The sequence below is a fragment of the Microbispora siamensis genome (assembly GCF_016863095.1).
GTDB lineage: Bacteria > Actinomycetota > Actinomycetes > Streptosporangiales > Streptosporangiaceae > Microbispora > Microbispora siamensis.
In genome coordinates, this window is record NZ_BOOF01000006.1 from 1 (window position 1) to 56,093 (window position 56,093).

Below are 56,093 nucleotides of genomic sequence, written 5' to 3' on the forward strand. Positions count from 1 at the left end.
CGGACGGGGACGATCAGGTTCAGGGTTGGTTCTCAGCGGGCTCTGGTCATCAGCGGGCACGGGGCCGGCCCGACCGCCAGTGGCGTCCGGTGTGGTCCGCCCCCGGCCGGGGACGGGGGGGCACGACCCGCCGCCGGTGGTGCCGGGCGGGCAGCGCGGGCGCGGGCAGGTCGTGGCGGCCGGAGACGAACTCCTGCACCGCGATCTTCGCCCGGATGACCGGGCGGCGCCAGCGCTCCTCCCGGTGGATCGCCTTGGCCATCAGGCGCGGCCGGGGCCGCCTCGCCCGCTCCGAGTAGCACCAGCGGGCCCAGGGCGAGCCGGGACGGGCCACCCGCACCGCCCCCACGTACAGCAGCGGCGGAACGAACAGCCCCAGCAGGCCGCTCCAGATCTTCCCCTTGAGCAGGGTGATCATGGCGAAGACGAGGTTGACGAAGAGGAACGCGGGAGCCGTCCAGCGGCCTCCGCCGTCCGCGCCGTTCCAGGTGAGCGGGCGCAGCCCGAGCAGCAGCAGGCCGGTGGCCGCGATCGCCACGAAGACCGCGTCCACGGAGGTGCGGCCCTCCTCCTGCCAGTAGACGTCGCGCAGGTGCAGGATCAGCGCGAACTCGTCGAGCACGAGGGCGGCGCCCACGCCGAACACGGCGGAGGAGAAGGAATACCACCCCGTGGACACGTCCGACAGGACCAGCCCGGCGACCCCGCCGAGCAGCGTGAGCACCACGCCGAACACCACGTGATGGATGTGCATCTCGCCCATGCTCACGTTGCCGAGCCACCGCACCCGCGCCCTGATCAGCCGTACGTTCATCCGCGTGAAGACGAACGCCGTGATCAGCGCGACGAAGAAGCAGAACAGCGGCAGACGGTGCGCCTCGATGATGCGTTCGTGAAACCAGTCGGTCATCAAGCGATCCCCCGGCCTCCGATGCTACGGCGCGGCGGGAGTGGTCAGGCGAGAAAGCCGCGCAGCAGGGCCGCCGTGCCCTCCAGGTGCTCGGCCACCGCCCGTTCGGCCGCCTCGGGGTCGCCGTCCAGGATCGCGGCGGCGATGGCGGCGTGCTGGACGGCCGCGTGCTCGATGTTGGGCCGCAGCACGGGGATCGCGTTGAGCAGGTCGGTGACCCGCAGCCGGGCGTCGGCGCAGGCGGCGGCCAGCAGCGGCGAGCCGCTCAGCTCCGCGATCGCGAGGTGGAACGCGATGTCCATCCGGCGGTAGTCGGCGGGCGCCGCGTCGTTCACCCCGGCCAGCCGGGCGGCCAGCGTCTCCCGCTGCCGCGGGGTCAGCTCGGTGGTCGCGAGCACCCGGGCCGCCCCGCACTCGACGGCCATCCGGAACGTCAGCGCGTCCTCGAGATCGTCTTCGCCCATGCGGGTGACGGCCCTGCGCAGGTCGCCCTTGCGCGGGCTCGGCGGCCGGTAGACGACGAAGGCCCCGCCGTACCGGCCGCGCCGTACGTCGAGGTAGCCGGCCTCCTGCAGGGCGCGGATCGCCTCGCGCAGCGTGACCCTGCTGATCCCGAGCCGGGTGGCCAGCTCGCGCTCCGGCGGCAGCTTCTCGCCGTGCGGGACGACGCCGAGCTTGATGGCCTGGAGCAGGCGCTCGACGGTCTCCTCGAACGCGTTGCCCGCCCGCACCGGCCGCAGCAGCGACACCGCGCCGGTGATCCCCACGGCCGCGTCCCGCGACGCGGGCGCGGCCGGAGTCCGGGGGCCGGAGACGGACGCCTCCGCCGGCGTGATCTCCATGCGCATCGTCCCTCCACCCGTCACCGCGGGCCCCCCGTCCCTGTGATCGAGGTTAAACCCCCCGGACATTGTTGACGACGAGGGGAACATGGTGCTTGCATGCCCTCAATGGTCTGATTCCAGACTTTTGGACGGGAGGCACCGTGCTCAGCGTGGAGCGACTCCGCGATGACGTCGAAGCGGGCCGCGTGGACACGGTCCTGCTCGCGGTCACCGACATGCAGGGGCGGTTGCAGGGCAAGCGGCTGTCGGCGCGGTACTTCCTCGAGGAGGTGCTGGACCACGCCGCCGAGGGCTGCAACTACCTGCTCGCGGTGGACGTCGACATGAACACCGTGGGCGGCTACGCCATGTCGTCCTGGGAGCGCGGCTACGGCGACTTCGTCATGCGGCCCGACCTGTCGACGCTGCGCCGGGTGCCCTGGCACGAGGGCACGGTGCTGCTGCTGGCCGACCTGGTGTGGGAGGACGGCGCGGACGTGGTGGCCTCCCCCCGGCAGATCCTGCGCCGCCAGCTCGCCCGGCTCGCCGACCGCGGCTGGACCGCGTACGTCGGCACCGAGCTGGAGTTCGTCGTCTACGACGACAGCTACGAGCAGGCCTGGCAGCGGGGCTACCGCGACATGACCCCGGCCAACCTCTACAACGTCGACTACTCGCTGCTCGGCACCTCCCGCATCGAGCCGCTGCTGCGGAAGATCAGGCTCGGCATGGAGGGCGCCGGGTTGTACGTCGAGTCCGCCAAGGGCGAGTGCAACCTCGGCCAGCACGAGATCGCCTTCCGGTACGCCGACGCGCTGACCACCTGCGACAACCACGTGTTCTACAAGAACGGCGCCAAGGAGATCGCCGCCCAGGAGGGCAAGTCGATCACGTTCATGGCCAAGCCGAACCAGCGCGAGGGCAACTCCTGCCACATCCACATCTCGCTGCGCGACGCCGACGGCACCCCCGTGATGGCGGGCGGCGAGCCGTACGGGCTGTCGGAGACCGGGCGCCGTTTCGTCGCCGGGCAGCTCGCGGCGATGCGGGAGCTGACCCTGCTCTACGCGCCCAACGTCAACTCCTACAAGCGGTACGTGCCCGGCAGCTTCGCCCCCACCGCCGTGAAGTGGGGTGTGGACAACCGCACCTGCTCGCTGCGGCTGGTGGGCCACGGCCCGTCCCTGCGGATCGAGAACCGGGTGCCGGGCGGCGACGTCAATCCGTACCTCGCGGTCGCGGCCATGATCGCGGCAGGGCTGCGCGGCATCGACGCCGGGCTGGAGCTGGAGGAGCCGTTCGGCGGCAACGCGTACGACTCCGGGGCCGAGCGGGTGCCCGCCACGCTCCGCGACGCCCTGGCGCTGTGGGAAGGCTCGCCGATCGCCGAGGAGGCGTTCGGCAAGGACGTGGTCGAGCACTACGCCAACAACGCGAGGGTCGAGCTGGCCGCCTTCGACGCGGCGGTCACCGACTGGGAGCTCTATCGGGGGTTCGAACGGCTGTGAAGATAGTCAATCCGGCGACCGAGGAAGTGATCGCCGAGGTCGAGATGGCGGACGCCGCCGAGGTGGACCGCGCGGTCGAGCGGGCCGCCCGGGCCTTCCCCGCCTGGCGGGCGGTCGCCCCGGGCGAGCGGGCCCGGCTGCTGCGCCGCTTCGCGCAGGTCGTGGAGGACCACGCGGAGGAGCTGGCGCGGCTGGAGATCGCCAATGCCGGGCACACCGTCGGCAACGCCCGCTGGGAGGCGGGCAACGTCCGCGACGTGCTGAACTTCTACGCGGGCGCGCCCGAGCGCAACCACGGCAAGCAGATCCCGGTGCCGGGCGGGGTGGACGTCACGTTCGCCGAGCCGCTGGGCGTGGTCGGGATCATCGTGCCGTGGAACTTCCCGATGGTCATCATGACCTGGGGGGTCGCCCCGGCCCTCGCCGCCGGCAACACGGTGATCGTGAAGCCCGCCGAGTGGACCCCGCTGACCGCGCTGCGGCTGGCCGAGCTCGCCCTGGAGGCCGGGCTGCCCGAGGGCGTGCTCCAGGTCGTCCCCGGCGAGGGTGAGGTCGCCGGCGCCCGGCTCGTCGAGCACCCGGACGTACGGAAGATCGTGTTCACCGGCTCGACCGAGGTCGGGAAGCTGATCGGCGCCAAGGCGGCCGAGCAGGTCAAGCGGGTGACGCTGGAGCTGGGCGGCAAGAGCGCCAACATCGTCTTCGCCGACTCCGACCTCGACAAGGCCGCGGCCTCGGCGCCCATGGCGGTCTTCGACAACTCCGGCCAGGACTGCTGCGCCCGCTCGCGCATCCTGGTGGAGCGTTCCGTCTACGACGACTTCCTCGCGCGCCTGTCGCAGGCCGTCCGCGAGGTCAAGGTCGGCGACCCGAACGACCCGGCGAGCCAGATGGGCCCGCTGGTCAGCGCCGAGCACCGGGAGCGCGTCGCGTCGTTCGTCACGCAGGCCGACGTGTACGCCGCCGGGTCGTGCCCGACCGGCCCCGGCTACTGGTTCCCGCCCACGGTGCTGGCCGGGTCGTCCTCGGAGTCCTTCCGCAGGGCGTTCACCGAGGAGATCTTCGGGCCCGTGGTGTCCGTCGTGCCGTTCGAGGACGAGGCCGACGCCGTGCGGATCGCCAACGACACGGCGTACGGCCTGTCGGGGTCGATCTGGACCCGCGACGTGGGCCGGGCGCTGCGCGTGGCGCGGGCCGTCGAGGCGGGCAACCTGTCGGTCAACTCGCACTCCAGCGTCCGCTACTGGACCCCGTTCGGCGGCTTCAAGCAGTCGGGCCTCGGCCGGGAGCTCGGCCCGGACGCCCTGTCGGCCTTCACCGAGACCAAGAACGTCTTCATCTCCACGGAGTAGATCAATGCAGCGTTTGCAGGACCGCGTCGCCGTCATCACCGGGGCGGGCAGCGGCATCGGGCTGGCCACGGCCCACCGGTTCGCCCAGGAGGGCGCCAAGGTCGTGGTGGCCGACCTCGACGAGGAGGCCGGCGCGAAGGCGGCCGGGGAGGTCGGCGGCCTGTTCGTCAAGGTGGACGTGGCGAACGACGACGACGTGGCCCGGATGTACCGGACCGCGTTCGAGGAGTTCGGCAGCGTCGACATCGCCTTCAACAACGCGGGCATCTCGCCGCCGGACGACGACTCCATCCTGGAGACCGGCATCGACGCCTGGCGCCGGGTGCAGGAGGTCAACCTCACCAGCGTCTACCTGTGCTGCAAGCACGTGATCCCGTACATGCAGCGGCAGGGCAAGGGCTCGATCATCAACACCGCGTCGTTCGTCGCGGTCATGGGCTCGGCCACCTCGCAGATCTCCTACACCGCCTCGAAGGGCGGCGTGCTCGCGATGAGCCGCGAGCTGGGCGTCCAGTTCGCCCGCGAGGGCATCCGGGTCAACGCGCTGTGCCCCGGGCCGGTGGACACCCCGCTGCTGCGTGAGCTGTTCGCCAAGGACCCCGAGCGCGCCCAGCGCCGTCTCGTCCACGTGCCGATCGGCCGTTTCGCCCGGGCCGAGGAGATCGCCGCGGCGGTCGCGTTCCTCGCCTCCGACGACGCGTCGTTCATCACCGCCTCGGAGTTCCTGGTCGACGGCGGCATCTCCGGCGCGTACGTCACTCCGCTGTAAGGGGCCTGCCGATGACCCGTCCCGTGATCGGCGTGACGTGCTACGTCGAGCCGGCGAAGTTCACCGTGTGGGACATGCCGGCGGCGCTGCTGCCGTACATGTACGTCGACCACATCGCGCGGGCGGGCGGCCAGCCGGTCATCCTGCCGCCCGCCGGGGAGCCCGCCGCTCTCGCCGGGCGGCTGGACGGGCTGATCATCGCGGGCGGGGGCGACATCGACCCCGCCCGCTACGGTGCGCCGCCCGCCGAGCAGACCGGATATGTCCGGGAGTTCCGCGACGAGGCGGAGTTCGGGCTGATGGAGGCCGCCCTGCGCACCGGCCTGCCGTTCCTCGGCATCTGCCGGGGCCTGCAGGTGCTCAACGTGGCGCTGGGCGGCACCCTCCACCAGCACCTGCCCGACGTGGTGGGCCACACCGCCCACTCCCCCGCCCCCGGGACGTTCGGCCGCCTCCCCGTACGGCTCTCGCCCGCGTTGGCCAAGATCTACGACGGCGAGGACCTGACGCCCGCCCACTACCACCACCAGGCGATCGACCGCCTGGCGGACGGGCTTGAGGTCACCGCCCGCTCGGACGACGGCACGATCGAGGCGGTCGAGGTCACCGGCGCGGCCTTCGCCCTGGCCGTCCAGTGGCACCCGGAGGCCGACGAGGACGGGCCGCTGTTCCGCGCCCTCGTCGCCGCCGCCCGCCACTGACCGCCCGGGATTGAAGCCGGTCACAAGCGATGGACAAGCCTCCTGGCCGACACTCCGTGGACCATGAGGCTCAATCGCGGCACAGTTTTCGGCGGCAAAGTGCCCGTCGTCCACCAGCGCACCCCCACCGAGTGCGGCCCCGCCTGCCTCGCCATGGTCCTCGGCGCGTACGGGCACCACGTGGAGGTGCGCGAGCTCGGCGAGGAGATGGGCGCCGGCCGTGACGGCACCTCCGCGCTCACCCTGCTCAGGGCGGCCAGGCGGCGGGGACTGGAGGCACGGGCCTTCTCCCTGCCTCCCGACGGGCTGGCGCACGCGCCGCTCCCGGCGATCGCGCACTGGAAGGGCGACCACTACGTCGTCGTCGAGCGTCACGGGCCCGGCGGGGTCACGGTCGTCGATCCCGCGACGGGCCGCCGTCGCGTCACCGGCGCCGAACTCGCCCGGGACTACAGCGGCGTGCTGCTCGTCTTCACCCCCGGCCCCGAGTTCCGGCGGACCGGGCGCCTGCGGCGGGGCCGCTGGTGGCGGTGGCCGGCCGCCGTCGCCTTCGCCGGCCGTCGCCGGCTGCTCGCGCTGCTGGTGGCGCTCAGCGTCGTCATGCAGGCGTTCGGCTTCGCCCTCCCCGCGCTGACCGAGCTGGTCGTGGACCGGGTGCTGCCGGCCGGCGACCACGACCTGCTGGCCGTCGCGGGTCTCGGGGTGCTGGGCCTGGTCGCCGCGTACGGACTGGTCCGGGCGCTGCGCGGATACGCCGTGGTCGCGCTCAAGGTGAGCGCGGACGGCGAACTGGTCCGCGTCACGGGCGAACGGCTCCTCGCGGCGCCCTACCGGTTCTTCGCGCTGCGCGGCTCGGCCGACCTGGTCAACCGCGTGCTGGCGACCTCCCTGATCCGGGAGGTCCTCACCAACCAGGTGACGCTCGCCTTCCTGGAGGCACCGCTGGCCCTGGGATACGTGATCGCGATCAGCGTGCGCAGCCCGCTGGTCGGCGGCTGCCTGGTCGCGTTCGCCCTGGCCCAGGTGGGCCTGCTGCTCCTCACCCGCCGCCGCGTCGGCGACCTGACCCACCGGGAGACCGAGGCCCGCAACGACCTGCAGAACAGGCTGATCGAGGGCCTGCGCGGCATCGAGACGGTCAAGGCCTCCGGCTCGGAGCCGCGGATCGCGGGCAGATGGGCGACGGCCATCGCCGCCGTCGCCGAGCGGTCGGGGAGCAGCGGACGGGCGCAGGCCCTCCAGGACGCCCTGCTCGGGGCCCTGCAGTTCGCCGCCCCGCTCGTCCTCGTATGGGTGGGCGCCCGCCAGGTCGCAGACGGCGCGCTGACGCTCGGCGGGATGCTCGCGCTGCAGGCCCTGGCCGGCGCCGCCCTGGCCCCGCTGAACTCGCTGGTCACCGGGCTGCAGGCCGTACAGGTGGTCCGGCCGCACGTGGAGCGCCTGGCCGACGTGTGGCACGCCGAGCCGGAGCCCGTCCCCGCCGACCCGGTCACCCGTACGCTCACGGGACGGATCGAGCTGGACGGCGTCGGCTTCCGCTACGGCCCCGACAGCCCGTGGATCCTGCGGGACGTCACCGTCACCATCCATCCCGGGCAGAAGGTCGCGCTGGTCGGCGCCTCCGGATCCGGCAAGACCACCCTGGCCCGGCTGATCCTCGGGCTGCTCACGCCCGCGGAGGGCGAGATCCGCTACGACGGCGTGCCCGCCGCCGCCTTCGATCCCGGCGCCCTGCGCAGGCAGTTCGGCGTGGTGCCGCAGGAGCCCGTCCTCTTCAACGGGACGATCTTCGACAACATCGCGCTCAACGTCCCCTCCGCGACCCGTGAGCAGGTGGAACGGGCGGCCCGGGCGGCCCGCGTCCACGAGGAGATCGCGGCCATGCCGATGGGCTACCACACGCTGCTCACCGACGGCGGCGGGCTGTCGGGCGGGCAGCGCCAGCGGCTCGCGCTCGCCCGCGCCCTGCTGTCGGAGCCGAGGATGCTGCTGCTCGACGAGGCCACGAGCCACCTCGACACCGCGACCGAGGCCGCCATCGAGCAAAGCCTGCGCGGCTTCGCGGGCACCCGCGTCGTCATCGCCCACCGGCTGAGCACCGTACGGGACGCCGACCTCATTCTCGTGCTGGACCGGGGCCGGATCGTGGAGGCGGGCGGCCGGGACGAGCTGCTTGGCCGGGACGGGCACTACGCGCGCCTCGTCGCCGCGCAGCGGCTGGGCGCCTGACCTTCACGAACTGCGGATAAAGCGGGCCACAAGTCGCTTACCTCCGTCACGCAATCCAATTCCAAGACGATCAAGACAGGCTCTGGGACACGGGGGAGCCGCCCGGCTCCCGACTCGACCGAAAGGAGAAGACCATGAGCGGACAGCCCAAGACCGAGTTGCGGGACCTTTCCGAGGTGGGCGCCGAGCTGGACGAGAGCCTGCTGGAGGGCATCACCGGGGGCTACAACCCGAACGCCGCCCGGACGAGGTCCGGCGCGGGCTACGACGACTACCTGTGCTGAGGGAGCGATCATGAAGGTTCGCACCGTCATCGCCGCCATCGAGGCCGTGGGCGAGGAACTGGACGAGGAGCGCCTGCGCGGCGTGACCGGCGGCCAGGCCCCGGAGTTCGACAGAAGCGGCTGCTACGCCGACAACATGTGCAAGTACGACGACATCTCGCTCTGACACGTGCCGCTGACACCACAGAGTGACCACATCGGGTGGATCACGCTGTGACGCACAGGGTGGGAGCGCCGCCCCGGTGGCGCTCCCACCCGCCAGGCCCCGTCCCCAGGTCTGTTCGGTCACCTCGAAAGGCCCTCCGTTGCGCCCTCCTCACGTTCTCGTCCTCACCAGCGAGGACGACCCGCACGCCGAGCGGGTCTGCGACCTGCTCGCCCGGCGCGGCGCGCGCGTCAGCGTCTTCGACCCCGGCGACTTCCCGGTCCACGCCAAGGTGGACCTCGGCTACGGCGCGGGACCAGGCACCCGGCGCATCCTGCGCGAGAAGGAGACGATCGACCTCGACACGGTGTCAGCCGTGTGGTGGCGCCGGCCGACTCCCCCGCGCCCGCACGCCGAGATCGTCGATCCGGCGGTGGCCGCGCACACCGTGCAGGAGTGCAAGAGCCTGCTCAGCGACCTGTGGGAGCAGTTGCCGTGCCGCCAGGTGCCCGCCCGCGAGTCGGTCTTCCGCCGCTCCGGCCAGAAGTCCTCCCAGCTCGCGCTGGCCGCCGAGCTCGGATTCGCCATCCCGGAGACGCTGATCAGCACGGACGCCGAGTCGTTCCTCGACTTCCACGACCGGCACGACGGCCGCGTCATCACCAAGGCCTTCCACGTCCCGTTCGTCGAAGGCGTGGGGGACGACGGCCTCACGATGACCCGCCTGACCGAGCCGGTGTCGCCGCGCGACCTCGCGTACGCCGACGGCCTGCGGTTCTGCCCGGTGATCGTGCAGGAGATGGTGCCGAAGCGCGTCGAACTGCGCGTCACGATCGTGGGGCGGCGGATCTTCGCCGCCGAGATCCACTCCCAGGCGTCCAACCGATCGAGCCTCGACTGGCGGTACTACGACACCCGGACCACCCCGCACCGGCCCCACCGGCTGCAGGAGGAGATCGCCGACCGGTGCCTGGCGCTGATGGACCGGCTCGGCCTGCTGTACGGCGCTGTCGACCTGATCGTCACACCGGACGACCGTCACGTCTTCCTGGAGGTCAACCCCAACGCGCAGTGGCTGTGGGTCGAGAACATGACCGGTCTGCCGATCAGCGAGGCCGTCTGCGACCTCCTGCTCGAACCGGCCTGACCTCCCCTCCGCGAACGAGCCCGACAGATCCCGCCCAGAGGAGCCCCGGCATGCCGCCGCACAGTGTCGTCCATAGTGATGTTCTTCCGTCTGCCGGCCTGCTGGCCGACGTCCTGGCGTACCTGCGCCGGATCAGCGATCTGGAACCCGCCGAGGCCAGGCTCCTGCTGGGGGACCTGCGTGCCGAGCACGAGGGCACGCCGATGCGCCTGGTGTGGCAGCGCGACCACCCCGGCGGCGGCTGCCACTACGACATGCTGATCCCGGTGGGGGACGGCACGGTCTCGGTCGCCTTCGCCCCCGACCGCGCCCTGCCCTGGCCGCTGCGGGGCAGCCGCAACTCGGGCGAGCAGGTCGTCGTCCGGGTCGACGGCATGGAAGTCGCGATGGAGCAGGCCATGGCGGTGCTGGACGAGCTGTGGAGCGACGCCTCGGTGGCGAGCCGGCTGGTCGACGCGGCCCTGGTCGCGCAGGAGCTGTCCGACGACCCGGTGGACCTGTCCCCCGCCGAGTTGCAGGACGCCCTCGACGCCTTCCGGCGGGCCCGGGGGCTGCTCACGGTCGAGGCCACCCGGGCGTGGATGGCCGAACGCGGCCTCGACCACGCCGGCCTGGAGCACATCGTGGCGCAGGAGGCCGGGATCGCCCGGCTGCGCCGGCGCGTCGCCGGCGACCGCGCCGACGGCCTTTTCGCCGCCGCCCCCCGCTCCTACGAGCGGCTGAGCGTGCTGTCCCTCCGCTATCCCCGGCTGGAGGCCGCCCGGGCCGCCGCCGCCCGGCTGCGGAACGGCGGGGCGGACCCCCTCGCCTCGGCCGCCGCCGAGACGCTCGACCACGGCGCGGACGCCCGCCTGCACCGCCTGTTCCGCGCCGAACTCGGCCCAGGGGCGGCGAACGCGGCACCCGGTGACGTCCTCGGACCGTACGGGCCCGACCCCGTGGTCACCCACGTGGTGGAGGTCAGGCCCGCCGTTCTCGACGGCGCCACCCGGCGAGGGATCGAACAGCGGCTTTTCGACGACTGGCTGGCCGAGCGGCGGCGCGAGGCCCGCGTGGAGTGGGTGTGGGGCGACGCCCGGCGTACCGACGCCGTCAACCTGGCCCTGCGGGCTCCCGCGACCGGAGGCACCGCCACGGCCGCCCGGTGAGCGCCGGACCCCCACCCCACAGGTCTTCGGAACAGCTCATCGGGAAGCGGACGGAAGCGGCGGAGGCGGCGTCATGCCGAGGGTCTTGGCGATCGCGCCCATGATGTGGGCCGCCTCCTCGGCGGCGAGCTTCGCCAGACCGGCCGGGTCGCGATCGGCGAAGTAGGACCGGTCCCTCTCGAACGTGGCCTTGGCGATCTCCTTGCCCCGCTCGACGCGTTCGCGGTTCCTGTCCGCGTTGACGGTGACGCCGACCTCGATCACCCGCAACCCGGCCTGTCCCCACCAGGCGCGCCATTCGGCGGAGTCGTTCAGGGCCTGGTCCAGAGCGTGCGCGGCCCTCATGTACGCACCCGGGGCGCCCTTCCAGGCCGATCCCCTGTAGGTGTCGTACCAACGGCCGGCGGGTCGGCGAGCACGGCCTCGTACCGCTCCCGCCCGGCGGCGACCACCGCGTACAGCAGGTTCTCGTACGCGTCTCCGACGAGCGGGATCGGCGGTCGGCCCTCGTCGCTGACGTCGGGGACCGGACGCCCCTCAAGAGGGAGTCCGGTGAGCGCGCGCACCTTTCCGGCGAGATGCGCGCAGAAGGCCTCCACCTCCTGCGCGCCCAGCGACGACAGGCGTTCACCCAGCAGATCGGCGCCGTCTTCGTCGATCACCCCGTCGAGCGTGCCGATCAAATCCCAGAAGGTCTCGTCTGTCACCGGCCAAGCCTGCACGGCCGCGGCCCCGCACGCAATCGAGCGATATGGCTACGGGATGCCACAGCGCGTCAGCGGCGGCTCTGGCGATGCAACCGATTTCACTTCCGTGCACCTGCGCGTTCAGCCCCGCATTGGGCGATAAAGGAACGGCGCCCGCACACATAGAAACGACACATTCTTTGACGAATGCGATCAGAGAGAGATATGGTCAATTAACCAATGATCGCCGCATCGTCGGCACGTTTCACGCTGCTTTCATGCGAGGGAGACCGTGTTATACGCCGTGCTCGGACCGTTCCTGGCCATGAAACCCTCGGGGGACGTGATCGCCGGGCTCGCCCCGAGGCACCGGCAACTCCTCGCGTTGTTCCTGCTCTATCCCAACGTCGCGGTTCACAGGGACACGCTCATCGATCTGTTGTGGAATCGCCGTCCCACTAAATCGGCGCCGCGGAATCTTACCACCTACATCGCACAGGTGCGGCGGCGGCTCTCGCCACGCGACCCCGCCCTTTCCCCGCTGCACACCGTGGAGGGCGGGTACCTTCTTTCCGTACCGCCGGGATCCGTGGATGCTGCAGTATTCAACCATTTCGCGGCACAGGGCAGAATCGCTCGAGAAAATGGCGATTACCACAATGCGGCGAGGATGTTGGAGAACGCGCTGAGCCTGTGGCGGGGCGACGCCCTGCTCGGCATGAGGCACGTGGACGAGCTTTCCTCGTGGGCCGAACGGCTCGACGAGGACCGGCGGGCGGTGACCGAGGACCTCTTCGACGTACGGCTGGCGCTCGGGCACCACCACGAGATCGTCGGCGGCCTGGCCCAGTGGGCGAGGCGCCACCCGCTGCGCGAACGGCCGCACCGGCAGCTCATGCTGGCGCTGCACCGGTCGGGCCGCACCCACGACGCCTCGGCGTCCTACCAGCGACTGCGCCGGACCCTGGTCGACCGCCTCGGCACCGAACCGTCCCCCGACACCCAGGCCCTCCACCAGCGGATCCTCACGGGCGACGACCTTCCGTCCGCCCTGATGCGTCTCCGCGCGGCCACACAGCGCGCTGAACGCACCTGACGTACGGAGCACGAAGGGAATCCGGCGAGCCGGTGCTCGTCCGGCTCGCCGTCCGATACCACCAGGTCTATCGGCCCTCCTGACTTCACGGAAACGCGGCTACCCCGATCGAGGAAATCGGGGCGATCCTGCCGGTTACGGGGATGGCGGCGAACCACTAGGCTTGCACCACACCGGTGACCCCGTGCGGGAGAGCGTCCTGGCATCCGGTCAGGGCCCCTGAAGGAGCAAGCCCTCCCCGCGAACCTCTCAAGGCAAAGGACCGTGCGGGTCAGGTGACCTCTGGAAAGAAGGCCGGAAGGCCTCGCCGAAGGTGAAAGTCCGGCAAAGATCGGACGAAGCTCTCAGGCGCCGATGACAGAGGGGGAGGATGCCCGATAGTCAAACGCAGCATCCGTCCTTCCGAGGTGCGCATGTCCCGATCCACCCCGCTCCGCGGGGTCCACGAAAGTCTGGGCGCGACCCTGACCGACTTCGCGGGCTGGCAGATGCCCCTGCGCTACGGCAGCGAGTCCGCCGAGCACAACGCGGTGCGCACGGCCGCGGGGCTGTTCGACCTGTCCCACATGGGGGAGATCTTCGTCGTTGGCGCTCAGGCGGGCGAGGCGCTCGACCGCGCGCTCGTGGGGCACCTCAGCGTCCTCGCGCCCGGCCGCGCCCGCTACACGATGATCGTGAACGAGACCGGCGGCATCCTCGACGACCTCATCGTCTACCGCCTCGACGAGGACCAGTACATGGTCGTCGCCAACGCCTCCAACTACGCCCTCGTCGCCCGTGAGCTCGCCGACCGGGTCCGGGGATACGACGCGCGGGTGACCGACCGGTCGGACGAGTACGCGCTGGTCGCGGTGCAGGGCCCCCGCAGCGCCGAGATCCTGGCCGCGCTGACCGACGCCGACCTCGACGACCTGAAGTACTACGCCATCGTCCCCGGCGTCGTCGCGGGCACGCCCGCCCTGATCGCACGCACCGGATACACCGGCGAGGACGGCTTCGAGCTCTTCGTGCTGAACGAGCACGCCGTACCCCTGTGGAACGCCCTCGCCGAGGCGGGCAGGGATGCCGGGCTCGTCCCCGCCGGGCTGTCGGCCCGCGACACGCTGCGCCTGGAAGCCGGCATGCCGTTGTACGGCAACGAGCTGAGCGCGGCGATCACGCCGTTCGACGCCGGTCTCGGCCGGGTCGTCCGCTTCGACAAGCCCGGCGACTTCGTGGGTAAGGCCGCCCTCGAGCGGGCGGCGGAGAACGGCACCAGGCGGCGCCTGGTCGGGCTGGTGGCGCGCGGCCGCCGCGTGCCCCGCCACGGCTACTCCGTCACCCGGGAGGGCGCCGTCGTCGGCGAGGTGACCAGCGGCGCCCCGTCGCAGTCCCTCGGCCGCCCGATCGCCATGGCGTACGTCGACGAGGGCGCCTTGGAGAAGGGTGGCCTGGCCGTGGACATCCGGGGCAGCCAAGAACCGGTCGACGTCGTCGATCTGCCTTTCTACAGGAGGAGCAAGTGAGCACCATTCCGGACGACCTGAGCTACACCAAGGAACACGAGTGGGTGGCCGGGCTCGAGGACGGCCTCACCGTGACGGTGGGCATCACGGCGTACGCGGCCGAGCAGCTCGGCGACGTGGTTTACGTGGAGGTGCACCCGGAGGTCGGCTCGACGGTCGCGGCCGGCGACGCGGTCGGCGAGGTGGAGTCCACCAAGTCCGTGAGCGACATCTTCGCCCCGGTCGGCGGCGAGATCGTCGAGATCAACGCCGCCGTCGTGGACAACCCCTCTCTGGTCAGCTCCGACCCGTACGGCGAGGGCTGGCTGTTCCGCGTGCGCGTGGAGGAGGAGCCTGAGGACCTGCTGTCGGCCGCGGAGTACACCGCGCTGACCTCCGGCGAGTCCTGACGGCCACCCGAGACGCGTGAGAGGCGACGGTCAATGGCGATCAGCGTCTTCGACCTGTTCAAGGTGGGGATCGGGCCGTCCAGCTCGCACACGGGCGGCCCGATGGCGGCGGCGCACAAGTTCGTCCGCGGGCTGCACCAGGACGGGCTGCTGGAGAAGGTCACCCGGGTCGAGGCCATCCTGTACGGCTCGCTCGGGCTGACCGGCAAGGGCCACGGCAGCGACAAGGCGGTCCTGCTGGGCCTGTCCGGCGACAAGCCCGAAGTGGTCGACGTCGACACCGTCGACGAACGGCTGGCGGCGATGCGGGCGAGCGGCACGGTCACGTTGTACGGCGTGCGCGAGATCCCGTTCGTGGTCGGCGAGCACCTCGTCTTCGAGCGCAAGCTGTCGCTCCCCCACCACCCGAACGGCATGCGTTTCACGGCGTACGCCGACGACACGGTGCTGCGCGAGAAGGTGTACTACTCGGTCGGCGGCGGCTTCGTGGTGGACGAGAACGCCACCGGCGCCGACCGGATCAAGCCCGACGACACGGTGCTGCCGTACGCCTTCACGACCGCGCACGAACTGCTCGCGCACTGCGCCGAGACCGGCCTGTCGATCTCCGGTGTGATGATGGAGAACGAGAAGGCCTTCGGCCGTACGGAGGAGGAGATCCGGGCCGGCCTGCTGCACCTGTGGACGGTCATGGCCGAGTGCGTGCGGCGCGGCACCAGCCGCGAGGGTGTCCTGCCGGGCGGCCTCAAGGTGCGCCGCCGGGCCCACCAGCTGTACCGGCGGCTGCAGGGCGAGCCCGACGGGACCGACCCGCTGCGGGCGATGGACTGGGTCACGCTGTTCGCACTGGCCGTCAACGAGGAGAACGCCGCGGGCGGCCGGATCGTCACCGCGCCGACCAACGGCGCCGCCGGCATCGTCCCGGCCGTTCTGTCCTACTACATGCGCTTCCTTCCGGGGGCCGGCGAGGACGGCGTCGTCCGCTTCCTGCTCACCGCGGGCGCGATCGGCGTGCTGTTCAAGGAGAACGCCTCCATCTCCGGCGCGGAGGTGGGCTGCCAGGGCGAGGTCGGCTCGGCCTGCTCGATGGCGGCGGCGGGTCTCACCGAGGCGCTCGGCGGCACGCCGGAGCAGGTCGAGAACGCCGCCGAGATCGGCATCGAGCACAACCTCGGCCTGACCTGCGACCCGATCGGCGGGCTCGTCCAGATCCCGTGCATCGAGCGCAACGCCGTCGCCTCGATCAAGGCGATCGCCGCCGCCCGCATCGCGCTGCGCGGTGACGGCCGCCACTTCGTGTCGCTGGACAAGGCGATCAAGACGATGCGCGACACCGGCAGGGACATGCTCGACAAATACAAGGAGACCTCGCGGGGCGGCCTCGCCGTCAACGTCATCGAGTGCTGACCCGGCATTCGTGGGGAGTGGCGTCTCGAATGTGACCAATGCGCGACTCACCAATATCGTGGTGACTTCCCGGCGACGAGGAGGGCCGTCACGTGAGGTGGCGCGAGGCGCTGCGCCCGCATCGGGCGTTCCTGGTGGTGCTGGCGGCGGGCGTCGCGCTGCGCGCGCTCGCCGTGCTCGGCTACCGGCCCGCGCTGTGGTTCTGGGCCGACTCCTTCGCCTACCTCAGCTCGGCGCTCGACCTGCGGCCCCTGCCCTCGCGGCCGTCCGGCTACTCGCTGTTCCTGGCGGCGCTGAGCCCGCTGGGGAGCATCACCGCCGTCGTGATCGTCCAGCACCTGCTCGGCCTGGGCATGGCCGTCTGCGTGTACGCGCTGCTGCGCCGCCGGACGCGGCTGCCGGGCTGGGGGGCGGCGCTGGCGGCGGCGCCGGTGCTGCTCGACGTCCACCAGATCCAGCTCGAACACCTCGTCATGGCGGACCTGCTGTTCACCGCACTGGTCGTGGCCGCCGTGACGATCCTGCTGTGGCGACCCAGGCCGGGGGCGTGGTCCGTCGTCGCGGCGCTGCTGCTGCTCGCCTGCGCCACGGTCACCCGCACCCTCGGGCTGCCCCTGATCGCGCTGGCGCTGCTGCCGGTGCTGCTGGCCGGACGCTGGCGGACCGCGCTGGCCGGGCTCGCCGCCGCGTCCGCCGTGCTCGGCGGGTACGCCGTCTGGTTCCACGACGCCCACGGGTCGTACGGGATGGGCGGCAGCAGCACGTGGTTGTGGTCGCGCACGATGACCTTCGCCGACTGCTCGGTGATGAAGCCGCCGAAGGACCTGGCGGTGCTGTGCCCGTCGGAACCGCGACTCGCCGCGCCCGCCTACATCTGGGCCGCCGGCTCGCCCATCCAGCGGGTAAAGAAGGACAAGGACCGGCTGGCGAGCGAGTTCGCCTCGCTGGCGATCCGCAGCCAGCCCCTCGACTTCCTGTCCACCGGGCTGCACGACGCGATGTGGGCGTTCGAATGGGACCGGAAGGTCTACCCCGCCCCGGGCACGCAGAGCGCGTACGTGTTCCCCGCCTCAATCAAGCCGTTCACCTCCAAGGTCGCCTCCGGCGGCCGTACGGCGAGCGAGTTGACCACCGCCTACCAGGGAAGCTCCGGGGACACGAAGGTGGTCGAGCCGTTCGCGGGGTGGCTGCGCGCCTACCAGGAGCAGGGCTTCCTGCGCGGGCCGCTGCTGGCGGCGGTCCTGCTGGCCGGGCTCGCCGGGCTGGTGGCCCGGCGCTGGACGGCGCTGCTGCCCTGGGCCGCGGCGGTGGTCCTGCTCCTGCTGCCGCCCCTGATCGCCGCCTTCGACCACCGCTACGTTGTGCCCGTCGTGCCGCTCGCCTGCCTGGCCGCCGGGCTCGCCCTCGGCACGGGCGCGACGCCCGCGCCCTGGCGCCGGGAAGACCGGTCAGCGGCGGCGGACGTGCAGGCGAACGACCGCAAGCGCGTCGTCGCGGCCGACCGCGCGGCGAACGCGTGAGATCGCCGACTCGTCCAGCCGCCTGATCACCTGTCGCAGGTCGGCCGACCGCCGGAGCGACACCGACACCCGCAGCCTGCCGTCGCGCACGAGCCTGACCGAGATGTGGCCGATCCCGTCGATCCCCTTCAGCGCCACGCCGAGCATGGCGATGCCGGCGCCGGTACGGCTGCCGACCCGGCCCCAGCCGAGTGCCATGAAGAGCCACCGGGTCGCGACCAGGGCGAGCACCATGGCCGCCCCGGCCAGCAGGGGCAGCGCCCACGGCTTCCCGCCGACCACGCTCGCGTCGGCCACGCTTCTGTCGATCAGGGCCGCGCCGGGCCGCCCGCGCGCGGCGGCCAGCAGGCCGAAGCCTCCCGCGACCAGCGCGAGGCCCACCAGCAAGAGCCCGAGGCGGTTTCCCCAACGCGGACGCACGTCAGCCCCCTCTCCTGCGCAGCCGTACGACCACCTCCTGGCGGGACTGGACGCCGAGGCCCGACAGCCGGTCGCCGACCGCCGCGCCGACCTCGCGCAGCAGGGCGCCGGTCGTGTCCGCGTCGGCCACCACGGCGACCTCGATCCGCCTGCGGAGGATGTGGACGTCGGCCCGCCGGACGTGCTCGACCTCGCGGGCCGAGGCGGCGAGCGTCCGGCGCAGGCCGGCGCGGGTCAGGCCCATCGCGAGCAGCGGGTCCCGGCACTCCAGGGGCACGAGCCGGGGACGGCCCGGGACGAGCGCGAGCGCCACCAGCGCCGCGCCGCAGACGATCATGCCGACCGCGGCGGCGGGGACGGCCGGGTCGGCCGGGGTGAGGTTGAGCAGCCGGGACGGCAGCCGCCAGGGAGGGGAGACGCCGAGCATGACGGCGACGACCACGGCGGTGAGCGCCCAGCCGAGCAGGGCGAGCACGGCGGCGACCACGACGGCGGCCGGGGTCCGGCCCGGCCGCAGGACGCGCATGGCGGTCCGGCGGCCCGCCGCGGTCCCTCCGCCGCACGTGTCGGTTCCGGCGCCGTCGGCGCCTTCGCCGCTGCCCGCGCTCCTGGCGCCCCTGCCGCGTCCGGCGCCTTCGGAGTCTGATCCACTTCCGGCGCCCTTGGCGCTCCTCGCCGACGAACCCGCCAGGATTCCCTGCACGACGCTCATCAGCCGCTCACCCTTCCCGCTCACCGCGCCGGGTCCGCTCGGTAGTCACCTCACCATGGGTACACGGAGCGGTGACGGGACGGGCGGGTCACCCGCCGCCTTGCGCGATCATGACGGCTCCACGGCGCAGATTTTGCCGGGGCGCAGTTAATGTGAACAGCGCTCATGTATTTCCCGACGGAGCCGTACTAGGCTGCGCCCATGGACGACCGACAGCGCCTCGACCACGCGACGGCCCAGCTGGAGCCGCCCTTCGCCGTCCTCGACATGGACGCGCTCCGGTCCAACGCGGCCGCCATGGTGCGCCGGGCCCGGGGCAAGCCGATCCGGGTCGCCAGCAAGTCGATCCGCTGCCGGTCCGTGCTCGAACGGGTCCTGGCCATGGACGGCGTCTCGGGCGTCATGGCCTTCACGCTGCCCGAGGCGCTGTGGCTGGTCTCCACCGGCCTGCGGGACGTGCTCGTGGCCTACCCCACGACCGACAGGACCGCGCTGCGCGCCCTGGGATCGGACGACGTCGCGGCACGGGAGATCACCGTCATGGTGGACTCGCCCGAGCACCTCGACCTGATCGAGAGCCTGCGGCTCCCCCACCGCATCCGGGTGTGCCTGGACATCGACGCGGGGTTCGTGGCCTTCGGCGGCGCGTTCCGGGCGGGCGCGCTGCGGTCGCCGATCCGCGAGCCCGAGCAGGCCGCCGAGATCGCCGCACACATCGCCAAGCGCCCCGGGCTGCGGCTGGCGGGGCTCATGGCGTACGAGGCCCAGATCGCCGGGGTGGGCGACGACGTCCCCGGGCCGTACGGCCGCGCGGTGCGCTGGATGCAGGAGCGGTCGCGTCGCGAGCTGATCGTGCGGCGCGGCCGGATCGTGCAGGCCGTACGTCAGGTCGCCGACCTGGAGTTCGTCAACGGCGGCGGCACGGGAAGCATCGAGAAGACCGCCGCCGAGCGGGCGATCACCGAGGTCGCGGCGGGCTCGGGGTTCTTCCATCCCCGGCTGTTCGACTACTACCGGGGCTTCACCGGCCGTCCGGCGGCGCTGTTCGCCCTGCCGGTCGTGCGCAAGCCGGCTCCGGACGTCGTGACCGTGCTCGGAGGGGGCTACCCCGCCTCCGGGGCCCCCGGGCCCACCCGGCTGCCCCAGCCGTACCTGCCGGCGGGGCTCAGATACCACCCGGACGAGGGGGCGGGTGAGGTGCAGACGCCCCTCCTGGGCGAGCCCGCGGCCGACCTCCGCCTCGGCGACCGCGTCTGGTTCCGCCACGCGAAGGCCGGGGAGCTGTGCGAGCGCTTCGCCACTCTGCACCTGGTCGAGGGCGACCGGGTGGCAGAGGAGGTCCCGACCTACCGCGGCGAGGGCAGGACCTTCCTGTGACCGCCGGCTCGGCCTTGTGATCGTCCCCGTGGGAACGCGGACGCCGCCGTGGACCGTGTCACGGCGGCGTCGTCCCGCGGCGGGTCAGCGGGAGCGGCGGCGCAGCAGCACGATGGCCGCGCCCACGACGACGACCACGCCGATCCCGATCAGCACCGGAGCGATGTTGGGCGCCGGATGTTCCGCGGGCTGCTCGCCTTCGCCGTCGGCCGGAGCGTACGTGCGCGGGCCCAGGACCATGTCCTCCATGGACGCGACGAAGTCGCGCGCGTTGGCCTTCGCCTTCTCGACGCCGCGCTCCGCGACCCGCTTCGGGCTCACCCGGTCCGCGATGGCGTCGACCGTGCGAGCGAGCTCCGCCCGCGTGCGCTCGATCTTCCGTTCCAGCGCATCGGGATCGGTGTCCGCCATGCGATCCCCCTCCTGTGGTATTCGTGTGTGATCAGTCTGCCAGGTCCGGTGGCCGCCCCGCACAGCGGCTGAGCCGGTAGTTTGGTTGACGCTTGCCCGCCTATCGCCGCGGGTCACCTTTTCCGGAGGACGTGATGAGCAAGCTCCAGCCCGGCGACGCCGCGCCGGACTTCACCCTGACCGACGCCGACGACAACGAGGTCTCGCTGGAGTCGTTCCGCGGCAAGCGGGTCATCCTGTACTTCTACCCGGCGGCCATGACCCCCGGGTGCACGAAGCAGGCGTGCGACTTCCGCGACAACCTCGGCGCGCTGACCGAACAGGGCTTCGTGGTGCTGGGCGTGTCCAAGGACAAGCCCGCCAAGTTGCGGCAGTTCCGCGAGCGCGACGCGCTCACCTTCCCGCTGCTGTCCGACACCGGCCTGGACGTGCACAAGGCGTACGGCGCGTACGGCGAGAAGACGAACTACGGCAAGACCGTGATGGGCGTCATCCGCTCCACGTTCGTCATCGACCCCGACGGAAAGGTGGAGAAGGCCCTCTACAACGTGAAGGCCACCGGTCACGTCGCCCGGCTCGCGAAAGAGCTGGGGATTTCCTGAAATACCCCTTTTGCCGCGCTCCCGGAATTGTCGGCGGCGGCCGATAAATTCCGGGGCATGGCGAAGTACTAGTAGATGCACAAAGTCAACTATTCCCAGAGACTCGCCCAGCAGGCGGCGTTCGTGGGGTTGTGACGCGGCATGCACATCTGACCAGCGACGGAGCCACACCGCCCTAATCCACGGGCCGCCCTGTTCGGTCACCGGAGATCGCACACGAGAGCCGAACGGCGAGAACCTTCACTACAGGGTCAAGCCGCCTTCGGCGGAAGCCTCCTGCGTACTGGGCGCATTAGAGCAGAGGTAGGTTCACCCGGCGCCCCAAGCCGAACTCGCCAGCCTCATCATCCGTGACCATGGCGAATGTACCGTGGGGTACCCCGTCCAAGCTCGCCACACGCGAAGCGACCCTCAGGAGGGTGTCTTCGTCCGCACCGGTGATGAAGAAGACATACACATCCTCGAACTCCTCGCTGTCGTCGAAGACCTCCGCCTGCCCTTGCTCCTCTATCTCGAATAGGAACTCGTCGATCTCGTCGATCCATGGGAAGGAATAGGCGGTCTCCGGAAGAGACTCACTCTCATACAGTGGAACGTGGATCTCCACAACCAGGTTGGCCATGGGCCAATAGTGCCTCAATGATCATGGGCTTGCTTCGCTTGCCCACGGGGCGCGCCTGGCCGCTTGGCGGCCTGGCGGGCTTGCGCATGCGGCCCTGGGGGGCCGTACGCGCCCGCCGCCGCCGCGACCGGGCGCGCGCCCTGGCCAGGCCCTCAACCCGGCAGAGGCCATCACCGTTCCCGAAATCGGCATCAAGCGGCCCTATCAGTGGATACAGTCAAGCCAGCTACTCAGCACCGACGGCAGCTCTGATCCCCCCACTGAAAGCGCCGGGCTCCACATGACGAATCAATTTGGTCCACGAGGCATCGGCGCACAAGGGGCACCGGGATTCCGGCACCATAAGAGCGTTCGGCTTGTTCTCACGGTGACACTCTGGATCATGTGTGTAGCACTTCCGACTTATCTTGGAGCACACATCGATGACCTGTTCCATTGGGAGTCGATAATCGCGGAAGACACCGCGGCTCTCAGCATTCAGCTACTGACGCCAATGCTGCTGCTGTTCCTTGCATTACCAAAAGTCTCGTATAGGCGTAGAGACTGTCTCATTTTCCTGATTCCCGTGTACGGAAGCCTCGTATTTCCATTCATAATAATCTGGAGGCTCGTTTACTTACCCCTCCGCGACTGGCCCCCAAGGCCGGATGAGCGTAGCGCCTGACGCTCTGTCAGCTTCTACCTCCGCTGGTAATCAGTCGCGCATCGGATGTTGCTGGTGCTGTATAGCGTGCCCCGCCCCCGCTGCTCGATTGTTCGTGGCCCTTGGTCGGTGTCAACGCCGTCTGTGCGGGTTGGGTGTCGGGTTGCGGTGCACGTCGTTGATGGACGGACACGCGAAGACGGCATTGACACCTCGGTCGGGCCACTGATGTCGGCAGCTATCGGGGGCGGGGAAGGAGTGGCGCGGGTCGTAGATACGAGTGCGGCCCCGACCGAGTGGGCGGGGCCGCGTGAGTGCTGGACCGTCTATCGCATCTCGCCGAGCAGCAGGGCATGCCACACCCTGCGTGCCTCCTCTACGGGCCAGCGGTGTGTCTCATTGACCTTTGGTGTCGGTTCGGCCTGGGTGGTCTTGCGGATGAACGCCTGCCCGCCGGCCTGGAGCAGTTCGTAGACCACGGCCCGGCAGTCGCAGGTCCAGGCGAGTGCTCGCACGCGCCCGACCCCCTCGAACGGCTTATGCCAGACGAGTTTCGCGTGATCCTTTTGGCGTATCTCCCAGTGCGGGCTCAGGCACTCGTCCGGGCCCAGGATGGTGGCCGCCATCAGAGCCGCCGCCTTACTGTGCCCCGCCGTTGGCCCAGCCGACGATCCACCGGACGGCGGACTGCGGTTGGTCGACCGAGGGCAGCGGTACGACGGTCCCGGACTTCGGTAGCTTGATCAGGAAGCGGCGCGGCTTGTTCTCCTGGTCGATGGTGACCGTCGCGACTTGCCCGCCGAGGCCGTAGACGTCCAGCTCAGAGCCCGCCTTCTCCTGCACCGGGAACCCGGTCATCCGCAGGGTGATATGGCTGATGAGCCGGACGTGGACCCCTTGGGATCGGAGCAGGTCACCGAGGGCGGCCAGGATGCCCGCCTGCTGGTTTGCGGTTCGGTTGCCGATCGTGATCTGGCGCATGTCTCTCCCGTCTGTCTCGCTGACGGGTTGAGCGTACGCCAACCTTCCTACTCCTACCTAGTCCTTCTCATAGGTACCTCTAGGTACCTATGGTAACGACATGGAACGCTTTCGTTCCTACTCTTGAGCCCGTGATCGAGTTCCGGCCTGACCAGCTCAAATGGGAAGCCGTCCTCGAAGAGATACGACGCCGTATCCGGACGGGCGAATACCAGGTGGGTCACCCCATCCCTGGTGAACCCCGCATGGCCGAGGAGTTCGGCATCGCCAAGGGCACCGCACGCCGCGTGATCAACGAGCTGCTCAAGGCCGGAGACGTCTATACCGTGCTCGGCAAGGGAACCTTCGTCGCCGACCCCGAGACCGGCGGCCCGCCCAGAAGAGACACCGAAGACGAGTGAAGGCCCCCGAACGAATCCGGGAGCCTTCTGCCTTCTATCGGTTGTCAGCGAGACGATGGAAGGCGCACTAAGCGTAGAGCCGACGAGCCGAGGGCAGTAGCGTTCCGCCGTGGCGCCGCCGGCCCAACCGCTTTGCGGCCCTTCGGGTGCCTACGGCATTGCGCCGGCCGCACCACTCCCACATCACATCCCGCAAGGTCAGGCCGACTCTCCCCGTTCACGGGCGATCCGGCGAGCGGTGGCGATGCGTTGCCAGATCAGCTCGGCCCACAGGTGTTCGCCGTTCCGGTAGCCGCTCCCGGCGAAGCGCCACAGGCCGACCGTCACCGTCTCCCGCTCATCATGAGGAGGCAGGCCCCGCCGTTTCCGCGCCTGCTCGGCCTGGTGATCGGCCCGCACCTGACGCAGCGCGCCGAGCGTGGTCGAGTAGTGGCGGCTCTTGGTCGAGAAGTGGCCCCGGTAGCCGAGCATGTGCGCCCACTGCCGCAACGGAACCAGCCGGTAGGCCGGATCGTTCACCAGGGCGAAGCAGGTGTAGATCATGCGCCGGGCATGCTCGGTCACGTCCAGACGCGCGACGTCGGACACCTCCCTGACGGGCCGGTCCACGGTCCCGGCGGACTCGGCCCCCTTGGTGGCGTACTTGGCGATGTAGGCCGCCACCCGCTGATCCGCGATGCCCTCCAACCCCGTCGCTACATAGATGGGGTCCACGTCGAGCTGCGTTCCCCACTGGCCGATGAACGACGGGTCATCGTCCGGTACGGGAACCGAGACCGCAGCCGCGGTTTCCCGAATCGCCTCCTGGAGCACGGGCACGGTCGCCCAGTCCGGCGGACGATCGGACGGCCCGTCCGGCCCGTCGAGACGGATCACCGCGTGGAAGTGAACCAGACCCCGCGCCTGATACTCGGCAACCTTGGCGTACGACAGCCGAAGCCGCCGTCGAAGCTCGGCCCGCGAGATGCCCAGGTGCCGGGCGAAGGTCGCCGGTAGCGCCTGGGTGAAGCGCCGCCACAGCTCGCCCGCGTGCGCGTTCCACAGCACGGCCCCGGCGTAGTCGTAGCAGTCCACACAGATCGGCTGCCCGACCTGGGGGTCATCATCGGCATGCCGCGCCGGACAGCTTCCCGGCATGCCGTGCTCGCACACCGGGTTGTCCCGCCGAGGACGGCACGGCAGCACCCTGTCCCCCTTCATCCGGCGAGCGTGGACCGCGCCGAACGAGGGGGCCGTGAACGTCGCGAACACGCGCGGATGCGCGCTCACATCCTCGGGCACGCCCTTGCCACCGCGTAGGCCGGACAGGATCAGGTGATAGGTGTCGTCCCGGTAGACCTCCGAGCAGGCCGGGCACCGGGACGCGCGCCGGTTGCCGCACGCGGTCAGCAGGTAGCCGGTCGGCTCGTCGGCCGTCCGGTAGACATCCAGCACTTCCAACCCGGCATCGAAGGTGATCCGGCGTCCCTGGAGCCGGATGGGTTGGGCGCAGCCGCCCGTCGCGCGCACCATCTCCTGCCACCGGGCGAAGTCCGGCATGGCGGCGCGCTGGGCAGCGGCGAGGACATCAGGGGAGAGGGGAGGAAGCTCACTCACGCGGCGTCCTTCCCGCTCTCCGCAGGGGGCGTGTCGTCGGCGTAGCGGATGCCGTGGATGGCGGCGATGCGACGCCACTTGTCGGCGGACCACCGAGGCGACTCGCCGACTTTGCGCTTGCACCACTCCTTCACAAGCGCGGCGTATGGTCCCAGTTCCTCGGGTACCAGCAGGGGCCTCCTTTCTCTCGTCGGGAAGCCGCCCGCCACGTCCGAAGACGACGAGAGCACCAACGCAGGGCAGGCCGAAGACAGCTCGCGGCCTGTGGAGCGGTGGTGCTCTCAGCGAGACAGGATCAGGAGTGTTGCGCGCGACGGTGAACCGATGAGCGCTGCCGGATTTTGTGGCCTACCGCTGGGCCGGGTCCCTCCCAGCAGAACGGCTGATCATGTTGTTTTCGCCCGGTGGCTTGTGTGCGCTCGTGCAAATCTGTCGCGGTCAATTGCTCGCTTGTGTCCGGAGTGATCGGGGGCTCTTGGTCACTTCCAGATGTACCACGAGGAGAACGAATTTAAGCAGGTCAGAGTTCCTACGGGGCGTTCAAGCGCTACGTCCCAGGACGTCCGTCAGCGTCCGTGGGAGTCCGTAGACGTCCGTCGGTGTGTGTCTCTGTAGGGCCGAAGGTAAGCAACCCGTCACCATCGAGATAGGCGCTCACGCTCAGGACGTCCAGGACGTCTTCACTCGACCCACACCGGTTCGAGCAGATCCGGGTTGAACGGTGCCCGCCCCCTGCCCGCCGGATGGACGATCACCGCGTGCAGCATCTCGCGGACGTGCGCGCGCTTCCGCGAGAGCGGTAGCCCGCCCTCCTCTTCCGGCAGGTACCAGCGTCGCCGGATCTCGCTCATGTCGATCTCCATGCTGGCCCGCTTCCGCTCGGCCCTGCCCAGGATCCTGCTCTTCTCCGCTCGCAGCCGGGCGATGTCCCCCTCCAGCTCCGACACGAGTCCGAAGTAGAGGTTGTTCGAGATCTCTCGCGCCCGCCACCGGCTGGTCAGCTCCGTCAACTGCCCTTCCAGGTCCTTGAGTTCCTGCTCCCGTGTCCACTCGGGGGCGTCCTCGGCATCGACGTACTGCACAAGCTCCATCTGTTCGAGCACGAGTTCCGAGATCGCGAAGTCCACCAGGTCACCGCGTCGCCCGATTCCGCCACAGCCGCCTGCCGCCTTACCCGGGCAGAAGTACATATGGCGCTCGCCGTCCTTCGTCCTCTTCGTGCGGAGGATCGCGTTGCACAGGCCCCCACCCTCGATGGGACGACCGCAACGCAGGATGCCGGTCAGCAAATAGCGATGTTCCCGGAAGTCGTGAGGGTATGGAGTACCCACGGCACCGCCCCGCTTGACCGAGTGTCCCCGTCGCGCGTGGATGATCTCTCGCACGGCCAGCCACTCATCGGGAGTGAGGATCGGTTGCCATTCGCCGATGACCGGATCGCCGTTCGCATCGCGCACCAATTCGCCCCGCAACTCCCGATATCCGCAGAGCCGAGCGTTGAGGAACGTAAGGCGGAGAGTCCGCATCTGCCAGTCGTTGCCACGCGGAGTCTTGATTCCCCTGCGCTTCCACTCCATGACGATGGCGTACAGCGAGGAGCCGGTGACGAAATCCCGCGCGGCCTGCCGCAAGAGAGTGGCCTCTTGCTCGTCCAGCGCGATCCGGTCTTCCTTCCAGCCGAATGGCCGGGGGCCGCCGACCATCCGACCTTGGAGCGCCCGCGCCTGATGAGAGGCCCGCATTCGGCGCTGCATTTTGCGGACCTCCATTTTGGAGATGACCGCGCCGAACAGGCCCATGCTCTCCACGTCCTCGCTGTACAGGTTGGACTGCTGCTTGGAGTCGGCGAACACGAAGCCGTCGTTGTACGTGAACGCCTCCACGAAGCGCTCATAGTCGCCTGGCCGGCGGGCGAGCCGGTCATTGGCGACGACCACCACGCCCCGCACCGCCGTCCCGTTCGCGAGCTTCCCGGCGCGCAGCGCCTTGAGCATCAGCTCGAACTCGTCGCGGTAGACGTCGGCCTTGGCGGCGGACTTGTCGTTGTCGGTGAACTCGTGCACCACGGTCCAGCCGTGACGGGCCGCCGTCTCGCGGTTGACCCGGTGCTGGTCCTGGACGCCGTGCTCGTCGCCTCGTACGTCTGCCGAGATGCGGGCATACGACACGACGGGGATTAGGTCTGTTGCCTCTGCCACCACGAGCTTGGCCATGGTCACCCCATCCGCTCAGGTAAAAGCCACCCTTGCGAATGTTCTACTACAAGTACACCCCGGAGTTGCTCGCGGACGCGGCGGCCGCGGCGAGCAGCATCGCCGACGTGTTGCGCTATCTCGGCATCCCGTGGTCGGGTGGCGCCCACGCCCACATCAGCCGCCGCCTCAAGCACTTCGGCATCGACACATCCCACTTCGGCAGGCCCTCTGCGGACAAGAGCGCCCCGGCGTCCCGGCGATACCTGCCTGTGGAGATCCTGGTGCTGCTGCCCCCGGGATCAGGTCGGGAGAAGCCTCGCAAGCTCAGGCGGGCGCTACAGGAAGTAGGAGTCCCATACGTCTGCGCAGACTGTAGGATAGGCGGCGCCTGGCAGGGCCGGCCGCTGACATTGCACATCGACCACATCAATGGCAATTGGCTGGACAACAGAAAAGAGAATCTGCGATTCCTCTGCCCGAACTGCCATTCTCAGACGGAGAATTTTGCAGGCAGAGGAAGAGGAAAAGGGGTCGTAGCCCAATCGGCAGAGGCAACGGTTTTAGGTACCGTACAGCGCGAGTTCGAATCTCGTCGACCCCACTGCGAATCAGAAAACAATAGCGAGCCGCGAAATAATTGGAGAACCGGAAAGTCGCCGAATTCCGAGCGTCCGGCGCTCGCGAAGTTGAACCTGATGCTCGGGGCCGATGATCTGTCTTTCCTGGAGCGGTTCGTGTCCGCCGGAGGAGCGCGCTCGCGGACCGCGGCGATCCGCACGGCCATCGCTCTGCTGCGCACGCAGAGCGAGCGAGGGTGACCGTCGTGGGGAGATCCCGCCCGCCCGGAGCAGGTCAGTTGTCCGTCCATGGCCGCCTGGTGTTGGGGCGTTTGTCACTCGATGTCCCTACGGTGCCCGGCATGAGACGTTTTTCGATCACCCTGAGCGCCGCGGCCCTGGCCGTCGGGTTGGCCTCATCCGCGCTGTCGTCCCCCGCGCTGGCCGCTCCACGGCCCGCCGACTTCGGCCAGGCGACGCTCACGGGTTTCTCCGTCCTCCCTGCCCAGACCTTCGTGCCCGGCAGCGAGCCCTCGGGTTCGGCCATCGGGGCCGGGCCGTTCAACGGCATCAGCGCGCCCTTCCCGGGGCAGCCCGTCCAGGGCTTCAGCGGAGTCGTCAAAAGAGGCGACGGCACCTATGACGTGCTGTCCGACAACGGCTATGGAAACAAGGCCAACAGCGCCGACTTCCTGCTGCGCGTCCACCGCGTCAAGCCCGATCTCAGGACCGGGAAGCTGGAGGTGCTCGGCGGGTTCAACCTGAGCGACCCGGACAGGCGCGTGCCGTTCGCCCTGACCCGGGCGGACCGGGTGCTCACCGGCGCCGATTTCGACGTGGAGTCGATCGTGCGGTCGTCCGACGGCACCTACTGGATCGGCGACGAGTTCGGCCCGTTCCTGCTGCACTTCTCGTCCTCCGGGCGACTCCTCCAGGCCCCGATCCCGCTGCCCGGCGTGATGGCGCCGGAGAACCCGAACCTGAACGGCGGGCAGCCCAACACCCGCAGCAGCAAGGGGTTCGAGGGCATGGCCCGCTCGGTCGACGGCCGCCGCCTCCACCCGCTGCTGGAGGGGACGGTGGACGGCGACACGCCCGGCGACCTGCGCATGTACGACTTCGACCTGCGCACGGGCAGGTACGCCGCGACCTGGTGGACCTACCGGCTGGAGTCCCCCTCGAACGCCATCGGAGACGCGATCGCGGTCGACGACCACCGCTTCCTGGTCATCGAGCGGGACAACGAGCAGGGAGACGCGGCCGCTTTCAAGCGCATCTACCTGGCCGACGCCGCCGACCGGGACCACGACGGCCGCATGGACAAGACCCTCGTCGCCGACCTGCTGAACCTGGCCAACCCGAAGGGCATCGGCGGCTTCGGCCGGACGTTCCGCTTCCCGTTCCAGACGATCGAGGACGTGGCCCTGCTCGACGACCGCACTCTCGCGGTGCTGAACGACAACAACTTCCCGTTCTCGTCCGGCCGCACCGCGGGCAAGGCCGACGACGACGAGTTCATCACCGTACGGCTCTCGCGGCACCTGCACGCCGACCGGCGCGCGCTCCAGTGATCGGCCGGGCCACAACCCCGGGCACGTTGTTCATCCGGTAACCGCACGCAGCCCACGAACCGGGGGAAACCCGTAGGCGCGCGCCGGCCCCTCCGCCGGCGCGCGCCTACCGGCAAGCCAAGCCTCAGCCGGGCGCCTGACAGCGCACCCCGGCGTCGGTCTGCCTGCACCAGGGCGGCAGGTTGTCCTGGGACTGCGGCACGTCCTGACCGTAGCCACGGGGGAAGAAACGCTGCCGGTCGCCTCCGGCGTCCCAGCTCGTCCCCGCGTCCACCCGGTCCCAGACCATGCTGGTGACGGCCACGATGCCACCGCCGAGGAGCGCTCCGACGATCGCGGACGCGACGCCGACGGCGACGAGTTGCCCGGCGTGTCCGCGGGGCAGCCGAGCCGCCAGGCGCGTGGGGAAGCCGGGCCTCGGGGCGGACGCGAACCGCGGCCGAGGGTCCTGCCAGCCCGGGGCCTTCCACCCCGCGCCGCCGGGGCCGAAGGCGTACCCGCTGCCGATCGGGGGCCTGCTGGCGGGTCCCGGCCCGGGCCGGCCCGGGCCCGCGGGGCCTGTCCACGTCGAATATGGCCCTGCCGCGCCCGGCATGTTCCCGGGGCCGGTCCAGGCCGAACCCGGCCCTGCCGCCCCGGGCGTGTTCGCCGGGCTGGTCCACGGTGATGTGGGAGTGTTCCGAGGAGGCAGCGGCGCGGTCGGCCCGTTCGGCCCAGCAGCTCCGGTTGACGAGGTGGACCCGGCCGGCGCAGGCGACGCGACCAGCCCAGTCCCGACCGGCTCAATCCCGACCGGCTCAGTCCCGACCGGCTCAGTCCCGGCCGGCCCGCTAGGCCCACTCGGCGCGCCCGGCGCGGCGGGCTCGGCGGGCTCGGCCGATCCGCTGGTCGCGGTCGGCTCATTTGATCCGGCCGGCCCGGTCTCCGGCTCCGGGCGCGGGCCGCGCGGCTCGTCCCCTGCGCCGCGCGACCCCGCGTCCTGATCCGCCATCCAACTCTCCCTTTACCCGCTTCACAGAAGCGTTCCCGGGGACAAGGATGCGCCGTGATCCGTAAGAACGGCGTAAGCCCGGCGGGCGGCTGCGACCTGAGTCGTACCGCCGTATCCACCGCAAGGGTGAGACCTTTCTGAGCAGCCGATACATAGGGTTGGGTACGTGTTCGGCAGACTGCGCGCCTGGACCCGGCGCCACAGCAAGCTCGTGGACGCGCTCACGGTCTCCCCGCTGGCGCTGTTGAGCCTGATCACCGTCGAGGCGTTCAGCCGCGCCGGCTCGTTCGGGGCTCGGCAGGTCGGCGTGCCCGGCCTGCTGCTGCTGTCGGCCGTGCTCATCGTTCCGCTGATCTGGCGCCGCGACCACCCCCGTGAGGTGTTCGCGGTGGTCGCCGCCGTCAGCTTCGTCCAGTGGCTGCTCGACGTCATCGTCCTGCCCGCCAACATCGCGGTGCTCGTCGCGGTGTACGGCGTCGCCTCGCGCTGCACGCTTCGGTGGGCGCTGGCCGCCGGGGTGGTCGCCGAGTTCGGGCTGCTGCTGGCGATGCTGCGCTGGTCTAACGACGCCGGGCAGGCATGGCCGTCGTCCTCGGCCTTCATCGTCGCCGTCTGGATCGCCGGGATCTACGCCAACACCCGCCGCCGCTACGTGGAGGGCCTGGTCGAACGCGCCGAGCGGGCCGAGCGGGAACTCGACCAGCAGGCGCGCATCGCGGCGGCGGCCGAGCGCGCCCGCATCGCCCGCGAGCTGCACGACGTGGTGGCGCACAACGTCAGCGTGATGGTCGTCCAGGCCGACGGCGCGGGATACGCCATCGACGCCGACCCCGAGCAGGCGCGGCGCGCGCTGCAGGCGATCTCGGCGACCGGGCGGCAGGCGCTGGCCGAGATGCGCAGGCTGGTGGGCGTGCTGCGGCAGGACGCCGGCAGCCCCGCGGAGGAGTACGCTCCGCAGCCCGGCGTGGCCCAGCTCGGCGACCTGGTCAGGCAGGTCAGGGACTCGGGGCTGCCGACCGAGTTCACCGTGTCCGGCACCGCGCAGACGCTGCCGGAGGGCGAGCAGCTCGCCGTCTACCGGATCGTGCAGGAGGCGTTGACGAACGCGCTCAAGCACGGCGGTCCTGGCACGCGGGCCTGGGTGGAGATGACGTACGGCAGGGGCGAGATCGAGCTGAGGATCAGCGACGACGGCAGGGGCGCCGCGGCGCCGCGCCTGGTCGGCGGCCACGGGCTGATCGGCATGCGGGAGAGAGCGGCGATGTACGGCGGGAGCGTCGATGCGGCCCCTCGGCCTGGCGGCGGGTTCCGGGTGGTCGTCCGGATTCCCATCGGAGTGGCAGCGTGACGCCGCCGTCTCCCCGGCCGTCCGCGGTGACCCGGCTGTCCCCCGACCGCGTACGGTTACGGGGATCACGGCGATGACGAGCGGAGCGGAGCGGCAGTGATACGCGTCATGCTGGTCGACGACCAGGAACTGGTGCGGACCGGGTTCCGGATGGTCCTCGGGGCGCAGCCGGACATCGAGGTCGTGGGCGAGGCGGCCGACGGACTTGCGGCCGTCGAGGCGCTGCGCACGGTCGAGGCGGACGTGGTCCTCATGGACGTCCGCATGCCGCGGATGGACGGCGTGGAGGCGGCCCGCGTCATCTGCGCGACGCCGGAGAGCCCCAAGGTGCTGATCCTGACGACGTTCGACCTCGACGAGTACGCGTTCGCCGCGATCAAGGCGGGCGCGGCGGGGTTCCTGCTGAAGGACGTGCCGCCGGCCGAGCTGATCAGCGCGATCCGGTCGGTCCACTCGGGGGACGCGGTGGTCGCGCCGAGCACGACCCGCCGCCTGCTCGACCGCTTCGCCGTGCTCCTGCCGGAGGGCGACGAGCGGCGGCAGGACGCGGGCGTGCTGACGGCGCGGGAGCGGGAGGTGCTGGTCCACGTGGCCCGCGGCCTGTCGAACTCCGAGATCGCGACGCGGCTGCATCTCGCCGAGGCGACCGTGAAGACCCACCTCGGTCGCATCCTGGCCAAGCTGGGGCTGCGCGACCGGGCCCAGGTGGTCGTCTACGCGTACGAGACGGGCCTGGTCTCCCCCGATCATCCGCAGGGCTGAGTCCCGGATACCTCGCAAGTCGCACACGCCCCGGCGGGACCGTCCCGGGGCCGCACGCGGAGAACGTCCGCGAGGCCGAGGAAACGCCCTGATCACGGCCATAGCGTGGCGTCATGACCACAACAACTCAGGTTCGCACCGCGGTCGTCGCGCGGGGACTGACGAAGGTGTACGGGCAGGGCGACGCGGCGGTGCACGCGCTGCGCGGCATCGACGTGGGTTTCGCCGCGGAGGAGTTCACCGCGATCATGGGGCCGTCCGGCTCCGGCAAGTCCACCCTGATGCACTGTCTGGCCGGATTGGACACCGTGACGGACGGGCAGGTGAGCATCGGCGGCGTCGAGATCACCGGTTTGAACGACAAGCAGCTCACGCTCCTGCGGCGCGAGCGCGTCGGGTTCATCTTCCAGGCGTTCAACCTGCTGCCGACGCTGACGGCCGAGCAGAACATCCGGCTGCCGTTGGAGATCGCGGGCCGCCAGGCCGACCAGGCGTTGTTCGACCGTGTGATCGAGACGGTCGGCCTGCGTGACCGGCTCAGGCACAGGCCGAGCGAGCTGTCGGGCGGCCAGCAGCAGCGCGTCGCCGTGGCGCGGGCGCTCATCAGCAAGCCCGAGGTGATCTTCGCCGACGAGCCGACCGGCAACCTCGACTCGCGCAGCGGCGCCGAGGTGCTGGCGTTCCTGCGCAGGTCCGTACGCGAACTCGGGCAGACGATCGTGATGGTGACCCACGACCCCGTGGCGGCGTCGTACGCCGACCGGGTGGTCTTCCTCAGGGACGGGCTGCTGGTGAGCGAGGTCCAACGGCCGACGCCGCAGGCCGTGCTCGACACGCTGATGGCGCTGGAGGCCTGAGCCGTGTTCAGGACCACACTCGCCGGGCTCCTGGCGCACCGCCTGCGCCTGGTGCTCACCTCCCTGGCGATCGTGCTCGGGGTCGGCTTCATCGCGGGCACGTTCGTGCTCACCGACACCATCGACGCCGGGTTCTCCCAGTCGTTCGCCGCGGACGCCGACAAGGTGGACGTGGTGGTGACGCCCAAGGACGACACCGAGCGCGACGGGAACCTGCCGGAGAGCGCGCTCGCCGCGATCAGGGCGGTGCACGGCGTCAAGGACGCCCAGCCGATGGTGTCCGGGGACGCGCCGCTGATCGGCAAGGACGGCAAGGTCGTGGGGGACTACCCCACCGCCGGGGTGTCCATCCCGGCGAGCCGCATCAAGATCACTTCGGGGAGGGCCCCCTCCGCCGCCGGAGAGGCGGTGCTCGACAAGAACACCGCCAAAACCCAGGGCCTCGCGCCCGGAGCCGCCGTCACCGTGCTCGACCGGGCGGGCAAGCGGCAGGAGTTCCGCCTCGTCGGGATCTTCGATGTGGGGATCGACCAGAACCTCGCCTACCGGGGAGCCGTCGCCTTCACCCCCGACTCGGCGCGGCGCGTCACCGGGGCCAAGGGCTTCACCGAGATCGACGTCGTCTCCTCGGGCCCCTCGCCGGAGAGCCTGCGTACGGCCGTCGCGGCGGCCGTACGCGACGCGAAGGTCGTGACCGGGCGGGAACGCGCCGACGAGGTGGCCAAGCGCAACCACATGGACACGTCCTTCATCCGGCTGGGCCTGCTGCTGTTCGGCGCGGTCGCGCTGCTCGTCGCCGCGCTCGTGATCTACAACACCTTCAACATCCTGGTCGCCCAGCGGATGCGCGAGATGGCGCTGCTGCGCTGCATCGGCGCCACCAAACGGCAGGTCTTCGGCTCGATCGTGCTGGAGTCCGCCGTGGTCGGCCTGCTGTCGTCGGTGCTCGGCCTGCTGACGGGCCTCGGCCTCGGGGCCGCCGCGGTCGCCGTGCTGAGGGCCATCGGAACGGACATCCCCACGGGCACCGTGAGCCTGTCCCCGCAGACGATCGCCATCGGCATGTGCACGGGCGTCGTCGTGACGATGGCCGCCGCCCTGCTCCCGGCGCGGCAGGCCACCCGCGTGCCGCCCGTCGCGGCGCTGCGCACGCAGGTCGAGGAGCACGCGTTCCGCACCGGGGTCGTACGGGTGGTCATCGCCGCCCTGTTCGTGCTTGCGGGGGCCGGCCTCACCGCGGCGGGCATGCTGCAGAAGCCGGGCCAGGCGGCGCTGCTGACGGTCATGGCGGGCGGCGTGCTCGTGTTCTTCGCGGTGCTCATCCTCGGCCCGGTGATCGTACGGCCGCTGAGCGGGCTGGCCGGCTGGGTGCCGGCGCGGCTGTTCGGCGTGCCGGGACGGCTCGCCGTGGACAACTCGCGGCGCAACCCCAAGCGGGCGGCGACCACCACGGTGGCCCTGACCGTCGGCGTGACGCTGATGACGTTCATGGCGGTCCTGACCTCCACGGTGCGGACCACCGTGAACGGTCAGCTCGACCAGCAGTTCCCCGCCGACTACATCCTGTCCGCGCAGACGGGCACGATCCCCCGCTCGGTCGCCGACACGCTGCGCGCGAGCCGCGACCTGGCCGCAGTGACCGAGTTCCGCGGGAAGAAGGCCAAGGTGAACGGCCGCGAGTTCGAGGTGGGCACGGTCACCCAGTCGGCCATCGGCACCGCCATCAAGCCCGAGGCGTCGTCCGGCACCATGGACGGCTTCGGCGCGGGCGAGGTCGCGGTGGCCGACTACGTCGCGCAGGACCTCGGCGTCAAGGTGGGCGACACCGTGACCGTCACGTCAGGCGGCCGGAGCACTCCGCTCAAGGTCGCGGCGGTGCTGAAGGCCGACGTGTCCCTGCTGCCGCCGTTCACCATGGCGGAGCAGGCGTTCGAACGGCACTTCGGCAGGGTGGACGACACGCAGGTCCTGGTGGACGCCGCCGACGGCGTGGCCCCCGAGCGGGCGCGCAAAGTCGTGGACGACGCCACTGCGGCCTATCCGGCGGTCAAGGTCGGCAGCACCACCGAGATCCGCGGCCAGTTCGACGAGGCGATCGACTCGATCCTCATGATCGTCACCGGGCTGCTGGCCCTCGCGATCGTGATCTCACTGCTCGGCATCGCGAACACGCTGTCGCTGTCGGTCCACGAGCGCACCCGCGAGTCCGCGCTGCTGCGCGCCCTGGGCCTGACCCGGCCGCAACTGCGGGGCATGCTCTCGGTCGAGGCGCTGGTCCTCGGCCTGGTGGGGGCGATCGTCGGCGTGGTCCTCGGCACCGTGTACGGCTGGGCGGCGACGGCGACGCTCACGGAGAAGGTCGCGTTCCAGCTTCCGATCGGGCAGATCCTGATCTTCATCGCCGCCTCGGGCCTGGCCGGAGTGCTCGCCGCGGTGCTGCCCGCCCGCCGTGCGGCCCGGGCCTCGGTCGTCGGGGCGCTGGCCGCCTCCTGACCGCCGCCCCCGCCCCCCGGCCTCGGCCGGGCCGGTACGGCGACCGCCCGGGCCGCCCGCGCGAGCGGGTGACCCGGGCGTCGGGCCGGGGCACAGACAGAGCCGGAGCGGGCCGGGGTCGTCGCCGTCGGGCCCGTGCTCGCCGCGCGGGCCGTCACAGGCGGCGGCCCTGGCGGTCGATCACCACCGCGAAGACCCCTGTGACGTCCTCGTACGGCGGTTCCACGGCCATGTGACCCCGTTGGGCGTCGATCCACAGGACCTCGCCCCGGCAGTTGACGGCGTTCCACGCGTGGCTGCCTCCCCCGGCCCAGCGGGTGATGAGGACCGCGGCGGCACCGTGACCACCGAAGATCAGCCGCTGCGCGATGGCCACGTACGCCCGGCGGCCGTGGCCCACGTATTCGAAGCGGTGCCCGAGCCACTCCTCGGCGCGGGCGACGCCCCCGGTCTCCCCGGTGAGCAGCGGGCGTCCCGACCCGTCGTACTCCGGCTGCCTGCGTGCCGCCACGACGGGCTCGCCGTGCCAGGTGGACATGACCGACAGCGCGCAGTCGACGGCGTTGTTGGACCTGAACGCGTCCTCCGTCGGGCCTTCGGCGTTGATCAGACGGATCCAGGTGCCGCGCGGGTCCGGGAAGCGCCCGCTCACCGCCTGCGCGAGGCTCACCTGGCCGTCCGGATCCGCCTCGGCCAGGCCGCCGGGCCTGCCGTACGGGCGGGTCTCCTCCAGCCGTCGCGGGCGGCCCGGGCCGTCCAGCCAGTCGCGCTCGGTCTCGTCGTGCAGCACGGCGGACCAGAAGTCGTCGGCGTCCGCGAGTTCGCCCGCCTCGGGACCGTCGTCCACGGCCATGCCCGGCTGCGTGGGAAATCTCGGCGCGGGCGCGGTCTCGGTGAGCCACTCGTCCGGTCCGGTCTGAGCCACGACCTCGTGTCCCGCCTGGGGTGGCGGCTCGGGTAGCGGCTCGCCTTCGACGGCCGGCACGGCCGTCATGGTCTCCTCGTCCGCGGCGTCGTCCTGCGTCCCGACGGGAGCGATCTCCACATGGTCAGCGCTTTCCAGGTGATCAGCGACTCCCAGGTAATCAGCGCTTTCCAGGCGATTCCCGGGCTCGGCCGGGTCCTCGACGTCGTCCTCGTGCTCCGCGTCGTCGATCCCGGCGTCGGATTCGGTGTCGGCGTCGTCCGGCCCCATCCCTGCGTCCCGGCGCTCCTCCACGGGCGCGAGGTCCCCGGAGTCGTGCGAGCGGGGCTCCCCCGAGCAGGACTCTTCCGCGCCGGACTCCTCCGTGCCGGACTTCTCCGTGCCGGACTCTTCCGCGCCGGACTCTTGCAGGGGCAACGGCGAGCAGTCGGGTGCCGCCTCGGTGGCGGCCGCTGCGGTAGCTTCCTCAGCGATCTCCCCGGCCGCCGCCTCTTCCGCCGTCCCCCGGGCCTCCCCGGCGTCCTCGAAGTGTCCGAACTCCTCCGAGCCCTCGGAGCCCTCGGCGTCTTCGGGGTCCCCCCTGTCCCCGATGTCCCCGGTGTTCCCGGCGTCGGCGGGTGCCACGGCGGGGACGGCTTCCCGGGCGTCCGGCGACCCTGCGCGGCGCCCGATGGGCGCCGCCAGGCCGTGGCCCCCACGTCCCCCGCTCTCGCCGTTCCTCGCGGCCGGCACCACCGGCATGGTCACGGTGTCCACGCCCAGCGGCAGCGCCGCGAGCCGCACTTCCAGGCGGCGATCCTCCAGCGAGGGAGCAGGCGCCTCGGCGGCCTGCTCGTAGTCCCGCCATCGCCGGCCGTCGGCCGTCACGACCGGGTTGTACACACCGGACGGCAACCGCCACCTCGCATGCCGGCGCGCCCTTTCCTGGTTCACGCGCTTGGCCCCCCTCCTCGCGCCCATCAGGGTGCCGATGGTAGAGGCGAGCCGTCCGAGGCACGGCGGGTTTTCCCAACTCCAGACCCGGCTCTCCACGGGGACCGTGCGGGGGCCGGTCAGCGGGCCGTGACGGTGACGGTGTGGAGGCCGGTGGCGCCGTCGGGGGCGGGCGGGACCTCGTCCGCGGTCTGGGTGTAGCCGGTCGCGTCGGTGGCCCGCACGGAGATCGTGTGCCGCCCCGGCGTCAGGTCCAGGTCGAGCGACCACTGCCGCCAGGTGTCCGGGCCGGGGACGTCGGCGAGCCTCGCCTGCCGCCACGCGCCGCCGTCCACCCGCACCTCGACCGCGTCGACGCCGCGGTGCTGGGCCCACGCGACGCCCGCCACGGTCGTACGGCCCGCCGTGACCTCGTCCCCGTCACGGGGCAGGTCGATCCTGGACTGGGTCTTGATCGGGCCCCGGGGGGCCCAGCCGCGCGGCGTCCAGTAGGCCTCGTCCCGGTCGAACCGGGTGACTCTGATCTCGGTGACCCATTTCGTCGCCGACACGTATCCGTACAGTCCGGGCACGACCTGGCGGACCGGGAAGCCGTGAGCCTCCGGAAGCACCTCGCCGTTCATGGCGACGGCGAGCAGCGCGTCGCGGCCGTCCATGACCACGTCGACCGGTGTGCCGCAGGTCCAGCCGTCCTCGGAGATGCTGAGCAGCATGTCGGCCTCGCGGCGGATCCCGGCCTCGCGCAGCACGTCGGCGAGCCGGGCGCCGAGCCAGCGGGCGTTGCCCGCGTACGGCCCGCCGACCTCGTTGGACACGCAGGTCAGCGTGACGTCCGCCTCCGTCAGGGGGCGTCTGAGCAGGTCGGCGAAGGTCAGTTCGACCGGCCTGTCCACCAGCCCATGGATCTTCAGGGTCCAGCGGGCCGGGTCCACCGACGGCACGACGAGGGCGGTGTCCACGCGGTAGAACTCCGCGTTGCGCGTGACGAACGGCGTGAGGCCGGGAATCCGCAGGTCCGCCCCGGCGGGGATCGGCGCGGCCGGGCGCGCCGCGCGCGGCAGCATCCTGGCGACGCCGCGCCGGGCCAGTTCGGCGTCCTTGCTGCCCGACAGCAGCCATCCGCCGAGACCGGCGACGCCCGCCACCGCGACGCCCGCGGCCGCCCCGGTCAGAAGCCTGCGCCGGTCGAAGGCAGAGGGCCCCGCTCCCGCCCGCATGACGGGCGGCACGGCGGGCGGCGCCGCGGGCGGCGGGGTGGGCGGCACGGCGGGGCTGGGCTCCGCCGCACGGATCTCCTCCCGAACGCCCTCCTCCCCAACACTCCCGGCCCTCGTGCTCTCGGCCGGCACGGCCGCTGCCAGGGGCGTTTCGCTCATGCCCCGGTCGGCGGCCCGGCTGGCGGCCACGTAGTCCTCCTCGCCGCTGCCCATGGCACGGCGCGTCAGGCGCGACAGGGTCCAGGCGCCGGCCGCGGCGCCCGCGAGTGAGGGCAGGACGTGCGCCGCCCCCGCGTCCGGCCGGGACAGCGCGGCGGCGGCCCCGACGAGGCCGAACAGGGCCAGTCCCAGCGTGCCGTACGCCGTCCGGCGGCGGGCGAGCAGGCCGAGACCGGCGGCGACGAGGGCGAGCACGACGACGATGCCGCCGAGCAGGACCGGCTTGTCGTTGGAGCCGAAGGCGCGGATCGCCCATTCCTTGACGCCGGTGGGCGTGGCGTCGACGATCGCGCCGCCCACGGCGACGACCGGCGCGGCGCCGGGGTCGATCAGACCGGCGACGATCTGGGCCGCCCCGAGCGCCACCGCGCCGGCGACGAGGCCGGTCAGCGCGGCCGCCCAGGCGGGCATGCGGGTGCCTGCTGCGTTCACGTTCCGAACGCTACGCCCGCCCGTCCTCCCGGGGTCTTACGGCGGTATTACGAGACGACCTCGGCGATCACCGGGGCGATGGCCCGGAACGCCTTGCCCCGGTGGCTGATCGCGTCCTTCTCCTCGGCCGACATCTCGGACGTCGTGCGGGTGTCGCCGTCCGGCACGAAGATCGGGTCGTAGCCGAAGCCGCCCGTGCCGCGCCGTTCGCGGATGAGGTGGCCGTGCACGGCCCCCTCCACCACGTGCTCCTCCCCCGTCGGCAGCGCGAGCGCGGCCGTGCAGGCGAAGTGGGCCTGGCGGCGGCCGTCCGGCACGTCGGCGATCTGCGCGAGCAGCAGGTCGAGGTTGGCGTCGTCGTCGCCGTGGCGGCCCGACCAGCGGGCGGAGAAGATGCCCGGCATGCCGTTCAAGGCCTCGACGCACAGGCCGGAGTCGTCGGCGATGGCGGGCAGGCCGCTCTGCGAGGCGACCGCGTGCGCCTTGAGCAGCGCGTTCTCCGCGAACGTGAGGCCGGTTTCGGCCACGTCGCCGATGTGTGGGAACGCTTCGAGGCCGACGAGTTCGACCGGCACACCGGCGTCGGCGAGGATCCGGCGCAGTTCGACGATCTTCCCGGCGTTGCGGGTGGCCAGGACCACCTTGTTCATGCTGACGTCCTCGCTGGTGTCCACGGTGTTCAGGAGAGGGCTTCCATCTGGAGGCGGGTGAGTTCGGCACAGCCGGTCGCGGCCAGGTCGAGCAGGCCGTTGAGCGCCGTCCGGTCGAACGGCGTGCCCTCGGCGGTGCCCTGCACCTCGACGTAGTCGCCCCTGCCGGTCATCACCACGTTCATGTCGGTCTCGGCCTTGACGTCCTCGCTGTAGTCGAGGTCGAGCATCGGCTCGGTGCCGACGACGCCGACCGAGACGGCGGCGACCGAGTTCACCAGGGGGTCGCCGGGGCACATCCGGCGCTGCCGCATCCAGGCGATCGCGTCGGCGAGGGCGACGTACGCGCCGGTGATGGCCGCGGTGCGGGTGCCGCCGTCGGCCTGCAGCACGTCGCAGTCGAGCAGGACGGAGTTCTCCCCCAGGGCCTTGTAGTCGACACAGGCCCGCAGGGACCTGCCGATCAGCCGGGAGATCTCGTGGGTGCGCCCGCCGATCTTGCCGCGGACCGACTCGCGGTCGTTGCGCGTGTTGGTCGCCCGGGGCAGCATGGCGTACTCGGCCGTCACCCAGCCGAGACCGCTGCCCTTGCGCCAGCGGGGCACGCCGCTCTCCACCGTCGCGGCGCACAACACCCTGGTGCCCCCGAACTCCACCAGTACGGAACCCTCCGCGTGGGCGAGCCAGTTCCGGGTGATGGTCACGGGGCGAAGCTGGTCGGAACGACGACCGTGTGAACGAGCCATACGGGTCACCCTAGGTCATACACGGCCCCGCTCCGCGCCAACTCCATCGGGCCGGCGAAGCCGCCGCGCGAGGCGTCCTCCAGGATGCGGGACTTGTCGTACCACGGGACGAGATGGGTCAGGACGAGCGCGCCGGCCTCGGCACGGGCGGCGTGCTCGGCCGCCTGCCTGCCGCTCAGGTGCAGGCCTGGGGTCAGGCCCGGCTGGTCGAGGAAGGACGCCTCGCACAGCAGGACGTCGGCCTCGTGGGCCAGCTTGACCAGTTCGGCCGACTCGCCGGTGTCCGCCGAGTACGCGACGGAACGGCCCTGGTGGGTGACGCGGAAGCCGTAGGTCTCCACGGGGTGGTTCATCGGGGCGGCCGTCACCTCGAACGGGCCGACGTGCCGGGTGCCGGGCGACAGCCGTACGAAGTCGAAGGAGTTCTCCAGCACGGGCTCGTCCGGCATCGCGTACGCCGCGTTGAGCCGCTTGGAGGCGCCGCCGGGGGCGTGGACGGGCACCTTCGGCAGCGGGCCGTCCGGGGTGTAGGTGCGCACCACGTGGTAGGCGCACAGGTCGAGGCAGTGGTCGGCGTGCAGGTGGGACAGGAGGATGGCGTCGACGTCGTAGAGCCCGGCGTGCCGCTGCAGCGCGCCCAGCGATCCGTTGCCGAAGTCGAGCAGCAGCCGGAAGCCCTCGGCCTCCAGCAGGTAGCAGGAGGACGGGCTGTCGGGGCCGGGGAAGCTGCCCGAGCACCCGATGATCGTCAACTTCATCGCGAACTCCCTACGCCGCTGACGTCGCCGATGCCGGAGGCGGTCCGCTCCACCGACTGGAGCTCGGGACCGAGGAAGCGCTGCCCGAGGCGTTCGAACAGTTCGGTGTCGCCGGTCGCCCGGAAGCGGTGCTTCGGCTCGCCCGCGCCGTTGGACAGCCCGCGGTCGTGCAGGATGCGATAGACGTCCTTGGCCGTCTCCTCGGCGCTGGACACCAGCGTGACCCCGTCCCCGGCGACGTACGAGAGGGCACCGGTCAGCAGCGGGTAGTGCGTGCAGCCGAGGATGAGCGTGTCGCAGCCCGCGTCCTGGATCGGCTTGAGGTAGCCCCTGACCACCTCGATGAGCTCCTCGCTCATCGTCTCGCCCCGCTCGACGAACTCCACGAGCAGGGGGGCGGCCACCGCGACCAGCTCGACGTCGGGGGCGGCGGCGAAGGCGTCGTGGTAGGCCATCGACTCGATGGTGGCCCGCGTGGCGATCACGCCGACCCTGCCGTTCCTCGTGGCCCGCACGGCCCGCCGGGTGGCGGGCTGGATCACCTCGACGACCGGAACGTCGTAGCGCTCCCTGGCATCCCTGAGCACGGCCGAGCTCGCGCTGTTGCACGCGATGACCAGCATCTTCACGTCATGCTCGACCAGGTGGTCCATGACCTCCAGCGCGTACGCGCGGAGCTCGGCGATGCTCTTGGGCCCGTACGGCTGGTGGGCCGTGTCGGCCACGTAGAAGATCGATTCGTGGGGCAGCTGGTCGATGATCGCCCGGGCGACCGTAAGGCCGCCCACGCCACTGTCAAAGATCCCGATCGCCCTGGTGTTGTCCTCCGGCACGCTTCCCAAGGTTAGGGGACTGATCCCCGCCGCCGACGGTAAGAATGCTCACATCGCGCGCCGGGCATGAGGGGCGCGGTCTAGCCCCGGCCCAGCCGCGCGATCTGGCGCGACTGGGCGACCAGCCGGCCCGCCGAGTCCCACACCTCGACCTCCTCGTCGAACCAGCCGTCGCTGATCAGCCGTCCGCCGCCGATCAGGGTCAGCCACCCCGGCGCGGGCAGGGCCCGCAGGTGCCAGGTCAGCTCCACCGTCGGGGCCCATCCCCGCGCCCCCGCCGAGAACACGACCGGCGGCAGCGCGTCCACCGCCAGCGCCAGCACGTACGGGTCGGGGTCCTGCGGCTCGGCCAGCCGGAAGTACGCCCGCGACTCGGGCCGTCCGGTCGGCGCGCCGGTGAGCCAGCCGATCGTGGGCGGGTCGAACGCGAGCTCCATCTGGGCGCTGAAGTTCATGTTCGACTCGGGCTTGGGTTCGGGCAGGCGCATGCAGTCCGCCAGGTCCGGCATGACGGCCGACGGGCCGTCCGCCCAGTCCGGGGCCGCCTCCCCGTCGAGCGTCGCGGTCGTGACGAGCATCTCGATGAACGACTCGCCGTCCTGGACGAGCCGCGCCCGGGTCATCGCCGCCGTACGGCCCGTCTTGAGCGGTTCGAGCAGCACCCTGGCCGGGCCCGGCCGGGCCACCCGCAGGAACTGGGCGCTCGTGGAGACCGGGTGCGCGTGCGGCGAGGCGTCCACCACGGCGCGCAGCATCGTGGCCATGAGGTAGCCGCCGTTCAGCGGCCCTCCGATGGAGTACCCGTCGTCGAGACACACGTCGTAGGTGGTGTCGTCGACCCGGATGGCCTGCGTCGCCTCGTCGAACTTGGTCATGCGCCCCTCGCCGCTCTACCGAATATTGTTCTGCTCATTACTCTAGCGTGGCACTCCGGCGGAGCGCCCCCGGGGTCTCCAGGTCAAGCGGGTTGCAAGCGCGCCGCTACCGGCCGGGCCTAACGTCGCGGCGTACCAGACGACGACGTATGTGAGTGAGCCCCATGTCCCCCGACACCTCCCCGCGCGATCCGAGCCCCTGGCGGCCTGGTGACGAATCCGACTTCGACCGAACCGTCGCCTATCGCGTTCCCCGCCCCGCCGCGAACGAGGCGCACACCGTCCGGCTGCCGTCGTGGACGGAGCCTGAGGAGATCGGCTCCGCCACCGTGTCCGGCCCGCCGGCGCCGCCTGCGGGCCGGGGCCGGCGGGGGCGCGGCTGGATCCTGGCGCTGGTGGCCGCAGTGCTCGTCGGCGTGGTCGGCGGCGGCGGCGTGTGGGCCGCCTCGAAGCTCAGCGGCGGCGGCACGCAACCGCAGGACGTGCTGCCCGCGAACGCGCTGGCCTACGTCCGGCTCGACCTCGACCCGTCGGCCGGGCAGAAGCTCGCGTTGTTCGGCATCGCCCGCAAGTTCTCGGCCACCCGCGACTCCTTCGGCGGGGACGACCCGCGCAAGGCGCTCGTCACCACGCTGCAGAAGGACGACACGGACCTCTCGAAGGTCGACTTCGCCAGGGACGTCGAACCCTGGCTCGGCGACCGCGTCGGCCTCGCCGTGCTGCCCGCGGACGGCGGCGGCGACCCCGTCGGCGCGCTCGCCGTACAGGTGAAGGACGAGGCGGCGGCCCGGACCGGCATCGCCAAGATGGGCCTCGGCGACGGCAAGGTCGGCCTGGCGTTCCGCGACGGATACGCGATCATCGCCACGAGCCAGAAGCTGGCCGACGAGTACGTCAAGGCGGCGCCGCTGTCCGGCGAGCCGCGCTTCGCCGGGGACCTCGGCGCGCTGGGCGAGCAGGGCGTGCTGTCGTTCTGGATGGACGTGGAGAAGGTCGCCGACGCCGGCTGGAGCGAGATCGCGGCCACGCCCGTGCTGCAGCAGATCAAGGGCATGCGGTTCGCCGGCGCCCTCCGGTTCTCGGGCGACTACGCCGAGTTGGCCGGGATCACCCGCGGCGGGACGCCCACGTCGGTACGGCCCGAGCCGGTGAAGATCGGCGAACTGCCCGCCTCCACGGTCGCGGCGGCCTCGATCTCCGGCCTGGGCGACCTGCTGCGCGAGCAGTGGCCGTCCATCGAGCGAGCGGCGGGCGGCCCGGGCGGCGAGACGGTCAGGCAGGCCCTCGACGAGGCGCGGACGCAGTACGGCCTGTCCCTGCCGGACGACCTCGCGACGCTGCTGGGCCGCACCCTCACGCTCGCGCTGGACGAGCAGGACCTCGACGGCGCGCAGCCCCGGGTCGGCGCCGTGCTCACGACGGACACCGCCAAGGCGCGCGACATGGTGGACCGGGTGAAGGTTCATCGGAACGGCATGGAGAGGTCCGCCGACATCGCCACCGCCGAGGGCGACGGGCGGTTCGTGATCGCGAGCACCCAGGAGTACGCCGACGCGCTGAACGGCGGCGGCACGCTCGGCGAGAGCGAGACATTCAAGATCGCCGTCCCGGACGCCGCGAACGCCACCTACGCCCTGTACGCCGACCTCGACCGGCTGGAGAAGCTCTACCTGGACGGTCTCAGCGGCCAGGAGCGCGCCGACGCCGAGAAGTTGCGGGCGGTCGGCCTGAGCGGCACCCACGGCGACGACGGCGCGACCTTCACCCTCCGGGTCGTGTTCAACTGACCCCCTAGGCTCCGGCTCATCCCGCCCGAACCGGATCTCCGGCCCACCCATGCCGGAGCGGGCGGGGTGAGCCGGTCGGCCTTCATCGGCGATCCTTATCGGCGATCAGGCCCAGAGCTGGCCTTCGAGCCGGTCCTCCGCCTCGTCGAGGGTGCCCTCGTACGCGCCGGTGGACAGGTACTTCCAGCCGCCGTCGGCCACGATGAACACGATGTCGGCCCGCTCGCCCGCCTGGACGGCCTTGCGGGCCATGCCGAGGGCCGCGTGCAGAGCGCAGCCCGTCGAGATGCCCGCGAAGATGCCTTCGGCGGCCAGCAGCTCACGGGTCCGGCGCAGCGCGTCGGCCGAGGTCACGGAGTAGCGGGTGGTCAGCACGGACGCGTCGTACAGCTCGGGCACGAATCCCTCGTCCACGTTGCGCAGGCCGTAGACCAGCTCGCCGTACCGCGGCTCGGCGGCCACGATCTTCACGTCCGGCACGTGCTCGCGCAGGTAGCGGCCGACGCCCATGAGCGTGCCGGTCGTGCCGAGCCCGGCGACGAAGTGGGTCACGGTCGGCAGGTCCGCGAGGATCTCCGGCCCGGTCGACTCGTAGTGGGAGCGCCAGTTGGCGGGGTTGCCGTACTGGTAGAGCATCACCCAGTCGGGATGCTCGGCCGCGAGGCCCTTGGCGACCCGCACCGCCTCGTTGGACCCGCCCGCCGCCGGCGAGGAGATGATCTCGGCGCCCCACATGCGCAGCAGCTGGCGGCGCTCCTCTGAGGTGTTCTCCGGCATGACGCAGATCAGCCGGTAGCCCTTGAGCCGGGCCGACATCGCCAGCGAGATGCCGGTGTTGCCGGAGGTCGGCTCAAGGATCGTGCAGCCCGGAGTGAGCAGCCCGTCCTTCTCGGCCTGCTCGATCATCCACAGCGCCGGCCGGTCCTTGACCGACCCGGTCGGGTTGCGGTCTTCCAGCTTCGCCCAGATCCGTACGTCAGGGGACGGCGAGAGCCGGGGCAGACCCACCAGCGGGGTGCGCCCGACCGAGTCGATCAACGAGTCGAAGCGCATTCAGCGCGCTCCCCCCGCGACGGCCGGGAGCACGGTCACGGTGTCGCCGTCGGCGACGGGCGTGCCGAGCCCGCCGAGGAAGCGTACGTCCTCGTCGTTGAGGTAGACGTTGACGAAGCGGCGCAGCCCGGACTCGTCCACCAGCCGGTCCTTCAGGCCGGGGTGGCGCGACTCCAGGTCGCCGATCAGCTCTTCGAGGGTCGATCCCTTGGCGTTGACCGCCTTGGCGCCATCGGTGTAGCTGCGGAGGATGGTAGGAATGCGGACCTCGATGGCCATGTCGGCTCAATCTCCTTGATCAGTGGTCGTCGTTATGGTGGGCGTCCAGCCTGCTCGCGTTCATGTGCTTGAAACATGGGCGGGCGGGCGGCGATTCCAGCGGTCTTCTTCCCCCGGCGCACCGGCGGGCGGGTTCAGCGACAGTCGTAGACGACGACAGACGGCGTGTGCGCGAAGAGGAACGCCTGAACAGGAGATTCCGGGCGCACCCGGCGCGATAGGGCAGCCGGTGACGACACGGGACGAGCGTCATCGTTAGCCATAACTTAAGTTTAACCGTAGGACTCTACGATCTTGACTTCCTCCTCCGTCACGGCCCCGTCCACGATCCGGTAGGACCGGAAGGGCGTCTCCTCGTCGGAGGCGGTCGACACCAGCACGTAGTGGGCGTCGGGCTCGGAGGCGTAGCTGATGTCCGTACGGGAGGGGTACGCCTCGGTGGCGGTGTGGGAGTGGTAGATCACGACAGGCACCTCGTCGCGGTCGTCCATCTCCCGCCACACGCGGAACTGCTCCATCGAGTCGAAGCGGTAGAACGTCGGGGAGCGCTCGGCGTTCTCCATGGGGACGAACCGCTCGGGACGGTCGGACCCGGCGGGCCCGGCCACGACGCCGCACGCCTCGTCGGGGTGGTCGGCCCGGGCATGGGCCACGATCTTGTCGACCAGCTCGCGTGAGATCGTCAGCATGCGGGCAACCTACCAAAGCGCCCTGACGAGGGTGTCCTGCAGGTAGGTCAGCCAGTCGTAGGTCACGAACGCCGGATAGCGGGGGTCGTCCTCGGACATCGAGGCGATCTCCTCGTGGACCTCCTCGGTGACCTCCAGCCGCACGCCGAGCGCGAGGCGGACGTCGTTGATCGCCCGCAGCCACGCCTGCCCCTGCTCGGCCGTCAGCGTCAGCCGGCCCGGCGCCGCCGTCTCCAGCAGCGTCGTCGCGTCGGCCCGCTTGCCGTCGCGCAGCGTCGCCTCCGTGTAGCGCCGGAACTCCTGCGCCGCGTCCTCGTCGTCCGCGTACGCCGAGGGGAACAGCCGCGCGAGCACGGGGTCGGCCGGCGGCGCGGCGGAGCCGATGCCCAGGGCGCGCTCCAACGGGTCGTCGCCGGTGGTCCCCGGCTCGACCAGGCCGAGCACCTGCGACACCAGCGAGCGCAGGATCGACACCTCGCCCGCGTCGAGTTGGACGGTCACCCCGTCGCGCGTCGCCCGAAATCCCGTGCTCATCACTTGTCCTGCTGGACGGTCGCCCACAGGCCGTAGGAGTGGAGGATCTGCACGTCCCGCTCCATCTCCTCCCGGGTGCCGCTGGCGACGACGGCCTTGCCCTTGTGGTGGACGTCCATCATCAGCTTCTCGGCCTTCTGCCGGGGATAGCCGAACACGGTCTGGAAGACGTACGTCACGTACGACATCAGGTTGACCGGGTCGTTCCACACGATCGTGAGCCACGGCAGATCGGGGCGCACGTCCGACGACGGACGCTCGACCTCGGTTGGAGCTGTGCTACCCACGTACCCATCCTGCACCACGACCGTCGTAGTCTTCGACACGTGCGCATGACCACGGGCACGGCCCTGCTGACCGACCAGTACGAACTGACGATGCTCCAGGCCGCGCTCGCCGGCGGCGCGGCGCACCGGCGGGCGGTCTTCGAGGTGTTCGCCCGGCGGCTGCCCGGAGGACGGCGCTACGGGGTGGTGGCCGGCACCGGGCGGTTCCTCGACGCGCTGGAGGACTTCCGCTTCGAGGAGCAGGACATCGAGTTCCTGTGTTCCTCAGGGATCGTGGACGAGCCCACCGGCGAGTTCCTCGCCGGCTACCGCTTCTCCGGCAACGTGTACGGCTACCGGGAGGGCGAGGCGTTCTTCCCCGGCTCGCCGATCATGGTGGTGGAGGGGACGTTCGCCGAGGCCGTGCTGCTGGAGACCGTGGCCCTGTCGATACTCAACCACGACTGCGCGATCGCGGCGGCCGCCTCCCGGATGACGCAGGCGGCCGGCGACCGGCCGCTCATCGAGATGGGCTCGCGCCGCACCCATGAGTACGCCGCGGTCGCCGCCGCCAGGGCCGCCTACCTGTGCGGCTTCGCCTCCACCTCCAACCTCATGGCCGGCCACCTGTACGGCGTGCCGACCGCCGGCACCGCCGCCCACGCGTTCACCCTGCTCCACGACTCGGAGGAGGACGCCTTCCGGGCCCAGATCGACGCCCTGGGGCTCGGCACCACCCTGCTCGTGGACACCTACGACGTGGCGAAGGCCGTACGCACCGCGGTGGAGCTGGCCGGGCCCGACCTCGGCGCGGTGCGCATCGACTCCGGCGACCTCGCCGTGGTGGCGGTGGAGGTGCGCCGCCTGCTCGACGAACTGGGCGCGAGCCGCACACGGATCGTCGTCACCAGCGACCTGGACGAGTTCGCGATCGCGGCGCTGGCCGCGGCGCCGGTGGACGCCTACGGCGTCGGCACCGCCCTGTCCACCGGCTCGGGACACCCGACGGCCAGCCTCGTCTACAAGCTCGTCGCCCGCGAGGACCACACGGGACGGCTCCAGCCGGTCGCCAAGGCGTCCGTCGGCAAGCCGAGCGTCGGCGGGCGCAAGTGGGCCTACCGCAGGACCAGCGGCGGCACCGCGACCGCCGAGGTCGTCACCCGCGAGCCTGTGGAGACGGAGGACCGCCCGCTGCTGGCCGAACTCGTGCGGGACGGCAAGGTCGTCGGCCGCGAGAGCCTGGAGGCCGCCCGCGACCGCCACCGGGCGACGTTGGCCGAGTTGCCATTGGAGGCGTGCAGCCTCTCCCCCGGAGACCCCGCAGTCCCTACTATCTTCAAGTGATCGCGGGGGACCGGCGCATGAGGACGACGCCGGTCCTCCGTGATCGCCACGCTGAGGATCGCCACTGTGAGGTGACCCCATGAAGACCGCGCTCGTCGTCGTGGACGTGCAGAACGACTTCTGCGAGGGCGGCAGCCTGCCGGTGGGCGGCGGCGCCGAGGTGGCCGCCGCGATCAGCCGCCACGTCCACGAGCACGCGTACGACCACGTCGTCGCCACCCGCGACTACCACGTCGATCCCGGGGCCCATTTCGCGGCCGAGCCCGACTTCGTGGACTCCTGGCCGCCGCACTGCGTGGTCGGCACCTCCGGCGCCGGCTTCCACCCCGCCTTCGACGCGGCGAAGGTCGAGGAGGTCTTCAGCAAGGGCGCGCGGCAGGCGGCCTACAGCGGGTTCGAGGGCGCCACCGCGGACGGCGTCGGCCTGGCCGCGTGGCTGCGCGAGCGCGGCGTGGAGGCCGTGGACGTCGTCGGCATCGCCACCGACCACTGCGTCCGGGCCACCGCCCTCGACGCGGCGGCGAATGGCTTCGCCGTACGGGTCCTGCTGGACCTGACGGCCGGCGTGGCCCGGGAGACGACCGAGACGGCGCTCGCCCGCCTCGCCGAGGCCGGGGTGGAGCTCACCGGGGAGCCCGTCCTCCGCTCCTGACCCGCGAATCCGACCGGCCGGGCGGCCGAGCCGGGACACGCGCGCGGTCGGGACGTCAATGTCTTCACCACGAAGCGTCACGGGTGTATTACCTAGAGCGACGACTCTTCGTGGATTGGCGGCCCCGATGTTCGCGTTCCTGCTCGGCCTCAGCTGGCTCGTCCTGACCCCGGTCTGCATCTGGCTGCTCTTCGGCCGCGGTCACCGGGGCCTGCTCCGCGTCACCGGCGCGCTGACGCTGGTGGCCCTGCAGACGGCCACGATGATCACGGGATTCACCGAGAGGTCCGCCCGGATCCCCGCCCAGACGGTCGCCGTACGCGACCCGCGCGCCGCCGTCGGCGCCGACGCCAACGGGCCGGCAGGCGCGCAGGCCGGGCAGGCGCCCCGAGCGGCGGCGTCCGCGACACCGTCTGCGGCACCGACACCGGCACCGACACCGGCACCGAGTGGCCAGCCCGCCTGCGATTCCCGCGTCCCCAACCCCGAGGCCGTACGACTGTCGTTCCATGGCAGGGCCCTGCACGGCCTCACGGTGTACTGGCCCGCGTCGCCCGCGCAGTGCGACACGGCGACGGTGGCCGTCCACCAGGCCGGGCACCGGCTGCGCATCTGGCTGCGCGAGGGCGCGGAGGCGAGGCAGCACGAGGGAGCACGCAACGTTCCCGTACGCGTGGAGCAGGGCATGGCCTCCCTCAGCCTCCGGCTCAGCCCGGCCACCCGGCACCGCCGGCGTTACGTGGCGATCAACGGCCACACCGGCGACAAGATCCCGCTGCGCTCTCGCATCTCGTAACGCGCCCCCGACGAGGTCAAGAAAAGCCGGCCCACAAATAGGGGAAGTCCGGGCATGAAGCGCAGAACACGCAGTGCTCGGTGAATATTCATCCCACCGATAGCGAAGATTGCGCACCGTGCGGCCAAGGCGGCACGGAATGCGCCGTCGATTACTCACTTCCCGCCGACCTCCGAGCTGATAGCAGTTGCCTCCGCGCAGTTGCAGCGCTCCCACTCCCCCCAGCGAGCCTCGGCTACGCTGCGAGCAGCATCGGAGGACGACCCGTGAGGACACTCGAAGAACGCGTGAAGCATCTGGAGAATGAATTCATGAAGCTCAGCGTCGACTGCTACAAGCAGGCAGCAGCACACGCGTACGACGCGACGCAGCCGCATTGGGACAAACTCGACGCAATAAGCGACCGCCTGGTGCGAGTCGAGCAGATATCGGAGGAGACCAAGGCCGATGTCAACGTCCTCAAGAGGCAAATGACGGTTGTCGCCGTCCGGCTTGACCGCATCGACGGCGAGATCGGCCGACTGGATCGTCGCATCGACGGCTTGAGCGGCCGCGTCGACGCGCTGAGCGGACGCGTGAACGACCTCACCGGACGCGTCGACACACTGAGCGAACAGGTCACAACCCTCACCGGCCGCGTCGACGCGTTGAGCGGACGTGTGGACGATCTCACCGGACGCGTCGACACACTGAGCGAACAGGTCACAACCCTCACCGGACGCTTCGACACCCTGACGGTGCACGTCAGCGACCTCACCGATCGGGTGGACGCGATGGCCGCGTCGAACATGCGCATGTTCGAGCTCGTCCTCGACCGGCTGGGCGCCCTGCAATAGGACGCCCACCAGCCGCAGCGGGTCGCGGGGGTCGAACTCTCGCAGGGGTAGTCGCACCGACCCGGGCACGCAGGCACACAGAGCATGGCCTGCTCGCTCCGTGCCGAAGACTGTTCGGGCCTGCGAAGCAAGGGCATCGGGGGCGGCGCTGGGTGTCGCCCCCGATCACCACCGTGTCAGGTGATGAGCCCGGCGCCCTCGGTGTGCGGCGGGGTCACCTGCGCTGGGTGGCCCACTTGCGGATCATCGCGATGCGCTCGCGGACCTGCTCGGCGGTGGCCTGGGCGATGGCCGGGCCGCCGCAGGCCCGGCGCAGCTCGGCGTGGATGACGCCGTGCGGCTGGCCGGTCCGGTGGTTCCACGCGCCGACGAGGCCGTTCAGCTCCCTGCGGAGCTCGGCGAGCTGCTCGTGCGGCGCGAGGGCGGGGGCGCTGTCCTCGCTCCCCTTCTTGGTCCTGCGCTTGGCCGCCTGCTGGTCGGCCTGGCGCTTGCGCAGCAGTGAGGCCACCTGGTCGGGCTCCAACAGGCCGGGGAGGCCGATGAAGTCCTCCTCCTCAGGCGAGCCGGGCGCGGCGGCGGTGCCGAACTCGCCACCGTCGAAGAGCACCCGGTCGAAGGTGGCCGACGCCTCCAGCGTCTGGAAGGGCAGCTCGTCGCCGAGGGCGTCGGGCTGCTTCTTCTCCTGCTGGGCCTGTTCGAGGAGCATGTCGTCGAGGCCGTCCTCGTCGCGGCGGCGGCCCAGAACGTGGTCGCGCTCGGCCTCCATCTCGCCCGCGAGGCCCATCAGGACGGGCACCGAGGGCAGGAACACCGACGCGGTCTCCCCCCGCTTGCGGGCGCGGACGAAACGCCCGACCGCCTGGGCGAAGAACAGCGGGGTCGAGGTGCTCGTGGCGTAGACCCCGACGCACAGCCGGGGAATGTCGACGCCCTCGGAGACCATGCGGACCGCGACCAGCCAGCGCCGGTCGGAGGAGGCGAAGTCCTTGATCTTCTTGGACGCGCCCGGGTCGTCGGAGAGCACGACCTCGGCCCCTTCCCCGGTCACCGTGCGGATGTGCCGGGCATAGGCGCGGGCCGACTCGTGGTCGGAGGCGATGACCAGCCCGCCGGCGTCGGGAACGCCCCGCCGTACCTCGGTGAGGCGCCGGTCGGCCGCGTGGATGACCTGGCGGATCCAGTCGCCCTTCGGGTCGAGGGCGGCCCGCCACGCCTGCGAGAGCTGGTCCTTGGTCAACGGCGTGCCGAGGGTGGCGGCGATCTCGTCGCCCGCGCGCGTGCGCCACTTCATCTCCCCCGAGTACGCCAGGAAGATGACCGGGCGGACGACGCCGTCGGCCAGGGCCGGGCCGTACCCGTAGGAGTAGTCGGAGACGCTCCGCATCGCCCCCTCGCCGTCCTCGACGTAGGTGACGAAGGGGATCGGGCTCTCGTCGGACCGGAACGGCGTGCCGGTCAGCGCCAGTCGTCTGGTCGCGGGCTCGAACGCCTCGCGGACGCCGTCGCCCCACGACTTCGCGTCGCCGGCGTGGTGGATCTCGTCGAAGATCACCAGAGTCTTGCGCGCCTCGGTGCGAGCCCGGTGCAGCGCCGGGTGCATCGCGATCTGGGCGTAGGTGACCGCGACCCCGGTGTAGTCGCGCGAGGTGGTGCCCTGGCTGTTCTTGAACTCGGGGTCGATGCTGATCCCGACGCGGGCCGCGGCGTCGGCCCACTGCCGCTTGAGGTGCTCGGTGGGGGTGACGATCGTCAACGCCCGCACGACCCCGCGGCTGAGCAGCTCGCTGGCGATCCGCAGCGCGTACGTCGTCTTGCCGGCGCCGGGGGTGGCGACGGTCAGGAAGTCGCGCGGCTCGCGGCTGAAGTAGAGGTCGAAGGCCTGCTGCTGCCATGCGCGCAGCTTCGGGGCGGTGCCCCAGGCGGCTCTGTCGGGGTAGGACGGGGAGAGGTGGGACGCGGCCGAAACGCTCAACGACGCCTCCCCGAACTCATCGGAACACTGGTGTCTCTATCGGTTCGCTCCCTCACAGTGGATTCAGACTAGCCCGCCGGACCGACAAGACGCGCCGCCCACACGCAGGGTGGTCCGAAATAGCCTGGTGTGGCAATCCCCACAGCCTCAGGAACCGGGCGTGGCGTCGCGGTGCGATCCACCCCCGCGATCCGCCCTGCCGTCGCGGCGGGCGGCGGGATCGGGACCCCGGGCCGCGCCGATGCGACCGGGACCAGGAACCAGGGTGGACGCGACGGCGAAGCGCGCCCCGAGACCCGCGCAGCGGCACGAGCCCCGCTCAGAAACGGCCGGGGCGGGTGACCCGCGGAGCCCTTCGGCGTCCACGGGGCCCCGCCCCGGAATCGGTCAGTTCGCCGCGCGCACCGTCACAGACGTGTCGGGGCGCTGCAACGGCTGCTGGTCAGCGGAAGGGCGGAGGTACCGCTCGTGGTGGAGACGTTGCAGTCGGAGAAGAGGATGGCGCCGTCCGCCCTCCGCACCGTGACCCTGACCCGCCCCACGGGAATCCCGCTGCTGGTGAGGCTGGTCAGAGCGCCACCGCCGGGGACGACCGACAGAGCGGTGCTCGGCGAGGCCGCCAGGGTGATGTCGTACAGGTACCCGCCGAACACCGGCGTGAGGTCGGCCCAGCCCGTGCCGTCGTTCACGAACACGCGACCCCTGCGCGCCGACCCGGTGAAGGTCGTCGAGGCCGTCGGAGTGACGCCGGCCGCCGCGACCGTGAACGCGGTGACGATGTTCGCGCTGTCGAGGCGCGGGTAGGGAATGAACTTGTCCTTGTCCTTGTCGCCGACCGGGTTCGTCGCCGCCTGTGCGGCGGGGGCGGCCTTCGTCGTGGTGGCATTCGCCGCGATCGAGCCCGACAGCCCAACCGCCGCGCAGGTCACCGCCGCCGCGGCGGACCACATCAGCAGGCGACCGGCGCCACGCGAACCAGAGGCCGAGCTGCTCCTACGAGAAATCAATTTGATTTCCCCCCATGGTGAGAATTGGTCTTTCCGGGTCACCGCGTTTTCGTGCGATGCGACACCGAAGATACCTGGCCGGTGAAACGCGGGCAGTGAGCCACTTATTGGATATCGGCAAACAGATGTTACGCCTACCTCAAAGCCGCTCCGGCGACACCGCTATCTCCATTTATTGCACAGGAAGACGCCGGAGTGCCGATCAACGCGCTTATATGGATATTCAACCGGACAACCAAGGCAAAGAGCTGCGCAGATAAGTCGGCCGGTTTCCCGATTCAACGGCTATGCCCGAGTAATCGCCCGTACGGAGCGAGAGACGGCTATTTCCGGATTCGAGCGACGGGCCGCCGTACGAGCGCGTGCCGGTTCGACGGCGGGCTCAGCGGGCTCCCCACATCAGGCCCTCGATCTCGGCGCGCGACTGGGGACTGTCGGGATGGGCCAGCCCGAGCAGGACCGTGCTGCCGCCGTCCGGCCGGGTCAGCAGGGTCACCCGCATGAAGGCGGGCTCGTTCACCACGTCGGTGTACTCGGCCCGTACGGCCCGCGTGTGTCCCGGCCGCCCGCCGACGGTCACCGCGCGGTCGTCCAGCACCTCGACCTTGTCGCCGTGCAGCAGCAACTGCGTGTAGAGATCGCTTAGGTCGATGACGGCCGACCGCAGGTTGGGCGGGTCCACCCGGTCGCCGGGCCGGGCCATGACGGTGGCGCTGTCCCCGCGCGCGGCGACGGAGGTGAAGCCGGTCACGGGCGCGACGACGCCCTCCCGCCACTGCGGCGGCAACGTATAGGCGACGCCGGCGATCTGGTCGTGGATCACCGTGGGAGGCGCACTCTCGGCGCGATGCAGCACCGTGACCACCACCGCGCCGATGACGGCCGCCGAGCAGACCAGCGCGAGCCCGCCGACGAGAAGGCGCCGCAGCCACCGCGGCATCGGGCGGGGAGGCGTCTCGGGCGCGCGGTAGCGGCGGGCCGAGGGGGGCAGGTCGTCCTCGGGCTCCGGGGACTCCAGGCCCAGGGACGGCCAGACCGGGCGGTCGGCCTGGCTCCGTTCCGAGACCGGCGCGCCGTACAGGCCGGTGAGGCTCTCCTCCGGGTTCCGGTCCGGCTCCCGGTACGGTCGTG

The 56,093-nt window shown here is 71.2% G+C and carries 56 protein-coding genes, 1 tRNA gene, 1 pseudogene and 2 riboswitches (1 of these 60 running past the window's edge); of the genes and pseudogenes, 29 read left to right on the top strand and 29 right to left on the bottom strand.

Translation table 11 applies throughout. The annotated features are described in order from the left end of the window. Positions 1-49: 49 nt before the first annotated feature. Positions 50-910 (bottom strand): hypothetical protein, encoded by an 861-nt coding sequence (locus Msi02_RS08485; protein WP_239108236.1) that lies wholly within the window; start codon positions 908-910, stop codon positions 50-52. 44 nt (positions 911-954) lie between these two features. Continuing rightward, positions 955-1,758 carry a FadR/GntR family transcriptional regulator gene (locus Msi02_RS08490; protein ID WP_239108237.1) on the bottom strand — a complete coding sequence of 268 codons (804 nt, stop codon included), beginning with the start codon at positions 1,756-1,758 and terminating at the stop codon, positions 955-957. 146 nt (positions 1,759-1,904) lie between these two features. Between Msi02_RS08490 and Msi02_RS08495 the strand changes: the two genes are divergently transcribed. From Msi02_RS08495 to Msi02_RS08535, 9 genes are all read left to right on the top strand, one after another. Continuing rightward, entirely contained in the window at positions 1,905-3,242 is a 1,338-nt protein-coding gene (locus tag Msi02_RS08495; protein ID WP_275414104.1) for a glutamine synthetase family protein, read from the top strand. After that, positions 3,209-4,594: an aldehyde dehydrogenase family protein gene (locus tag Msi02_RS08500; protein ID WP_444543485.1), complete on the top strand. Its 1,386-nt coding sequence runs from the start codon at positions 3,209-3,211 to the stop codon at positions 4,592-4,594. Before Msi02_RS08495 ends, Msi02_RS08500 begins: the two co-directional genes overlap by 34 nt. 4 nt (positions 4,595-4,598) lie before the next feature. Continuing rightward, complete coding sequence (locus Msi02_RS08505) at positions 4,599-5,363, top strand: 3-oxoacyl-ACP reductase (protein WP_079315291.1); 765 nt, start codon at positions 4,599-4,601, stop codon at positions 5,361-5,363. Positions 5,364-5,374: 11 nt separating this feature from the next. Then, on the top strand, positions 5,375-6,064 hold the full coding sequence (locus Msi02_RS08510; protein WP_204047848.1) for a gamma-glutamyl-gamma-aminobutyrate hydrolase family protein: 690 nt from the start codon (positions 5,375-5,377) through the stop codon (positions 6,062-6,064). 63 nt (positions 6,065-6,127) lie between these two features. Further along, the gene (locus Msi02_RS08515) at positions 6,128-8,293 is read left to right on the top strand and encodes a peptidase domain-containing ABC transporter (protein ID WP_204047849.1); all 2,166 of its coding nucleotides are present in this window, start codon (positions 6,128-6,130) and stop codon (positions 8,291-8,293) included. 134 nt (positions 8,294-8,427) lie between these two features. Beyond that, on the top strand, positions 8,428-8,577 hold the full coding sequence (locus Msi02_RS08520) for a hypothetical protein (protein WP_179155181.1): 150 nt from the start codon (positions 8,428-8,430) through the stop codon (positions 8,575-8,577). A 10-nt stretch (positions 8,578-8,587) separates the two neighbouring features. Continuing rightward, a complete protein-coding gene (locus Msi02_RS08525; protein WP_179155182.1) occupies positions 8,588-8,743 on the top strand; it encodes a hypothetical protein in 156 nt (51 codons plus the stop codon). Positions 8,744-8,882: 139 nt separating this feature from the next. Next, positions 8,883-9,869 carry an MvdC/MvdD family ATP grasp protein gene (locus tag Msi02_RS08530; RefSeq protein WP_204047850.1) on the top strand — a complete coding sequence of 329 codons (987 nt, stop codon included), beginning with the start codon at positions 8,883-8,885 and terminating at the stop codon, positions 9,867-9,869. 50 nt (positions 9,870-9,919) lie between these two features. Continuing rightward, positions 9,920-11,017: a TIGR04500 family putative peptide maturation system protein gene (locus Msi02_RS08535; protein WP_204047851.1), complete on the top strand. Its 1,098-nt coding sequence runs from the start codon at positions 9,920-9,922 to the stop codon at positions 11,015-11,017. 36 nt (positions 11,018-11,053) lie between these two features. Here Msi02_RS08535 and Msi02_RS08540 read toward each other — a convergent pair whose 3' ends face one another. Then, positions 11,054-11,362: a hypothetical protein gene (locus tag Msi02_RS08540; protein WP_204047852.1), complete on the bottom strand. Its 309-nt coding sequence runs from the start codon at positions 11,360-11,362 to the stop codon at positions 11,054-11,056. Beyond that, on the bottom strand, positions 11,359-11,724 hold the full coding sequence (locus Msi02_RS08545) for a DUF4240 domain-containing protein (protein ID WP_204047853.1): 366 nt from the start codon (positions 11,722-11,724) through the stop codon (positions 11,359-11,361). Before Msi02_RS08545 ends, Msi02_RS08540 begins: the two co-directional genes overlap by 4 nt. 304 nt (positions 11,725-12,028) lie before the next feature. Here Msi02_RS08545 and Msi02_RS08550 point away from each other — a divergent pair, with 304 nt between their 5' ends. The 5 genes from Msi02_RS08550 (at position 12,029) to Msi02_RS08570 (ending at position 17,620) form a co-directional block, all read left to right on the top strand. Next, positions 12,029-12,799 carry an AfsR/SARP family transcriptional regulator gene (locus Msi02_RS08550; RefSeq protein WP_239108259.1) on the top strand — a complete coding sequence of 257 codons (771 nt, stop codon included), beginning with the start codon at positions 12,029-12,031 and terminating at the stop codon, positions 12,797-12,799. 177 nt (positions 12,800-12,976) lie between these two features. Then, a riboswitch (glycine riboswitch) is annotated at positions 12,977-13,074 on the top strand. Further along, positions 13,075-13,170: riboswitch (glycine riboswitch) on the top strand. A 42-nt stretch (positions 13,171-13,212) separates the two neighbouring features. After that, a complete protein-coding gene (gene gcvT / locus Msi02_RS08555) occupies positions 13,213-14,304 on the top strand; it encodes a glycine cleavage system aminomethyltransferase GcvT (protein WP_204047855.1) in 1,092 nt (363 codons plus the stop codon). Next, positions 14,301-14,693 (top strand): glycine cleavage system protein GcvH, encoded by a 393-nt coding sequence (gcvH, locus tag Msi02_RS08560; RefSeq protein ID WP_079315297.1) that lies wholly within the window; start codon positions 14,301-14,303, stop codon positions 14,691-14,693. Before gcvT ends, gcvH begins: the two co-directional genes overlap by 4 nt. Before the next feature lie 33 nt (positions 14,694-14,726). Continuing rightward, the gene (locus Msi02_RS08565; protein WP_204047856.1) at positions 14,727-16,100 is read left to right on the top strand and encodes an L-serine ammonia-lyase; all 1,374 of its coding nucleotides are present in this window, start codon (positions 14,727-14,729) and stop codon (positions 16,098-16,100) included. Between the two features lie 92 nt (positions 16,101-16,192). Beyond that, a complete protein-coding gene (locus tag Msi02_RS08570) occupies positions 16,193-17,620 on the top strand; it encodes a hypothetical protein (RefSeq protein ID WP_204047857.1) in 1,428 nt (475 codons plus the stop codon). Here the strand turns inward: Msi02_RS08570 and Msi02_RS08575 are convergent. Together Msi02_RS08575 and Msi02_RS08580 are read right to left on the bottom strand one after the other, a co-directional pair. Then, positions 17,549-18,040, bottom strand: coding sequence for a hypothetical protein (locus Msi02_RS08575; protein ID WP_204047858.1), 492 nt, complete (start codon positions 18,038-18,040; stop codon positions 17,549-17,551). The genes Msi02_RS08570 and Msi02_RS08575 overlap by 72 nt on opposite strands. A 1-nt stretch (position 18,041) precedes the next feature. Then, positions 18,042-18,752 carry a DUF6286 domain-containing protein gene (locus Msi02_RS08580; protein ID WP_204047859.1) on the bottom strand — a complete coding sequence of 237 codons (711 nt, stop codon included), beginning with the start codon at positions 18,750-18,752 and terminating at the stop codon, positions 18,042-18,044. A gap of 201 nt (positions 18,753-18,953) precedes the next feature. On the opposite strand from Msi02_RS08580, the gene Msi02_RS08585 reads away from it, so the two are divergent. Then, entirely contained in the window at positions 18,954-20,129 is a 1,176-nt protein-coding gene (locus Msi02_RS08585) for an amino acid deaminase/aldolase (RefSeq protein ID WP_204047860.1), read from the top strand. Between the two features lie 84 nt (positions 20,130-20,213). On the opposite strand, the gene Msi02_RS08590 is transcribed toward Msi02_RS08585, so the two are convergent. Then, entirely contained in the window at positions 20,214-20,540 is a 327-nt protein-coding gene (locus tag Msi02_RS08590; protein WP_079315303.1) for a DUF3618 domain-containing protein, read from the bottom strand. Positions 20,541-20,674: 134 nt separating this feature from the next. Between Msi02_RS08590 and bcp the strand changes: the two genes are divergently transcribed. After that, the gene (bcp, locus tag Msi02_RS08595; protein ID WP_204047861.1) at positions 20,675-21,142 is read left to right on the top strand and encodes a thioredoxin-dependent thiol peroxidase; all 468 of its coding nucleotides are present in this window, start codon (positions 20,675-20,677) and stop codon (positions 21,140-21,142) included. Between the two features lie 292 nt (positions 21,143-21,434). On the opposite strand, the gene Msi02_RS08600 is transcribed toward bcp, so the two are convergent. The 3 genes from Msi02_RS08600 to Msi02_RS08610 form a co-directional block, all read right to left on the bottom strand. Beyond that, positions 21,435-21,764, bottom strand: a complete 330-nt coding sequence (locus Msi02_RS08600) for a hypothetical protein (protein ID WP_204047862.1) — start codon at positions 21,762-21,764, stop codon at positions 21,435-21,437. Positions 21,765-22,733: 969 nt separating this feature from the next. Next, positions 22,734-23,033 carry a hypothetical protein gene (locus Msi02_RS08605; RefSeq protein ID WP_204047863.1) on the bottom strand — a complete coding sequence of 100 codons (300 nt, stop codon included), beginning with the start codon at positions 23,031-23,033 and terminating at the stop codon, positions 22,734-22,736. A 13-nt stretch (positions 23,034-23,046) separates the two neighbouring features. After that, a complete protein-coding gene (locus tag Msi02_RS08610; protein WP_204047864.1) occupies positions 23,047-23,388 on the bottom strand; it encodes a hypothetical protein in 342 nt (113 codons plus the stop codon). Between the two features lie 131 nt (positions 23,389-23,519). Here Msi02_RS08610 and Msi02_RS08615 point away from each other — a divergent pair, with 131 nt between their 5' ends. Beyond that, complete coding sequence (locus Msi02_RS08615) at positions 23,520-23,789, top strand: GntR family transcriptional regulator (RefSeq protein WP_076437814.1); 270 nt, start codon at positions 23,520-23,522, stop codon at positions 23,787-23,789. 198 nt (positions 23,790-23,987) lie between these two features. Here the strand turns inward: Msi02_RS08615 and Msi02_RS08620 are convergent, their stop codons facing one another. The 3 genes from Msi02_RS08620 to Msi02_RS08630 form a co-directional block, all read right to left on the bottom strand. Continuing rightward, the gene (locus tag Msi02_RS08620; RefSeq protein ID WP_204047865.1) at positions 23,988-25,385 is read right to left on the bottom strand and encodes a replication initiator; all 1,398 of its coding nucleotides are present in this window, start codon (positions 25,383-25,385) and stop codon (positions 23,988-23,990) included. Beyond that, positions 25,382-25,519: a hypothetical protein gene (locus Msi02_RS08625; protein ID WP_204047866.1), complete on the bottom strand. Its 138-nt coding sequence runs from the start codon at positions 25,517-25,519 to the stop codon at positions 25,382-25,384. The genes Msi02_RS08620 and Msi02_RS08625 overlap by 4 nt, the downstream gene beginning before the upstream one ends. 546 nt (positions 25,520-26,065) lie before the next feature. After that, entirely contained in the window at positions 26,066-27,598 is a 1,533-nt protein-coding gene (locus Msi02_RS08630; protein ID WP_204047867.1) for a recombinase family protein, read from the bottom strand. 38 nt (positions 27,599-27,636) lie between these two features. Here Msi02_RS08630 and Msi02_RS44460 point away from each other — a divergent pair. The 3 genes and pseudogenes from Msi02_RS44460 to Msi02_RS08645 all read left to right on the top strand — a co-directional run. Beyond that, positions 27,637-28,071: pseudogene (locus Msi02_RS44460) on the top strand (hypothetical protein); the annotation flags it as partial. A 36-nt stretch (positions 28,072-28,107) separates the two neighbouring features. Continuing rightward, positions 28,108-28,181 (top strand) — tRNA-Leu (locus Msi02_RS08640). 318 nt (positions 28,182-28,499) lie between these two features. Beyond that, entirely contained in the window at positions 28,500-29,708 is a 1,209-nt protein-coding gene (locus Msi02_RS08645; RefSeq protein ID WP_204047868.1) for an esterase-like activity of phytase family protein, read from the top strand. A gap of 124 nt (positions 29,709-29,832) precedes the next feature. Here Msi02_RS08645 and Msi02_RS08650 read toward each other — a convergent pair whose 3' ends face one another. Beyond that, positions 29,833-30,303 (bottom strand): hypothetical protein, encoded by a 471-nt coding sequence (locus Msi02_RS08650; RefSeq protein WP_204047869.1) that lies wholly within the window; start codon positions 30,301-30,303, stop codon positions 29,833-29,835. A 562-nt stretch (positions 30,304-30,865) separates the two neighbouring features. On the opposite strand from Msi02_RS08650, the gene Msi02_RS08655 reads away from it, so the two are divergent. The 4 genes from Msi02_RS08655 to Msi02_RS08670 all read left to right on the top strand — a co-directional run bounded on the left by Msi02_RS08655 (position 30,866) and on the right by Msi02_RS08670 (position 36,159). Further along, entirely contained in the window at positions 30,866-32,047 is a 1,182-nt protein-coding gene (locus Msi02_RS08655; protein WP_204047870.1) for a sensor histidine kinase, read from the top strand. Positions 32,048-32,143: 96 nt separating this feature from the next. Further along, entirely contained in the window at positions 32,144-32,809 is a 666-nt protein-coding gene (locus tag Msi02_RS08660) for a response regulator (protein WP_239108239.1), read from the top strand. 113 nt (positions 32,810-32,922) lie between these two features. Then, the gene (locus Msi02_RS08665; protein WP_204047872.1) at positions 32,923-33,666 is read left to right on the top strand and encodes an ABC transporter ATP-binding protein; all 744 of its coding nucleotides are present in this window, start codon (positions 32,923-32,925) and stop codon (positions 33,664-33,666) included. A 3-nt stretch (positions 33,667-33,669) separates the two neighbouring features. Beyond that, on the top strand, positions 33,670-36,159 hold the full coding sequence (locus tag Msi02_RS08670) for an ABC transporter permease (protein ID WP_204047873.1): 2,490 nt from the start codon (positions 33,670-33,672) through the stop codon (positions 36,157-36,159). Positions 36,160-36,313: 154 nt separating this feature from the next. On the opposite strand, the gene Msi02_RS43085 is transcribed toward Msi02_RS08670, so the two are convergent. The 7 genes from Msi02_RS43085 to Msi02_RS08705 form a co-directional block, all read right to left on the bottom strand. Continuing rightward, entirely contained in the window at positions 36,314-37,951 is a 1,638-nt protein-coding gene (locus tag Msi02_RS43085) for a toxin glutamine deamidase domain-containing protein (protein ID WP_239108240.1), read from the bottom strand. A gap of 185 nt (positions 37,952-38,136) precedes the next feature. Further along, entirely contained in the window at positions 38,137-39,885 is a 1,749-nt protein-coding gene (locus tag Msi02_RS08680; protein ID WP_308441791.1) for a molybdopterin-dependent oxidoreductase, read from the bottom strand. Between the two features lie 47 nt (positions 39,886-39,932). Next, entirely contained in the window at positions 39,933-40,535 is a 603-nt protein-coding gene (gene rdgB, locus Msi02_RS08685) for an RdgB/HAM1 family non-canonical purine NTP pyrophosphatase (protein ID WP_079315351.1), read from the bottom strand. 29 nt (positions 40,536-40,564) lie between these two features. Beyond that, complete coding sequence (rph, locus tag Msi02_RS08690; RefSeq protein ID WP_079315312.1) at positions 40,565-41,281, bottom strand: ribonuclease PH; 717 nt, start codon at positions 41,279-41,281, stop codon at positions 40,565-40,567. Between the two features lie 5 nt (positions 41,282-41,286). After that, positions 41,287-42,039 (bottom strand): MBL fold metallo-hydrolase, encoded by a 753-nt coding sequence (locus Msi02_RS08695; RefSeq protein WP_079315313.1) that lies wholly within the window; start codon positions 42,037-42,039, stop codon positions 41,287-41,289. Beyond that, on the bottom strand, positions 42,036-42,872 hold the full coding sequence (gene murI / locus Msi02_RS08700; protein ID WP_373308255.1) for a glutamate racemase: 837 nt from the start codon (positions 42,870-42,872) through the stop codon (positions 42,036-42,038). Before murI ends, Msi02_RS08695 begins: the two co-directional genes overlap by 4 nt. A gap of 80 nt (positions 42,873-42,952) precedes the next feature. Continuing rightward, positions 42,953-43,747 carry a thioesterase family protein gene (locus tag Msi02_RS08705; protein WP_204047875.1) on the bottom strand — a complete coding sequence of 265 codons (795 nt, stop codon included), beginning with the start codon at positions 43,745-43,747 and terminating at the stop codon, positions 42,953-42,955. Between the two features lie 164 nt (positions 43,748-43,911). On the opposite strand from Msi02_RS08705, the gene Msi02_RS08710 reads away from it, so the two are divergent. Continuing rightward, on the top strand, positions 43,912-45,534 hold the full coding sequence (locus Msi02_RS08710; protein WP_204047876.1) for a DUF3352 domain-containing protein: 1,623 nt from the start codon (positions 43,912-43,914) through the stop codon (positions 45,532-45,534). A 105-nt stretch (positions 45,535-45,639) separates the two neighbouring features. On the opposite strand, the gene Msi02_RS08715 is transcribed toward Msi02_RS08710, so the two are convergent. The 5 genes from Msi02_RS08715 to clpS form a co-directional block, all read right to left on the bottom strand. After that, on the bottom strand, positions 45,640-46,587 hold the full coding sequence (locus Msi02_RS08715; protein ID WP_079315317.1) for a PLP-dependent cysteine synthase family protein: 948 nt from the start codon (positions 46,585-46,587) through the stop codon (positions 45,640-45,642). Further along, positions 46,588-46,866 carry a MoaD/ThiS family protein gene (locus Msi02_RS08720; protein WP_079315318.1) on the bottom strand — a complete coding sequence of 93 codons (279 nt, stop codon included), beginning with the start codon at positions 46,864-46,866 and terminating at the stop codon, positions 46,588-46,590. 272 nt (positions 46,867-47,138) lie between these two features. Further along, positions 47,139-47,555, bottom strand: a complete 417-nt coding sequence (locus Msi02_RS08725) for a M67 family metallopeptidase (RefSeq protein ID WP_204047877.1) — start codon at positions 47,553-47,555, stop codon at positions 47,139-47,141. Positions 47,556-47,564: 9 nt separating this feature from the next. After that, positions 47,565-48,089 carry a DUF2017 domain-containing protein gene (locus Msi02_RS08730; RefSeq protein WP_193206702.1) on the bottom strand — a complete coding sequence of 175 codons (525 nt, stop codon included), beginning with the start codon at positions 48,087-48,089 and terminating at the stop codon, positions 47,565-47,567. After that, the gene (clpS, locus tag Msi02_RS08735) at positions 48,089-48,376 is read right to left on the bottom strand and encodes an ATP-dependent Clp protease adapter ClpS (RefSeq protein WP_079315320.1); all 288 of its coding nucleotides are present in this window, start codon (positions 48,374-48,376) and stop codon (positions 48,089-48,091) included. Before clpS ends, Msi02_RS08730 begins: the two co-directional genes overlap by 1 nt. Positions 48,377-48,415: 39 nt before the next feature. Here clpS and Msi02_RS08740 point away from each other — a divergent pair, with 39 nt between their 5' ends. From Msi02_RS08740 to Msi02_RS08755, 4 genes are all read left to right on the top strand, one after another. After that, on the top strand, positions 48,416-49,699 hold the full coding sequence (locus Msi02_RS08740; protein WP_204047878.1) for a nicotinate phosphoribosyltransferase: 1,284 nt from the start codon (positions 48,416-48,418) through the stop codon (positions 49,697-49,699). A 79-nt stretch (positions 49,700-49,778) separates the two neighbouring features. Next, positions 49,779-50,351: a nicotinamidase gene (locus Msi02_RS08745; RefSeq protein WP_204047879.1), complete on the top strand. Its 573-nt coding sequence runs from the start codon at positions 49,779-49,781 to the stop codon at positions 50,349-50,351. A 115-nt stretch (positions 50,352-50,466) separates the two neighbouring features. Continuing rightward, entirely contained in the window at positions 50,467-51,147 is a 681-nt protein-coding gene (locus Msi02_RS08750) for a hypothetical protein (RefSeq protein WP_204047880.1), read from the top strand. A 266-nt stretch (positions 51,148-51,413) separates the two neighbouring features. Further along, entirely contained in the window at positions 51,414-51,983 is a 570-nt protein-coding gene (locus tag Msi02_RS08755) for a hypothetical protein (protein WP_204047881.1), read from the top strand. Between the two features lie 214 nt (positions 51,984-52,197). Here Msi02_RS08755 and Msi02_RS08760 read toward each other — a convergent pair whose 3' ends face one another. The 3 genes from Msi02_RS08760 to Msi02_RS08770 form a co-directional block, all read right to left on the bottom strand. Then, on the bottom strand, positions 52,198-53,955 hold the full coding sequence (locus Msi02_RS08760; protein ID WP_204047882.1) for a DEAD/DEAH box helicase: 1,758 nt from the start codon (positions 53,953-53,955) through the stop codon (positions 52,198-52,200). Positions 53,956-54,362: 407 nt separating this feature from the next. Further along, entirely contained in the window at positions 54,363-54,962 is a 600-nt protein-coding gene (locus tag Msi02_RS08765; protein ID WP_204047883.1) for a hypothetical protein, read from the bottom strand. A 382-nt stretch (positions 54,963-55,344) separates the two neighbouring features. After that, positions 55,345-56,093: the 3' portion of a hypothetical protein gene (locus Msi02_RS08770; RefSeq protein WP_204047884.1), read on the bottom strand. It continues 142 nt past the right edge of the window; 749 of the gene's 891 nt are visible here — the last part of the coding sequence; its start codon lies off the right edge, out of view; its stop codon occupies positions 55,345-55,347.

Excerpts from the sequence above, each read along its gene's own strand:
- Msi02_RS08485 (WP_239108236.1), bottom strand. The coding sequence starts at position 910 with ATGACCGACTGGTTTCACGAACGCATCATCGAGGCGCACCGTCTGCCG.
- Msi02_RS08490 (WP_239108237.1), bottom strand. The coding sequence starts at position 1,758 with ATGCGCATGGAGATCACGCCGGCGGAGGCGTCCGTCTCCGGCCCCCGG.
- Msi02_RS08505 (WP_079315291.1), top strand. The coding sequence starts at position 4,599 with ATGCAGCGTTTGCAGGACCGCGTCGCCGTCATCACCGGGGCGGGCAGC.
- Msi02_RS08510 (WP_204047848.1), top strand. The coding sequence starts at position 5,375 with ATGACCCGTCCCGTGATCGGCGTGACGTGCTACGTCGAGCCGGCGAAG.
- Msi02_RS08515 (WP_204047849.1), top strand. The coding sequence starts at position 6,128 with ATGAGGCTCAATCGCGGCACAGTTTTCGGCGGCAAAGTGCCCGTCGTC.
- Msi02_RS08520 (WP_179155181.1), top strand. The coding sequence starts at position 8,428 with ATGAGCGGACAGCCCAAGACCGAGTTGCGGGACCTTTCCGAGGTGGGC.
- Msi02_RS08525 (WP_179155182.1), top strand. The coding sequence starts at position 8,588 with ATGAAGGTTCGCACCGTCATCGCCGCCATCGAGGCCGTGGGCGAGGAA.
- Msi02_RS08535 (WP_204047851.1), top strand. The coding sequence starts at position 9,920 with ATGCCGCCGCACAGTGTCGTCCATAGTGATGTTCTTCCGTCTGCCGGC.
- Msi02_RS08540 (WP_204047852.1), bottom strand. The coding sequence starts at position 11,362 with ATGAGGGCCGCGCACGCTCTGGACCAGGCCCTGAACGACTCCGCCGAA.
- Msi02_RS08550 (WP_239108259.1), top strand. The coding sequence starts at position 12,029 with ATGAAACCCTCGGGGGACGTGATCGCCGGGCTCGCCCCGAGGCACCGG.
- gcvT (WP_204047855.1), top strand. The coding sequence starts at position 13,213 with ATGTCCCGATCCACCCCGCTCCGCGGGGTCCACGAAAGTCTGGGCGCG.
- Msi02_RS08565 (WP_204047856.1), top strand. The coding sequence starts at position 14,727 with ATGGCGATCAGCGTCTTCGACCTGTTCAAGGTGGGGATCGGGCCGTCC.
- Msi02_RS08580 (WP_204047859.1), bottom strand. The coding sequence starts at position 18,752 with ATGAGCGTCGTGCAGGGAATCCTGGCGGGTTCGTCGGCGAGGAGCGCC.
- Msi02_RS08585 (WP_204047860.1), top strand. The coding sequence starts at position 18,954 with ATGGACGACCGACAGCGCCTCGACCACGCGACGGCCCAGCTGGAGCCG.
- Msi02_RS08590 (WP_079315303.1), bottom strand. The coding sequence starts at position 20,540 with ATGGCGGACACCGATCCCGATGCGCTGGAACGGAAGATCGAGCGCACG.
- bcp (WP_204047861.1), top strand. The coding sequence starts at position 20,675 with ATGAGCAAGCTCCAGCCCGGCGACGCCGCGCCGGACTTCACCCTGACC.
- Msi02_RS08600 (WP_204047862.1), bottom strand. The coding sequence starts at position 21,764 with ATGGCCAACCTGGTTGTGGAGATCCACGTTCCACTGTATGAGAGTGAG.
- Msi02_RS08605 (WP_204047863.1), bottom strand. The coding sequence starts at position 23,033 with ATGGCGGCCACCATCCTGGGCCCGGACGAGTGCCTGAGCCCGCACTGG.
- Msi02_RS08610 (WP_204047864.1), bottom strand. The coding sequence starts at position 23,388 with ATGCGCCAGATCACGATCGGCAACCGAACCGCAAACCAGCAGGCGGGC.
- Msi02_RS08630 (WP_204047867.1), bottom strand. The coding sequence starts at position 27,598 with ATGGCCAAGCTCGTGGTGGCAGAGGCAACAGACCTAATCCCCGTCGTG.
- Msi02_RS08645 (WP_204047868.1), top strand. The coding sequence starts at position 28,500 with ATGAGACGTTTTTCGATCACCCTGAGCGCCGCGGCCCTGGCCGTCGGG.
- Msi02_RS08650 (WP_204047869.1), bottom strand. The coding sequence starts at position 30,303 with ATGCCGGGCGCGGCAGGGCCATATTCGACGTGGACAGGCCCCGCGGGC.
- Msi02_RS08665 (WP_204047872.1), top strand. The coding sequence starts at position 32,923 with ATGACCACAACAACTCAGGTTCGCACCGCGGTCGTCGCGCGGGGACTG.
- rdgB (WP_079315351.1), bottom strand. The coding sequence starts at position 40,535 with ATGAACAAGGTGGTCCTGGCCACCCGCAACGCCGGGAAGATCGTCGAA.
- rph (WP_079315312.1), bottom strand. The coding sequence starts at position 41,281 with ATGGCTCGTTCACACGGTCGTCGTTCCGACCAGCTTCGCCCCGTGACC.
- Msi02_RS08695 (WP_079315313.1), bottom strand. The coding sequence starts at position 42,039 with ATGAAGTTGACGATCATCGGGTGCTCGGGCAGCTTCCCCGGCCCCGAC.
- Msi02_RS08705 (WP_204047875.1), bottom strand. The coding sequence starts at position 43,747 with ATGACCAAGTTCGACGAGGCGACGCAGGCCATCCGGGTCGACGACACC.
- Msi02_RS08710 (WP_204047876.1), top strand. The coding sequence starts at position 43,912 with ATGTCCCCCGACACCTCCCCGCGCGATCCGAGCCCCTGGCGGCCTGGT.
- Msi02_RS08715 (WP_079315317.1), bottom strand. The coding sequence starts at position 46,587 with ATGCGCTTCGACTCGTTGATCGACTCGGTCGGGCGCACCCCGCTGGTG.
- Msi02_RS08720 (WP_079315318.1), bottom strand. The coding sequence starts at position 46,866 with ATGGCCATCGAGGTCCGCATTCCTACCATCCTCCGCAGCTACACCGAT.
- Msi02_RS08725 (WP_204047877.1), bottom strand. The coding sequence starts at position 47,555 with ATGCTGACGATCTCACGCGAGCTGGTCGACAAGATCGTGGCCCATGCC.
- Msi02_RS08730 (WP_193206702.1), bottom strand. The coding sequence starts at position 48,089 with ATGAGCACGGGATTTCGGGCGACGCGCGACGGGGTGACCGTCCAACTC.
- Msi02_RS08745 (WP_204047879.1), top strand. The coding sequence starts at position 49,779 with ATGAAGACCGCGCTCGTCGTCGTGGACGTGCAGAACGACTTCTGCGAG.